This is a genomic window from Pantoea septica, assembly GCF_002095575.1.
In the GTDB taxonomy this organism is placed as follows: Bacteria; Pseudomonadota; Gammaproteobacteria; order Enterobacterales; family Enterobacteriaceae; genus Pantoea; species Pantoea septica.
Window position 1 is genome coordinate 1 of record NZ_MLJJ01000037.1, and the last position, 40,918, is coordinate 40,918.

Annotated in this window: 41 protein-coding genes, 1 other RNA gene, 1 pseudogene and 1 riboswitch; of the genes and pseudogenes, 19 read left to right on the forward strand and 24 right to left on the reverse strand. The window is 62.3% G+C overall.

The features are described from left to right. Positions 1-664, forward strand: a 664-nt coding sequence (gene clsB / locus HA46_RS16865; RefSeq protein WP_143807655.1) for a cardiolipin synthase ClsB, incomplete at its 5' end; no start/stop codon positions are given. Then, the gene (locus HA46_RS16870; RefSeq protein ID WP_084885555.1) at positions 664-1,632 is read left to right on the forward strand and encodes a lysylphosphatidylglycerol synthase domain-containing protein; all 969 of its coding nucleotides are present in this window, start codon (positions 664-666) and stop codon (positions 1,630-1,632) included. The genes clsB and HA46_RS16870, both read left to right, overlap by 1 nt. A gap of 50 nt (positions 1,633-1,682) precedes the next feature. Here the strand turns inward: HA46_RS16870 and HA46_RS16875 are convergent, their stop codons facing one another. Then, entirely contained in the window at positions 1,683-2,390 is a 708-nt protein-coding gene (locus HA46_RS16875; protein WP_033789095.1) for a Bax inhibitor-1/YccA family protein, read from the reverse strand. A 92-nt stretch (positions 2,391-2,482) separates the two neighbouring features. Further along, positions 2,483-3,577 carry a DUF1615 domain-containing protein gene (locus HA46_RS16880; protein WP_033789093.1) on the reverse strand — a complete coding sequence of 365 codons (1,095 nt, stop codon included), beginning with the start codon at positions 3,575-3,577 and terminating at the stop codon, positions 2,483-2,485. 150 nt (positions 3,578-3,727) lie between these two features. Here HA46_RS16880 and HA46_RS16885 point away from each other — a divergent pair, with 150 nt between their 5' ends. Then, positions 3,728-4,513, forward strand: coding sequence for an OBAP family protein (locus tag HA46_RS16885; RefSeq protein ID WP_033789092.1), 786 nt, complete (start codon positions 3,728-3,730; stop codon positions 4,511-4,513). Here HA46_RS16885 and moaE read toward each other — a convergent pair. The 5 genes from moaE to moaA form a co-directional block, all read right to left on the reverse strand. Next, on the reverse strand, positions 4,510-4,962 hold the full coding sequence (gene moaE / locus HA46_RS16890; protein WP_033789090.1) for a molybdopterin synthase catalytic subunit MoaE: 453 nt from the start codon (positions 4,960-4,962) through the stop codon (positions 4,510-4,512). The two genes, HA46_RS16885 and moaE, sit on opposite strands and share 4 nt — an antisense overlap. Before the next feature lies 1 nt (position 4,963). Then, complete coding sequence (gene moaD / locus HA46_RS16895; RefSeq protein ID WP_084885557.1) at positions 4,964-5,209, reverse strand: molybdopterin synthase sulfur carrier subunit; 246 nt, start codon at positions 5,207-5,209, stop codon at positions 4,964-4,966. Continuing rightward, positions 5,202-5,672 (reverse strand): cyclic pyranopterin monophosphate synthase MoaC, encoded by a 471-nt coding sequence (gene moaC, locus HA46_RS16900; protein ID WP_084885561.1) that lies wholly within the window; start codon positions 5,670-5,672, stop codon positions 5,202-5,204. Before moaC ends, moaD begins: the two co-directional genes overlap by 8 nt. Before the next feature lie 3 nt (positions 5,673-5,675). Continuing rightward, a complete protein-coding gene (gene moaB, locus HA46_RS16905) occupies positions 5,676-6,191 on the reverse strand; it encodes a molybdenum cofactor biosynthesis protein B (protein WP_084885564.1) in 516 nt (171 codons plus the stop codon). A 16-nt stretch (positions 6,192-6,207) separates the two neighbouring features. Then, positions 6,208-7,194: a GTP 3',8-cyclase MoaA gene (moaA, locus tag HA46_RS16910; RefSeq protein ID WP_084885566.1), complete on the reverse strand. Its 987-nt coding sequence runs from the start codon at positions 7,192-7,194 to the stop codon at positions 6,208-6,210. Continuing rightward, positions 7,184-7,318, reverse strand: a riboswitch (molybdenum cofactor riboswitch). Its footprint overlaps the gene before it by 11 nt. Positions 7,319-7,497: 179 nt before the next feature. On the opposite strand from moaA, the gene HA46_RS16915 reads away from it, so the two are divergent. Further along, positions 7,498-8,403: a gluconeogenesis factor YvcK family protein gene (locus HA46_RS16915; protein WP_033789084.1), complete on the forward strand. Its 906-nt coding sequence runs from the start codon at positions 7,498-7,500 to the stop codon at positions 8,401-8,403. 4 nt (positions 8,404-8,407) lie between these two features. On the opposite strand, the gene uvrB is transcribed toward HA46_RS16915, so the two are convergent. Further along, complete coding sequence (uvrB, locus tag HA46_RS16920; protein WP_033789083.1) at positions 8,408-10,429, reverse strand: excinuclease ABC subunit UvrB; 2,022 nt, start codon at positions 10,427-10,429, stop codon at positions 8,408-8,410. Between the two features lie 889 nt (positions 10,430-11,318). Between uvrB and HA46_RS16925 the strand changes: the two genes are divergently transcribed. Then, positions 11,319-12,041 (forward strand): ABC transporter ATP-binding protein, encoded by a 723-nt coding sequence (locus HA46_RS16925; RefSeq protein WP_033789082.1) that lies wholly within the window; start codon positions 11,319-11,321, stop codon positions 12,039-12,041. A gap of 3 nt (positions 12,042-12,044) precedes the next feature. Here the strand turns inward: HA46_RS16925 and bioD are convergent, their stop codons facing one another. From bioD to bioB, 4 genes are read right to left on the reverse strand one after another with little or no spacing between them, the layout of a single operon-like run. Then, a complete protein-coding gene (gene bioD / locus HA46_RS16930; protein WP_084885569.1) occupies positions 12,045-12,713 on the reverse strand; it encodes a dethiobiotin synthase in 669 nt (222 codons plus the stop codon). Further along, a complete protein-coding gene (gene bioC, locus HA46_RS16935; protein WP_033789078.1) occupies positions 12,710-13,465 on the reverse strand; it encodes a malonyl-ACP O-methyltransferase BioC in 756 nt (251 codons plus the stop codon). Before bioC ends, bioD begins: the two co-directional genes overlap by 4 nt. Continuing rightward, entirely contained in the window at positions 13,449-14,588 is a 1,140-nt protein-coding gene (gene bioF / locus HA46_RS16940; RefSeq protein WP_084885573.1) for an 8-amino-7-oxononanoate synthase, read from the reverse strand. Before bioF ends, bioC begins: the two co-directional genes overlap by 17 nt. After that, a complete protein-coding gene (gene bioB / locus HA46_RS16945) occupies positions 14,588-15,619 on the reverse strand; it encodes a biotin synthase BioB (RefSeq protein WP_033789074.1) in 1,032 nt (343 codons plus the stop codon). The genes bioF and bioB overlap by 1 nt, the downstream gene beginning before the upstream one ends. Before the next feature lie 87 nt (positions 15,620-15,706). Here bioB and bioA point away from each other — a divergent pair, with 87 nt between their 5' ends. Together bioA and HA46_RS16955 are read left to right on the forward strand one after the other, a co-directional pair. After that, entirely contained in the window at positions 15,707-16,999 is a 1,293-nt protein-coding gene (bioA, locus tag HA46_RS16950) for an adenosylmethionine--8-amino-7-oxononanoate transaminase (RefSeq protein ID WP_033789072.1), read from the forward strand. A gap of 86 nt (positions 17,000-17,085) precedes the next feature. Next, complete coding sequence (locus HA46_RS16955; protein WP_084885575.1) at positions 17,086-17,562, forward strand: kinase inhibitor; 477 nt, start codon at positions 17,086-17,088, stop codon at positions 17,560-17,562. Between the two features lie 79 nt (positions 17,563-17,641). Here HA46_RS16955 and HA46_RS21370 read toward each other — a convergent pair whose 3' ends face one another. The 3 genes and pseudogenes from HA46_RS21370 to pgl all read right to left on the reverse strand — a co-directional run bounded on the left by HA46_RS21370 (position 17,642) and on the right by pgl (position 19,203). Next, on the reverse strand, positions 17,642-17,806 hold the full coding sequence (locus HA46_RS21370) for a hypothetical protein (protein WP_244277534.1): 165 nt from the start codon (positions 17,804-17,806) through the stop codon (positions 17,642-17,644). Between the two features lie 61 nt (positions 17,807-17,867). Next, positions 17,868-18,071 (reverse strand): annotated as a pseudogene (locus HA46_RS21375) (Rpn family recombination-promoting nuclease/putative transposase); the annotation flags it as partial. A gap of 133 nt (positions 18,072-18,204) precedes the next feature. Further along, positions 18,205-19,203: a 6-phosphogluconolactonase gene (gene pgl / locus HA46_RS16965; protein WP_033789065.1), complete on the reverse strand. Its 999-nt coding sequence runs from the start codon at positions 19,201-19,203 to the stop codon at positions 18,205-18,207. 158 nt (positions 19,204-19,361) lie between these two features. On the opposite strand from pgl, the gene HA46_RS16970 reads away from it, so the two are divergent. Next, positions 19,362-20,180, forward strand: a complete 819-nt coding sequence (locus tag HA46_RS16970) for a pyridoxal phosphatase (RefSeq protein ID WP_084885578.1) — start codon at positions 19,362-19,364, stop codon at positions 20,178-20,180. Here HA46_RS16970 and modC read toward each other — a convergent pair whose 3' ends face one another. From modC to HA46_RS16990, 4 genes are all read right to left on the reverse strand, one after another. Then, positions 20,181-21,239 (reverse strand): molybdenum ABC transporter ATP-binding protein ModC, encoded by a 1,059-nt coding sequence (modC, locus tag HA46_RS16975; protein WP_084885581.1) that lies wholly within the window; start codon positions 21,237-21,239, stop codon positions 20,181-20,183. Further along, the gene (modB, locus tag HA46_RS16980; RefSeq protein WP_084885583.1) at positions 21,239-21,928 is read right to left on the reverse strand and encodes a molybdate ABC transporter permease subunit; all 690 of its coding nucleotides are present in this window, start codon (positions 21,926-21,928) and stop codon (positions 21,239-21,241) included. The genes modC and modB overlap by 1 nt, the downstream gene beginning before the upstream one ends. Beyond that, positions 21,925-22,698: a molybdate ABC transporter substrate-binding protein gene (modA, locus tag HA46_RS16985; protein ID WP_084885586.1), complete on the reverse strand. Its 774-nt coding sequence runs from the start codon at positions 22,696-22,698 to the stop codon at positions 21,925-21,927. Before modA ends, modB begins: the two co-directional genes overlap by 4 nt. 134 nt (positions 22,699-22,832) lie before the next feature. Continuing rightward, complete coding sequence (locus tag HA46_RS16990) at positions 22,833-22,985, reverse strand: AcrZ family multidrug efflux pump-associated protein (RefSeq protein WP_033751635.1); 153 nt, start codon at positions 22,983-22,985, stop codon at positions 22,833-22,835. Between the two features lie 134 nt (positions 22,986-23,119). On the opposite strand from HA46_RS16990, the gene modE reads away from it, so the two are divergent. The 6 genes from modE to gpmA all read left to right on the forward strand — a co-directional run bounded on the left by modE (position 23,120) and on the right by gpmA (position 29,815). After that, positions 23,120-23,902, forward strand: coding sequence for a molybdenum-dependent transcriptional regulator (modE, locus tag HA46_RS16995; protein WP_033789058.1), 783 nt, complete (start codon positions 23,120-23,122; stop codon positions 23,900-23,902). Positions 23,903-23,978: 76 nt separating this feature from the next. After that, complete coding sequence (modF, locus tag HA46_RS17000) at positions 23,979-25,451, forward strand: molybdate ABC transporter ATP-binding protein ModF (RefSeq protein ID WP_084885588.1); 1,473 nt, start codon at positions 23,979-23,981, stop codon at positions 25,449-25,451. Between the two features lie 234 nt (positions 25,452-25,685). After that, positions 25,686-26,735, forward strand: a complete 1,050-nt coding sequence (gene galT / locus HA46_RS17005; protein WP_084885592.1) for a galactose-1-phosphate uridylyltransferase — start codon at positions 25,686-25,688, stop codon at positions 26,733-26,735. Then, the gene (gene galK, locus HA46_RS17010) at positions 26,729-27,874 is read left to right on the forward strand and encodes a galactokinase (protein ID WP_033789052.1); all 1,146 of its coding nucleotides are present in this window, start codon (positions 26,729-26,731) and stop codon (positions 27,872-27,874) included. Before galT ends, galK begins: the two co-directional genes overlap by 7 nt. Then, positions 27,868-28,902 (forward strand): galactose-1-epimerase, encoded by a 1,035-nt coding sequence (gene galM, locus HA46_RS17015; protein ID WP_084885595.1) that lies wholly within the window; start codon positions 27,868-27,870, stop codon positions 28,900-28,902. The genes galK and galM overlap by 7 nt, the downstream gene beginning before the upstream one ends. Positions 28,903-29,062: 160 nt before the next feature. Beyond that, on the forward strand, positions 29,063-29,815 hold the full coding sequence (gene gpmA / locus HA46_RS17020; protein ID WP_033751646.1) for a 2,3-diphosphoglycerate-dependent phosphoglycerate mutase: 753 nt from the start codon (positions 29,063-29,065) through the stop codon (positions 29,813-29,815). A 204-nt stretch (positions 29,816-30,019) separates the two neighbouring features. On the opposite strand, the gene aroG is transcribed toward gpmA, so the two are convergent. Further along, complete coding sequence (gene aroG, locus HA46_RS17025; RefSeq protein WP_084885598.1) at positions 30,020-31,072, reverse strand: 3-deoxy-7-phosphoheptulonate synthase AroG; 1,053 nt, start codon at positions 31,070-31,072, stop codon at positions 30,020-30,022. A 288-nt stretch (positions 31,073-31,360) separates the two neighbouring features. On the opposite strand from aroG, the gene HA46_RS17030 reads away from it, so the two are divergent. The 4 genes from HA46_RS17030 to zitB all read left to right on the forward strand — a co-directional run bounded on the left by HA46_RS17030 (position 31,361) and on the right by zitB (position 36,377). Next, complete coding sequence (locus HA46_RS17030; protein ID WP_033789047.1) at positions 31,361-31,717, forward strand: YbgS-like family protein; 357 nt, start codon at positions 31,361-31,363, stop codon at positions 31,715-31,717. A gap of 88 nt (positions 31,718-31,805) precedes the next feature. Next, positions 31,806-32,387, forward strand: a complete 582-nt coding sequence (locus HA46_RS17035; protein ID WP_084885601.1) for a response regulator transcription factor — start codon at positions 31,806-31,808, stop codon at positions 32,385-32,387. After that, positions 32,369-35,428 carry a hybrid sensor histidine kinase/response regulator gene (locus HA46_RS17040; RefSeq protein WP_084885604.1) on the forward strand — a complete coding sequence of 1,020 codons (3,060 nt, stop codon included), beginning with the start codon at positions 32,369-32,371 and terminating at the stop codon, positions 35,426-35,428. Before HA46_RS17035 ends, HA46_RS17040 begins: the two co-directional genes overlap by 19 nt. Further along, positions 35,418-36,377, forward strand: coding sequence for a CDF family zinc transporter ZitB (zitB, locus tag HA46_RS17045; RefSeq protein WP_033789042.1), 960 nt, complete (start codon positions 35,418-35,420; stop codon positions 36,375-36,377). The genes HA46_RS17040 and zitB overlap by 11 nt, the downstream gene beginning before the upstream one ends. Here the strand turns inward: zitB and pnuC are convergent. From pnuC to HA46_RS17060, 3 genes are all read right to left on the reverse strand, one after another. Further along, entirely contained in the window at positions 36,371-37,093 is a 723-nt protein-coding gene (gene pnuC, locus HA46_RS17050; RefSeq protein ID WP_033789040.1) for a nicotinamide riboside transporter PnuC, read from the reverse strand. The genes zitB and pnuC overlap by 7 nt on opposite strands. A 10-nt stretch (positions 37,094-37,103) precedes the next feature. Continuing rightward, positions 37,104-38,165, reverse strand: coding sequence for a quinolinate synthase NadA (gene nadA / locus HA46_RS17055; RefSeq protein ID WP_084885606.1), 1,062 nt, complete (start codon positions 38,163-38,165; stop codon positions 37,104-37,106). Between the two features lie 127 nt (positions 38,166-38,292). After that, positions 38,293-38,823 (reverse strand): methylated-DNA--[protein]-cysteine S-methyltransferase, encoded by a 531-nt coding sequence (locus HA46_RS17060; RefSeq protein WP_033789036.1) that lies wholly within the window; start codon positions 38,821-38,823, stop codon positions 38,293-38,295. Between the two features lie 157 nt (positions 38,824-38,980). Here HA46_RS17060 and HA46_RS17065 point away from each other — a divergent pair, with 157 nt between their 5' ends. Further along, positions 38,981-40,453, forward strand: coding sequence for an AlkA N-terminal domain-containing protein (locus HA46_RS17065; RefSeq protein ID WP_033789034.1), 1,473 nt, complete (start codon positions 38,981-38,983; stop codon positions 40,451-40,453). Between the two features lie 303 nt (positions 40,454-40,756). Here the strand turns inward: HA46_RS17065 and HA46_RS17070 are convergent. Beyond that, positions 40,757-40,890: non-coding RNA, RtT sRNA (locus tag HA46_RS17070), on the reverse strand. Positions 40,891-40,918: the final 28 nt, after the last annotated feature.

Below are 40,918 nucleotides of genomic sequence, written 5' to 3' on the forward strand. Positions count from 1 at the left end.
GGTGCTGTTCGTCTATCGCGACAACGACGACCACCGCGACGATATTGAAAAGCACTATCTCGATATGCTGCGCACCGCGAAAGAGGATGTGATTATCGCCAACGCCTACTTTTTCCCGGGCTACCGCCTGCTGCGCGAGATGCGCAGCGCGGCGCAGCGCGGCGTGCGGGTCAGGCTGATCGTGCAGGGCGAACCGGATATGCCGATCGTTAAAGTTGGCGCTGAACTGCTCTATAACTATCTGGTGGATGCCGGCGTCGAAGTCTACGAATATATCCGCCGTCCGCTGCACGGCAAGGTGGCGGTGCAGGATCGCCAGTGGGCCACCGTCGGCTCCAGCAACCTCGACCCGCTGAGCCTGTCGCTCAACCTCGAAGCCAATCTGATTATCTACGATCGCGACTTTAACCAGACGCTGCGCGATAACCTGGAGCAGCTGCTGGCGAAAGACTGCCAGCGCGTGCAGGAAGATCGCCTGCCGCCGCGCAACTGGTGGCAGCTGACCAAAAGCGTGGTGGTGTTTCACTTCTTACGCCATTTCCCGGCTATCGCCGGCTGGCTGCCCGCGCACACGCCGCTGATTGCGCAGGTCGATCCGCCGGTTCAGCCGGAAATGGAAACGCAGGACCGTGTCGAAACAGACAATCAAGGGGCGAAATCCTGATGGCGGAAAAACATCCAAAGTGGAAGCTGGCGAAGAAGTTGCTGACCTGGCTCTTTTTCATCGCGGTAATTGTGCTGCTGGTGGTCTACGCCCGCAAAGTTAACTGGGAAGATGTCTACAACGTTATCGTCAACTATAACCGCCTGGCGGTGCTGAGCGCGGTCGCGCTGGTGATCGTCAGCTACCTGACCTATGGCTGCTATGACCTGATCGGCCGCGCCTACTGCGGCCATAAGCTGGCGAAGCGACAGGTGATGCTGGTGTCGTTTATCTGCTACGCCTTCAACCTGACGTTAAGCACCTGGGTCGGCGGCGTGGCAATGCGCTACCGGCTCTATTCGCGGCTGGGGCTGGACAGCGCGACCATCACGCGTATTTTCTCGCTCAGCATCGCCACCAACTGGCTCGGCTATATCCTGCTGGCGGGCGTAGTGTTCAGCGCGGGCATGGTGCCGATTCCCGGCGGCTGGTTTATCGGCGAGACCACGCTGCGCATTATCGGCGTGGCGCTGCTGGCGGTGGTGGCGGTCTTCCTCTGGGCCTGCGCCTTTTCAAAGCGCCGCAAATGGACCATCCGGCGTCAGACGCTGCAGCTGCCGTCGCTGCGCATGGCGCTGTTTCAGTTCGCGGTCTCCTCCGCCAACTGGCTGGTGATGGGGGCGATTATCTGGCTGCTGCTGGCGCGGCAGGTGGATTACCCTATCGTGCTCGGCGTGCTGCTAATCAGCAGCATTGCGGGGGTGATTATTCATATTCCAGCCGGGATCGGCGTGCTGGAGGCGGTGTTCCTGGCGCTGCTGAGCGGACAACACGCCTCACACGGCACCATTATCGCGGCGCTGCTCGCCTATCGCGTGCTCTACTTTATTCTGCCGCTGCTGCTGGCGCTGGTACTCTATCTGATGCTGGAGAGTCGCGCGAAGCATCTGCGCGCGAAGAATGAACAGAAATTGCAGAAGAGCGCGTAGTACGCAAGGGCGCCATCCCGGCCTGGCTGGCGGGATGGCGCCCCGGTTCCTTAGCGACGGTTGCCGAAGATACGCAGCAGCAGCAGGAACAGGTTGATAAAGTCGAGATAGAGCTTCAGGGCGCCCATAATCGAATAGCGGCGCAGCGACTCGCGGTCGCGCACGTCGATCTGCTCGCCCATCTGGCGCAGCTGTTGGGTGTCATAGGCGGTCAGCCCCACGAACACCACCACGCCGATATAGGTAATCGCCCACATCAGCGCCGGGCTCTTCAGCCAGAAGTTCACCAGCGACGCCAGCAAAATGCCGATCAGCGCCATAAACAGCAGGCTGCCGAAGCGGCTCAGATCGCGTTTGGTGGTGTAGCCGTAAAAGCTCATGGCGCCGAACATCCCCGCCGTCACAAAGAAGGTGCTGGCGATCGAGGTGTAGGTATAGGCGAGGAAAATGCTGGCCATCGTCAGGCCGGTCAGCACCGAATAGAGCATAAACAGCCCGGTCGCCACCGCGCCGCTCAGGCGATGCACCATGCCGGAGAGCACGAACACCACCGCCAGCTGGGCGATAATCAGACCGAAGAAAGTCATGCGGTTGGAAAAGATAAAGAACATGATGCGCTCGTTGCCCGCCGCATACCAGGAGACGAAGGCGGTGAGCAGCAGCCCGCAGGTCATCCAGCCGTAAACCTGCGCCATAAAAACCTGCAACCCGCTTGTCGCGGGCTGCACCAGAGAATCATTGCGTGGATATCGATCCATGATGCACCTCATGTGAGTGAAAAGGCGTCGGCAAGCCGACGGACATGCCTAATTGTGGCACAGCATGGCTCAACTGCCCCACAATGCGCGCCTCAGCGGCGCGATAAACATTGCTGATAGCGGCTGTCGACGCGCTGCGCAAACCAGGCCGTGGTGAGATTGCGGGTGATTTTCGGGCTCTCCAGCTTAATGCCCGGCAGCATCTCGCGCGGCAGCGGGCGGCCGGCCATCTTGTCCGCCAGCGCGAAGACCTGCTTCCACAGCGTGCTGTCGCTGAAGCTCGCCTGCTCTCCTTTCTCCAAGTCGCGACGAATGGCGCTCTCGCTCATGTCGATCTGCTTCGCCAGCGTGCGCACCGCCAGCTCGGTGGCGCCCGCGTTGTCGGAGCCATAGAGGATCAGATCGCCGTCCAGCGCCAGCTTCATGCCGGTCGCGCGCGCCACTGCCGCCTGAAAAGCGGCGTTGCGGCTGGCGTACCAGCCCGCGTTAAAGTCGGCGAAGCGGTAGATCGGCTTGCTGTAGTCCGCCGGATAGCCAAGCAGATGCATAATGCCGAAGTACATGCCGCCGTGGCGGGTAAAGACCTCGCGGCGGATCGATCCGTCGACTGGCCAGGGATAGCCTTTGGCGTGCGCCTCGGCGAAGCTGATGCTGACCTGCATCGGGCCGCCGGTATGAATCGGATTCAGGTTGCCGAACAGCTTCTGCCCCATCGGCACCATATCAATAAAATCGTCGAAAATGGCGCTCAGCTCTTTTTCGCTGCGCACTTTGTCGAGCCGCGCCGCATAACTTTCGCCGTTAGAGGATTTAATCATCAGCGCGGTGCGCACCAGGAACGCCGGCACATGCACCTTTGCCGCGCGGCGGTCGATCTCGCCCCAGGCGATTTTCGGCAGACCGGGCACCGCCGCCTCGGCGCTGAAGTTCGACTCCTGATCCGCGACGGCGATAGCGGCGCACAGATTGCTGACGCTGGGGTCGATCTGCTGGGTGCGGAACGAGGTATAGATATCGGTGGCCCAGCCCGGTTTGTCGCTGACGTGGGCGGGCAGCAGACGCTGAATCTGCGCCTTGACGTCGGCCGGCTGACGCGCCGGCGCCTCGGGCGTTTTTTTAGTGCTGCACCCCGCCAGCACCAGCGCGGCGAGCAGCGAGAAACGTTTGAGCGATGCGGAAACTGACATAGCGGTCCTTGCAGGAAAACAAAACCCTTACCTTAGCACCGAAGCGCGGACAAACCATCAGACGAGGCGTAAATTCCCGCGTTGCCGTCGCGCTTGCGTATCGGCGTTTCTCAGCCAGGCTGAGGTTTTCTCGCGTAAAAGGAAATAGTTATGCAAAAACTCTGGCTCGGTGCCGCCATTGCCCTGCTGCTCAGCGGCTGCGGCGCGAATAATACGCCTGCGCAGGTCGCCTCGCCCGGCGCGCCCACCTCGGCAAAAATGAAAGCGCTCGCCACCGGCGCAGACCTGCTGCAGTCGCGTCCGCCCATCGAGGCGATTAATACCTATCTCGACGGCTTTCACTTCTATAACGGCGATCAGAATGGCCAGATGGAGGCGCACCACTACGTGACGGTGCTGAACGACGACGTGATGCAGGCGGTGATTTACGACGGCAATACCAAAGACGCGCGGCTGATGGGGGTGGAGTATATTATCAGCGCGCGGCTCTATCAGACCCTGCCGCCGGAAGAGAAAAAGCTGTGGCACAGCCACGACTTTGAGGTTAAATCGGGCACGCTGATTGCCCCGGGCCTGCCGCAGGCGGCGGACCACGCGCTGATGGCGCGCATCGCCAATACCTACGGCAAAACCTGGCACACCTGGCATACCGATCGCGACAAAACCCTGCCGATCGGCATTCCGGCGCTGATGATGGGCTTTACCGCCGACGGCCAGCTTGATAATCGCCTGCTGGCGGATCGCGACAAACGTTTTGATATCGACAGCCGCAAGCTGCGGGCGTCGCGCGCCGATATCGTCACCCAGCCGGTGGTGCCGGGCGCTAACGCCTGGCAGCGCGGCGAGGTGATCCAGCTAAAACGCGTCTCCGGCGGCGGCGAGCACGCTCACGGCCATACCCATTTCGGTCCGGCGGAGCAGCTCAGCAAGCCTTAATCCCAGCGCTGCGCGGCCTGATGGTCGCTGTCGCGGGCGTCGACCCAGCGATCGCCCTGGTCGGTGGCCTCGCGCTTCCAGAACGGGGCGCGGGTTTTCAGGTAGTCCATGATGAATTCCGCGGCGGCGAAGGCGCTGCCGCGGTGCGCGCTGGTGACGCCGACGAACACGATCTCATCGCCGGGAAAAAGCTCGCCGATGCGGTGGATCACGCTGACGCGCTGAAGCGGCCAGCGGCTACGCGCCTCGTCGACGATCTCGTGCAGCGCTTTTTCCGTCATTCCCGGATAGTGCTCAAGGGTCAGCGCGGCGACGCTGTCGCCCAGGTTGTGATTGCGCACCTTGCCGGTAAAGGTCACCACCGCGCCGTCAGCGTCAGAGGCGGAGAGCCAGGCGTACTCGTCGGCCATGCTGAAGGGCGCCGAACCGACGCGTATCTGCGTAACCATCTCAGCCTCCCGTGACCGGCGGAAAAAAGGCCACTTCGTCGCCTGCCTTCAGGGGATGCGACATCGGCACCAGCGTCTGATTTACGGCGGCCAGCAGTTTGCCTGAGTCGAGCGCCAGCGCCCAGCGATCGCCCTTTTGCGCCAGCGCGTCGCGCAGCGTCGCCACGTCGGGAAAATCAGCAGGCATCTCCAGCGCGCTGGTGCCCACCAGCTCGCGCACCTGCGCGAAAAACAGCACGTTAATCATGGGACACCGCCTGGAAATCGCCGGACTTGCCGCCGCTTTTGCTCAGCAGGCGCAGCTGGTCGATAACGATATCTTTCTGCACCGCTTTGCACATGTCGTAGATGGTCAGAGCCGCCACCGACGCCGCGGTCAGCGCTTCCATTTCGACGCCGGTTTTGCCGCTCAGGCGACAAAGCGAGGTGATGCGTACGCGCTGATGTTCCGGCTCGGCCACCAGGTTGACTTCGACCTTGCTCAGCATCAGCGGATGGCAGAGCGGGATGAGCTCCCAGGTGCGCTTGGCGGCCTGAATGCCGGCGATGCGCGCCGTGGCGAAGACGTCGCCTTTATGGTGGCTGCCGTCGACGATCATCTGCAGCGTCTCGGCGGCCATCAGCACCAGCGCCTCGCGCACCGTTTCCGCCTTGGCGGAGACGTCGACCATATGGGCTTCGCCCGCGGCGTTAATATGTGTCAGTTGCATGGCTTACAGCTTCTTTAAGTGTGAAACGAAATTACAGGGGCCGGTGCGGGCGTCGATCTGGTCGGCGATAATGCGCTCCCAGGCGCTCTCGCAGGCGCTGGTGGAACCCGGCACCGCGAAGATCAGCGTGCCGTTGGCGATGCCGGCCAGGGCGCGCGACTGCAGCGTCGAGCCGCCGATATCCTCCCAGGAGAACATACGGAACAGCTCGCCGAAGCCCTCTATTTTGCGATCGAACAGCGGCTCAATCGCCTCTGGCGTGATGTTTTTCGCGTTGAACCCCGTACCGCCGTTGATTACCACCACCTGCACATCCAGGCTGGCTATCCAGCGTGACACGATGGCGCGAATGCGGTAGCGATCTTCGCCGACGATGGCGTGATCGACCACCACGTGGCCGGCTTCGTGCGCCGCAGCGCGCAGATAGTCGCCGGAGGTGTCGCTGCTGGCGTCGCGTCGATCGGAAACGGTCAGCACCGCCAGGTTGACCGGAATAAATTCACCCGTAGATTTGCCCATTGACTCGCTCCTGAGATTAACCGCCGATGAAGGAAAGGTTCTGCGTGATGCCGGTATTGCCCTGATGCAGGAAGTGCGTCTGCTTCTTCGCGCCCAGGCTGTGCGCGATGCGCGCCTGCAGCTCCGCCTGCTGCGCGTCGGAAACCAGCAGATCGCGCAGCGGCACGCCGCTGTCGCCGAACAGGCAAAGGTGCAGATTGCCGTGCGCCGAGACGCGCAGACGGTTGCAGCTGGCGCAAAAATCGCGCGAATAGGGCATAATCAGGCCGATCTCGCCGACGTAATCAGGATGGTAAAAGACCTGCGCCGGGCCGTCGCTGCGGCCGCGCTCGCGGCGCTGCCAGCCCTGGGCGATCAGCCGATCGCGGATCACCGCGCCTGAAACGTGCTGGTCGCGGAACAGCGCGCCGCCCTCGCCCGTCTCCATCAGCTCGATAAACCGCAGCTGAATCGGGCGCGTGCGGATCCAGTCGAGAAAGGTTTGCAGGCTGCGGCTGTTGAGGTCTCGCATCAGCACGCTGTTGACTTTGACCTGCTGGAAGCCCGCGTCGAAGGCGGCGTCGATGCCCGCCATCACCTGATGGAATTTGTCCTGTCCGGTAATGGCGTGGAACTGGCGCGCGTCGAGACTGTCTACGCTGACGTTCAGCGCGGTGAGCCCGGCAGCGCGCCAGGCGGCGACGTCGCGCGCCAGCCGATAGCCGTTGGTGGTAACGGCGATCTGCCGAATGGCGCGGTTTTCCCGCACGGCGGCGATAATGTCGGTAAAATCGCGACGCAGCGACGGCTCGCCGCCGGTCAGACGCACTTTTTCAGTGCCGGCCGCGGCGAAGGCGCGCGTGACGCGTCGAATTTCATCGAGCGAGAGAAAGCTTTTGTTGCTCACGCCCTGCGGCTTATAGCCGTCGGGCAGGCAGTAGGTGCAGCGGAAGTTACAGACATCCGTCACCGAGAGACGCAGGTAATAAAACCGACGTGCAAATGCATCAGTAAATTGTGACACCAGAACACCTTTTCCAAATACGGGAGATGCAGGCATTTCTTTCTGCACCCTGGCAGCGCGTCGGCTGCGGCCTGAACCCCCTATCATTTGACTTAGGCGTTCAGGCTTTGAGTGTATGTCGCCCACATGGACGACATGGTTGGCAAATGGTAGCGCGAATTTTACCGCTCTGCCAGCCACTACGTGCGCTATATATATTGATACATAACGTTTTTTCGCCGCATTTTCGCGGCAGTAAAGTTAACATGGCCCGCTGAAAAGAACGCCGTTACGGTAAGTCGGCAGCGGGTGTAAAGAGGAAATATGAACCGAACTTTGGCAGACCTCGATCGCGTGGTGGCGCTGGGCGGCGGACACGGCCTGGGGCGCGTGATGTCCGCCCTGTCGCCGCTGGGCTCGCGCCTGACCGGCATTGTCACCACCACCGATAACGGCGGCTCTACCGGACGCATTCGCCGTTCCGAAGGCGGCATCGCCTGGGGCGACATGCGTAACTGCATTAACCAGCTGATTACTGAGCCGAGCGTCGCGTCGGCGATGTTCGAGTATCGCTTCGCCGGCAACGGCGAGCTCTCCGGCCACAACCTGGGCAACCTGATGCTGAAGGCGCTGGATCACCTCAGCGTCAGGCCGCTGGAGGCGATCAATATCATTCGCAACCTGCTCAAGGTCGACGCCTTCCTGATCCCGATGTCGGAGCAGCCGGTCGATCTGGTGGCGTTAGACAGCGAAGGCAACATGGTTTACGGCGAAACCGATATCGACGCCATGACACAGCCGCCGCAGGAGCTGATGCTGCACCCGAACGTGGCGCCGACCCGCGAGGCGCTGGAAGCGATTGCCGAAGCGGACCTTATTTTGATCGGACCGGGCAGCTTTTACACCAGCCTGATGCCGAGCCTCTTAATGGAGGAGATGGCGCGCGCGCTGCGCCGTACGCCCGCCACCATGGTGTTTATCGGCAATCTGGGACGCGAGCTGAGCCCAGCCGCCGCCAGCCTGACGGTGGCGGATAAGCTGGCCATGATGGAGAAATATATCGGCAAACGGGTGATTGACGCGGTGGTGGTCAGCCCGGCCGCCGATACCGCCGGCGTGGAAAACCGCCTGATCGTGCGCGAGCCGCTGGAGGCCGCCGATATTCCCTATCGTCACGACCGCCAGCTGCTGCGCCTGGCGCTGGAACACGCCATTCAGCGGTTTAGCTAAGCCGCTACGAGGCGGCGATAAAGAGTTCGCGCAGCTGATGCAGCTTGTCGCGCACGTTCGCCGCCTCTTCGAACTCCAGGTTCTGCGCGTGCTGCTGCATCTGCGACTCCAGCTCGTGGATCTTCTTCTGCAGCGCCTGCGGCGTCAGCGCCAGATAGCTGGCATCCGCCTCGGCGGCGCCGCGGCTGTTGGCTTTAGCCTTGCCGCGCGTCTTGACGACGTTCTGCCCCAGCTCGAGGATATCGGTGATCTTCTTGTTGAGCCCCTGCGGCACAATGCCTCTTTCCTCGTTGTACTTCTGCTGCTTCTCGCGACGGCGTTCAGTCTCTTCGATGGCGCGCGCCATGGAGTTGGTGATCTTGTCGGCGTAGAGGATCGCTTTGCCGTTGACGTTACGCGCAGCGCGCCCGATGGTCTGGATCAGGGAGCGTTCAGAGCGCAGGAAGCCCTCTTTGTCCGCATCGAGGATCGCCACCAGCGACACTTCCGGCATATCCAGCCCTTCGCGCAGCAGGTTGATCCCCACCAGCACGTCGAACTCGCCAAGACGCAGATCGCGGATGATCTCCATACGCTCGACGGTATCGATATCTGAGTGTAGATAGCGCACCTTCTCGCCGTGCTCTTCGAGATACTCGGTGAGATCTTCCGCCATACGCTTGGTCAGCGTCGTCACCAGCACGCGCTCGTTGATGGTGACGCGTTTGCGGATCTCCGACAGCAGATCGTCCACCTGCGTCGCCACCGGACGCACCTCCAGCAGCGGATCGAGCAGGCCGGTCGGACGCACCACCTGATCGATTACCTCGCCGCCCGACTTCTCCAGTTCGTAGTTGCCCGGCGTCGCCGAAACGTAGATAGTCTGCGGCGCCAGCGCCTCAAACTCTTCAAATTTCATCGGGCGGTTATCGAGCGCGGAAGGCAGGCGGAAGCCATACTCCACCAGCGTCTCTTTACGCGCGCGGTCGCCCTTATACATCCCGCCAATTTGCGGAATGGTGACGTGCGATTCATCCACAATCAGCAGGCCGTCGGCGGGCAGGTAGTCGAACAGCGTCGGCGGCGGCTGGCCCGGCCCGCGCCCGGAGAGGTAGCGCGAGTAGTTTTCAATGCCCGAGCAGTAGCCCAGCTCGTTCATCATCTCCAGATCGAACTGGGTGCGCTGCGTCAGGCGCTGCTCTTCCAGCAGCTTGTTGTTCTCCAGCAGCACCCGACGGCGATCCGCCAGCTCGACTTTGATATCTTCCATCGCCTGCAGAATACGTTCGCGCGGCGTCACGTAGTGCGTTTTCGGATAGATGGTAAAGCGCGGCACGGTAGAAAGGATCTGACCGGTAAGCGGATCGAACAGCGACAGCCGCTCGACCTCTTCGTCGAACAGCTCGACGCGCAGCGCGGTATCTTCCGACTCCGCCGGGAAAATATCGATCACTTCGCCGCGCACGCGGAAGGTGCCGCGCTGGAACGCCTGGTCGTTGCGCGCATACTGCAGCTCCGCCAGACGGCGCAGAATGCTGCGCTGGTCGATAAGCATGCCGCGCGTCAGGTGCAGCATCATTTTCAGATAGAGATCGGGATCGCCCAGGCCGTAAATCGCGGAAACTGACGCCACCACGATAACGTCGCGACGCTCCAGCAGCGCCTTGGTGGCCGAAAGACGCATCTGCTCGATATGTTCGTTTACCGAGGCGTCTTTTTCGATAAAGGTGTCGGAGCTCGGCACATAGGCTTCGGGCTGGTAGTAGTCGTAATAGGAAACGAAGAACTCCACCGCGTTGTCGGGGAAGAACTCTTTCATCTCGCCGTAGAGCTGCGCCGCCAGCGTTTTGTTGGGCGCCAGCACCATCGCAGGCCGGTTGAGATCGGCGATGACGTTGGCGACGGTAAAGGTCTTGCCGGAGCCGGTTACGCCGAGCAGCGTCTGATGGGCAAGACCATCCTCCAGCCCCTCTTTGAGGCGACGAATCGCCTCAGGCTGGTCGCCGGAGGGCTGGAAGGCGGAATTTAGTTTAAAGACTTTACTCATGAGATGCGGTTCCTGCTGAAGAATGCGGCGGCTAGCCGAGTCATTTTACTCTGCCGTGGCGATTTTGCCAGAAAATAATACTGGATAAATTACCAGTAACGCGGCACAGTGAGACGCTGGCGCGGCGCGGTCTCTCGCTCGCTGTAACAACGCGACAACATTTTCGCCGTTGCGCAAGGTTATCCCCAGCCGGAGTGGATTTATAACATTTGTCAAGAGAGCGTCATTAAATTTCAGCTCTGTTACGCAGCGGAAAATTCGCAGGCTTGTTTTTTAATAACTACCTGATTTGTAAAATAATAAGGTAAAAGCCCAGTTTCTCAGCATTATGTAACCAGGCCGCGTATTTCCTCGCTTGCGCTCTGTTTTCACTGTCTAATGCACAAGGTTATCCACAGGAATGGTGGATAACTAAAGGCAGCCCTTTCGCCATCAGCTGTGCATAATTTTTTGTGCTTAAGCCAGCCGCGTGAAAAAAAAATTTTTCCGCTTAAATTCCTGCCGGAAACGTGGCGGTTAACTATGCTTTTTCAGCCCGCCGCTGAATTTTCGTCCAGCCGCGACCGCTTTTAAGACCAGTTAAATTCAACAAGCTGCCGTGCCGCAGCCCGGCTGCACCAGAAACGTCAAGTCATCAGCACCGTGAAAGTGCAGCGCCCTGATTACCCGTAGCAATTGTTAAGCATTTTTCATCTTTTACAGGCTAATTACGCCCTGCTGGCGCTTCCTGGCCTGTAAGGTGATCCTGGCCCGGTAATTGCAGCATTTAACGCGAGGGTTGAGGAAAGTAAGGCAAGGCGACATTCGCGCTACCGCCACCGTTGAAGACTTGTTTGCCAGACGTCAAAGAGCGGAAGCATTCAGGCAAGATCTGCAAGAGGAGAGTCAGATGCTGAGTTTACGTTCGGTGAATCAGTTTTACGGACAGAACCATATCCTGTGGGATGTGGATCTCGACCTGCCGCCCGGCACCTGCACCGGCGTGCTGGGCCGTCCGGGCATGGGCAAAACCACGCTGGTGAACTGCATCATGGGTCGCCTGCCGATTAACAGCGGGTCGATGACCTGGCAGGAAGATGGCTCGCCGCCGCGCGATCTGCTGCTGCAGCCGGCCGAACAGCGCGCGCGCATGGGAATCGGCTATGTGCCGCAGGGCCGCCATATCTTCTCGCAGATGAGCGTAGAGGATAACCTGCTGATCGCCCTGCTGGCGGGCAGCGGACAGAGCGACAAACCGCACGTCATCCCCGAGATGGTGTTCGATCTGTTTCCAGCGCTCTATTCCCTGCGACAGCAGCGCAGCGGCGAACTGCCCATAGACCAGCAGCAGCAGCTGGCGCTCGCGCGCGCGCTGGTGCTGCGGCCCAGATTGCTGATCCTCGACGAACCGACCGACGGCATGTCGCCCTGGCTGGAAGAGGAGATGGGCAACCTGATCCGTCGCCTGAATCTCGACTACGGCCTGACCGTGCTGCTGCTGGAGCAGCGCGTCTCCCTGATCCGCCGCGTCGCCGACTACTTTTTGCTGCTGCATCGCGGTCGCAACGTCGCGCAGGGTCGCGTGGCGCAGCTGGACGATCTCACCATCAATAAGTGGCTAACGGTGAACTGAACGCTAGCAGGGCAGCGTTATAAAGCGGCCGCAATCCGCCTGCGCCGCCGCATCGGGCAGCCAGGGAATTTCGCCGAGAAACGGCGCGGGAATGCGCTGTTTCAGCGTCGCCATATAGGCCTGATGCCGCTTGCCCGGCGGCTCGATATCGTTGGCGATCCAGCCCGCCAGCCGCAGGCCGCGCGCCTGCACCGCATCGGCGGTCAGCATGGCGTGGTTGATGCAGCCCAGTTTGACCCCGACCACCAGGATTACCGGAAGCTGCTCCTGCGCGACCCAGTCGGCAAAGGTGTGCGTCTCCGACAGCGGCGTGTACCAGCCGCCGGCGCCCTCTACCAGCACCCAATCCGCCTGCGCCTCCAGCGCGCGCAGCCCCTGTGAAAGCATTTCAAACGCGATCGGCCTGCCCTCTTCCGCGCTGACGATATGCGGCGCCGTCGGCTCGATAAACGCCAGCGGATTAACCTGCTCATAGCGCAGTTCCAGGCTGCTGTAGCGCTGCAGCGCCAGCGCATCGCCGTTGCGCGCCCCCTCCGGCGTCACGTCGCAGCCGGAGGCGACCGGCTTATAGCCGGCGGTGCGATAGCCCGCCGCGCCCGCCGCCTGCAGCAGCGCGCCGCTGGCGACGGTTTTGCCCACCTCGGTGTCGGTGCCGGTAATAAACCATTTCATCGTTGCGTGACTCCAAAAAGCAGTTGATAAGTCAGACGGCAGCCCTGCGCATCGCGCGGCCACAGCGCCTCAAGCTGGGCCAGCCGCTGCCGCGTCAGCGGCGCGCCGTCCCGGCCCTGGTGCAGATGGGTGGCGCCGATGCCCTTCAGCGATCGCATTGCGCTCAGGGCGTTGGGAAAATGCATCACCTGCGTCTGATGGATGAAGCGAAGGTTGAGCCCGGCGCCCGCCGCGCGCACCTGCTCCTCGGTTAAAAAGCGATTGGCGTGCTCGCCAGGCCCCAGCGACCGCCAGGCGGCGTGGACCTCGTGCAGCGAACCGGCCAGCAGCGTCGAGAAGAGCATGACGCCATCGGGACGCAGCACGCGGGCGAACTGTTGCAGCGCGGTGCGCAAGTCGCTGCTCCACTGCACCGCCAGATTGCTCCAGACGCAATCGACGCTCCGGCTCGCCAGCGGCAAGGCGTCGATGTCGCCCGCCAGATAGCCGCTCGCCGCGTCGAGGCTGCGCGCCTGCCGCAGCATCTGCGGCGAGAGATCGAGCGCCACGACGCGCTGCCCGCGCTGTTGCCAGAGGCGGCTGTACCAGCCGGTGCCGCAGCCCGCGTCGAGCAGATCGCCATCGGCCAGAGGCGGCGCCAGCGCCAGCAGCGCGTCGCCGCAGCGCCGCTGCAGTTCGGCGTGCTGTTCGTAGTGGCCTGCCGCGCGGCCGAAGGCGCGCGCCACCGCGGCTTTATTAACCGGCAGCGTCATGCAGCGCCTCCAGCAGTGCGTCGATATCCTCCGCCCGGTGCGCGGCAGTCAGGGTAATGCGCAGCCGCGCGGTGCCGGGCGGCACGGTCGGCGGCCGGATGGCGCTGACCCAGCAGCCCGCCTGCGCCAGCCGCTGCGACAGCGCCAGCGCGGCGCCGTTTTCGCCGACGATCAGCGGCTGGATTGCGCTTTCCGAAGGCATCAGCGCCCAGGGCAAGCCCGCCGCGCCGCGGCGAAAGCGCTGAATATTGTCGCGGAGCCGCTGACGCAGCGCGTCGCCGCCCTGAATCTCATGCAGCGCCGCCAGCAGCGCGCTCGCCTGGGCGGGCGGCATCGCCGTCGAGTAGATGAGGTGGCGCGAGAACTGCAGAAAATAGTCGGCGGTAGCGTCGTCGCACAGCAGCGCCGCGCCGCTGACGCCAAAGGCTTTTCCAAAGGTCACCACCAGCAGCTCCGGCTTCACGCCCTGCTGCCAGCAGCTGCCGCGTCCCTGCTCGCCCACCACGCCGATGCCGTGGGCGTCGTCCACCAGCAGCCAGCCGCCGGCGCGGCGGGATGCGGCGGCGATCGCCTCCAGCGGCGCGCTATCGCCGTCCATGCTGAAGATCCCTTCGGTGATCACCAGCGTTTCGCCATCGCACGGCGACGCCAGCCGCTGGGTCAGGCTCTCGACGTCGTTATGGTGAAAGCGGCGCAGCGCGGCGGGCGTATGGCCCGCCGCATCGAGCAGCGACGCGTGCGCCAGCTTATCGGCGATAATGCGATCCTGCTTCTGCGCCAGCAGATGCACGATCGCCTGATTGGCGGCGAAGCCGGAGATAAACAGCAGCGCGCGCGAGTAGCCGAGCCAGTCGGCGAGCTGCGCCTCCAGTTCGGCGTGGCGTTCGCTGTAGCCCGTGACGTGTCCCGACGCGCCAGCGCCCGGCGCGCCCTGACGCCAGCCGGCGATCACCGTCGGATGCCGGCTCAGGCCGAGATAGTCGTTGCTGGAGAAGTGAAGGTATCTCTTTCCCTCTGCCTGCAGCGTGCGGGTATCGTTGCGCGCGATGAGCCGGCGCTGCCGCCAGCCGTCAGCGGCGCGGCGCGTCTCCAGCGCCTCCGCCATACGCGTGGAGAAGCTCATCACAGCGCCGCGTTGTAGAACTGTTCGGTGTCGGCGTGGAACAGCTGCTCGCTCAGCTGCTGCTGCTGTTCGTTATCGCCGTGCGCGGTATGAGTATGTTCAGGGTTGAGGCCCAGCTTGCGGAACAGCAGCAGGTCTTTATCCTCTTCCGGGTTCGGCGTGGTGAGCAGCTTGCAGCCGTAGAAAATCGAGTTGGCGCCCGCCATAAAGCACATCGCCTGGGTCTGCTCGCTCATCTGCTCGCGGCCCGCCGAGAGACGCACGTGCGAGGTCGGCATCATGATGCGCGCCACGGCGATAGTCCGGATAAAGTCAAACGGCTCGACGTCGTCGTTATCCGCCAGCGGCGTGCCCTTGACCTTCACCAGCATATTGATCGGCACGCTCTCCGGCGGCGTCGGCAGGTTCGCCAGCTGCACCAGCAGCCCGGCGCGATCGCTTACGGTTTCGCCCAGCCCGACGATGCCGCCCGAGCAGACTTTGATGCCGGCATCGCGCACTTTGCCAAGCGTATCCAGCCGCTCCTGATAGCTGCGGGTGGTGATGATGCTGCCGTAAAACTCCGGCGAGGTGTCGAGGTTATGGTTGTAAAAATCGAGCCCGGCGCCCGCCAGGCGCTGCGCCTGCCGCTCGCTTAGCGTGCCGAGCGTCATGCAGGTTTCCATTCCCAGCGCCTTCACGCCCTGCACCATCTGCTCAAGGTAAGGCATATCGCGGTCGTTGGGGTTTTTCCACGCCGCCCCCATGCAGAAACGGCTCGAGCCCGCCGCTTTCGCTTTACGCGCCGACGCCAGCACCTCCTGCACCTCCATCAGCCGTTCGGACTCCAGCCCGGTTTTGTAGCGGGCGCTTTGCGGGCAGTATTTGCAGTCCTCCGGGCAGGCGCCGGTTTTGATCGACAGCAGCGTGCTGACCTGAACCTGACGCGGGTCGAAATGCTGGCGGTGAACCTGCTGCGCCTCAAACATCAGCTCAAGAAAGGGTTTATCAAACAGCGCCTGCGCCTGCGCCAGAGTCCAGTGTTGTGCCATTGCCTACTCCAAAAAAAGGGTGTCATCCCGACAGTTAACGTGGTTATACTTGTAAACTAAATCTTTTTATTTTGGTTTACAACTATCATGTTTACCCCACAGGACGCTGAATTTGATCGCCAGCATATCTGGCATCCCTATACCTCGATGCGCGATCCGCTGCCCTGCTACCCGGTTGTCGCGGCGCAGGGCACGCAGCTGCAACTGGCGGACGGCCGCGAACTGGTGGACGGCATGTCCTCCTGGTGGGCGGCGATCCACGGCTACAACCATCCCCGGCTGAACAGGGCGATGCAGGATCAGATGGCGCAGATGTCGCATGTGATGTTCGGCGGTATTACCCATCCTGCGGCGGTGGCGCTTTGCCGCCAGCTGTTGGCGATGACGCCCGCCGCGCTGGAGTGCGTCTTCCTCGCCGATTCCGGCTCGGTCGCGGTGGAAGTGGCGATGAAAATGGCGATGCAGTACTGGCTGGGCCGCGGTGAAACGCGCCAGCAGTTTCTTACGCTAGCGCGCGGCTATCACGGCGACACCTTTGCAGCGATGTCGGTATGCGATCCCGATAACTCGATGCACAGCCTGTGGCGCGGCTATTTGCCGGAGCACCACTTCGCCGCCGCCCCGCAGTGCCGCTTTGACGATATCTGGGACGAGCGCGACGCGGATGACTTTGTTCGCCTGATCGAACTGCACCACGCCAGGCTGGCGGCAGTGATACTCGAGCCGATCGTACAGGGCGCGGGCGGCATGCGCTTCTATCATCCGCGCTATCTGCAGCGGGTGCGCGAGTGCTGCGATCGCTATGATGTGCTGCTGATCGCCGACGAAATCGCCACCGGCTTCGGCCGCAGCGGCAAGCTTTTCGCCTGCGAGCATGCCGAGGTGACGCCCGATATTCTCTGCGTCGGCAAGGCGCTGACCGGCGGCATGATGACGCTGGCGGCAACTCTCGCCACGCGCCGCGTCGCCGACGGCATCAGCGACAGTCCGGCGGGCTGTTTTATGCACGGGCCGACCTTTATGGGCAACCCGCTGGCGTGCGCCGTAGCCGCAGAGAGCCTCGCCCTGCTTAACGAAGGCCACTGGCCGCAGCAGGTGGCGCGCATTGAACGGCAGCTGCGCGATGAGCTGATGCCGCTGCGCGCCGCGCCGCAGGTGGCGGATGTGCGCGTGCTGGGCGCTATCGGCGTGGTTGAGACGCGCCGTCCGGTAAATATGGCCGCGCTGCAGCGCTTTTTCGTCGAGCGCGGCGTCTGGATCCGTCCGTTTGGCCGCCTGATATACCTGATGCCGCCCTATATCATTACGCCGCAGGCGCTACGCCAGCTGACCGAGGCGATTGCCGAGGCGGTGACGCGGGAGGCGCACTTTAGCGCCTGATCGTCGCTAACGGCTGGAACCGCCTCTTTTTTTCGCTAAGATGGAAAGCGTTGATACTGAAGGTTTATAACAACCGAGGAGAGAAGATGCGCGTTTTCAGCAATGATTTTAACGACGGCGACAAGATGCCGGAGCGCCAGGTGTTTAACGGCATGGGCTATCAGGGCGACAACATCTCCCCGCACCTGGCGTGGGACGATGCGCCGGAAGGCACTAAAAGCTTCGTCGTAACCTGTTACGATCCCGATGCGCCGACCGGTTCCGGCTGGTGGCACTGGGTGGTGGTGAATATTCCCGCCAGCACCCAACTGCTGGAGCAAGGCGCCGGTTCCGGCCTGGCGATGCTGCCGCCGGGGGCGCTGCAGACGCGCACCGATTTCGGCAAAGCCGGCTACGGCGGCGCGGCGCCGCCGCAGGGCGAAAGCCATCGCTATATTTTTACCGTGCATGCGCTGGATGTCGAGACGATCGAGGTGGACGCCGAAGCGAGCGGCGCAATGGTCGGATTTAACGTGCATTTCCATGCGCTGGCGAGCGCCAGCATTACGGTGAACTATTCGTAACGGAGCCTGAAGGCGGCGCGCGATAAGCGGCGCCGCTACGCCAGGGATCAGTGACGGATTTGCGCCAGCTCCGCCTCGCTCAGGCCGGTCGCTCCTGGACTGACTCGCTGGCCATGCCCATCTCCAGCAAGCGTCGAGCGACTTCAAGCTTGCCCTCGTTGCGGCCCGCCTGACGACCAGGCTGAATACCTTTTTCAATCCCTTTTTCGATACCTTTCTGTTCAAGCTGTTCTGCAATGGTCATCAATTCCTCCTGCTGCTGCGGCATTCGCTGTGCCAGCGCGTGAACAAAAGCTTTGGCGTCTACTGTAGAGCACGTCGCTGACATAGTGTCGCAGATCGTCCTCAATAAACGAGCCGGACTCCAGCTTTAGCGTGCTGAGATCGCAGACGGCGCGCAGTTCAGGCGGAAGGTGGATCAACATAAAATCGCGGGCAATTTCCGGCTGGGCGAGAAACTGCCGGAACGCAGCGTCGTGCGGGGTGGGCATGCGGTTTTTCTTCTTCATCGTTCCTGACTCCAAAAAAACAATCCGCCTATCCTGTCACAGCCTGAAGGGGTCGATATTGATTCTGCCGCGGCGTCCTGCCATTTAGCTAAAGGCGCGCGGGGGCCGGCCCCGCTGCGCCTGAGGTCTCTTCTTAATCGAGCGGGTGGATCACCACCCACATCGGTCCCTGGCCCACCGCGTAGCGCGCCAGCGGGGTCAGCAAGCCTTGCGGCTCGCTGATGCGGTACACCTCGATATGGTGCGATTTCTGACCAGCCGCCACCAGATAACGCCCGCTGTGATCGATATTGAAGCCGCGCGGCTGGGTTTCCGTCGGCTGATAGCCCTCAATAGAGAGCAGGCCGCCATCTTCGCTGACGCTGAACACCGTAATAGTGCTGCTGGTGCGATCGCAGGCGTAAAGGAAGCGGCCGTTGGGGGTAAGATGGATATCCGCCGCCCAGCGCGTTTCGCTAAAGCCCGGCGGCATCATGTCCAGCGACTGCACGCGCTCAACTTCGCCGCGCGCGTTGCTCAGCGCCCAGACGTCCACGGTGCTGTCGAGTTCGTTGACGCAGTAGGCGTAGCTGCCGTTGGGATGAAACGCCATATGACGCGGACCGGCGCCCTCTACCGTGTTGACCTGCGCCTGCGCGCGCGGCGCCAGCGTGCCGTCGGCGCTCAGGGAATAAAGGCAGATGCGATCCTGCTTCAGCGCCGGAACGAACAGCGTCTGGTTGGCGTTGTCGATATTGGCGGAGTGGCAGCCGTCCAGCTCGCGGATCACCTGCGACGGCGCCTGCGGCAGGCCGTCATCGCCAATCGGGCTGACGCTGACGCAGGCGTCGTTATAGGAGCCGCAAAACAGATAGTTGCCGGCGCGATCGGTGGAAATATGGGTCGGACTGCCCGGCAGCGGTGCTTCGCCCGCTTCGCTCAGGGTGCCGTCGGCGGCAATGCGGAACGCCAGCACGCGGAAGTTCGGGCGCACGCCGACGTAGAGAAAATCTTTCTTCGGGCTGACCACCATCGGCTGAACCTGGCCGGAGACGTCCGTCACCTGCAACAGCGAAAGTGCGCCCTCTTCATCTAACCGCCACGCGTGGATCTGCTGGCTCTCGGGACTGGCGGTATAAACGACTTGTTTCATGCATTCTCCTTGTTCGCAGCCTGTCAGTTTTTATCTGTGGCTCACTGTAGCCTGTTTTGCCACGGTGCGCCGGAATCATTTGTGCCCTGCTTTTTGTCTCAGGCCCGCGCCCGGGTGTAGACTCGATGCCTCTTTAATCCTTTCACACGGAATAAGCCATGAGCTATCGCGTAATCGCCCTCGACCTTGACGGCACCCTGCTGACGCCCGCGAAAACCATTCTGCACCAGTCTATCGAGGCGCTGAAGCGCGCCCGTCAGGCTGGCGTCAAGGTGGCTATCGTCACCGGCCGTCACCACTGCGCCATCCACCCTTTTTATCAGGCGCTGGAACTCGATACACCCGCAATCTGCTGCAACGGCACCTATTTGTATGATTATCAGGCAAAAAAGGTGCTGGCTGCCGATCCGCTGGATAAGGAGCAGGCGCTGCGCGTGATTGAGATGCTGGATGAGCAGCAGATTCACGGCCTGCTCTACGTCGACGATGCGATGCTCTATCAGACGCCTACCGGCCACGTAATACGCACGCTGAAATGGGCGGAATCGCTGCCGCCGCATCAGCGTCCGCTGTTTGTTCAGGTGCCGGACCTGGCGCAGGCGGCGCGCGACGCGCAGGCGATCTGGAAGTTCGCGCTTTCCCATGAAAACACTGCCGAACTGCAGCAGTTTGCGACGCGTGTGGAAGCGGAGCTGGGACTGGCGTGCGAATGGTCGTGGCACGATCAGGTGGATATCGCGCAGCGCGGCAACAGCAAAGGCAAGCGGCTGGCGGAATGGGTCGCCTCGCTGGGCTTCTCGATGCAGGAGGTGATCGCCTTCGGCGACAACTATAACGATCTCAGCATGCTGGAAGCCGTCGGGCTGGGCGTGGCGATGGGCAACGCCGACGAGGCGATCAAGGCGCGCGCGAAGCAGGTGATCGGCACCAACCTTGAGCCGGGCATCGCCGAGGTGATCGCGCAGCAGCTGCTGTAATCAGGCGGCAACCGATACGCTTTTAATCTGGGCATAGAGCCACTGATCTGGCCGAATGCCCAGCTCATCCCGCGCCCAGGGCGAAATGCGCGCCCAGAGTTCGCTGACGCCAATGCGCAGACGCACCTCGACCTGATCCCCCACCTCCAGCAGCTCCACCACCTGCGCCGGAAGGATATTGCGTATCGAACTGAGCTGCGGCGGCTGCAGCGCCAGCGAGACGTCCGCCGAGGCGATGCGGATACGCAGCGGGGTTTTCACCGGATAGTCAACCCGGCTCACCCAGATATGCTGGTCGCCGAGCGACAGCGCGCTCATGGGATAGTCGGGATGATGTTCCAGCACCTGCACGCGCAGCACGCTGGTCAGCTCGCTTACCGGCAGCCAGGGCCGCATCGCGCTGCTGCTCCAGACTTTTTCCTGCGGGCCGAAAGCCTTAACGCCGCCGCGATCGAGCACCAGCACGTTTTCCGCCAGCTGCAAAATTTCATCGAGACTGTGGGTGACGTAGAGCACCGGGATCTCGACCTGTTTCGCCAGCTTCTGCAGATAGGGCATCAGCTCGCGCTTGCGCGGCAGATCGAGCGAAGCGAGCGGCTCGTCCATCAGCAGAATATCGGGGGCGCTCAGCAGCGCGCGGCCAATGGCGACGCGCTGCTTTTCACCGCCGGAGAGCGACAGCGGAAAGCGATCCAGCAGCGTTTCCAGCCCCAGCAGCGCCACCAGCGCGTCGAACTGCCCTTTCATCGCGGGCGACATGCCGTAGCGCAGATTGCCGCGCACGCGATAGTGCGGAAACAGCCGCGCATCCTGAAACACATAGCCGACGCGGCGCTTTTCCGGCGGCAGCACCACGCTCTTTTCGACGTCGAGCAGCACACGGCCGTTCAGCGTGATGACGCCGCGCTGCGGCTGCGTCAGCCCGCTGATGGCGTTGATCAGCGACGTCTTGCCTGCGCCCGAGACGCCGAATACCGCGGTAATTCCTTTCGCCGGGATCTGCGCGTCGATATCAAGCTGGTGATCCCCCAGCCGCTGCGAAAAGTTCAGCGTCAGCATCAGGCGCCCATCCTTTTACGGCCCCAGCGCGCCAGCCATTCGGAGATCAGCAGCGACAGCAGCGCCAGCGCGATGGCGATAGCGCACAGCCGCGCCGCCGCGCCCTCTGCGCCCGGCGTTTCAATCAGGGTAAACATCGCCAGCGGCAGCGTGCGCGTCTCCTGCGGAATATTGGAGACGAAAGTAATAGTCGCGCCGAACTCGCCCAGCGAGCGGGCGAAGGCCAGCACGGTACCGACGATAATGCCGGGCAGCGTCAGCGGCAGCGTGATGGTGAAAAAGACGCGCCAGCGCCCGGCGCCGAGCGTGCGCGCCGCCTGCTCCAGCCGCATATCCACCGCCTCCAGCGCCAGCCGGATGGCGCGCACCATCAGCGGAAAGGCGATAACCGCGGAGGCGAGCGCCGCGCCGCGCCAGCTAAAGGCGAAGCTAAAGCCGAACCAGTCGTAGAGATACTGGCCAATCACGCCGCGTCGGCCCAGACCGATCAGCAGCAGATAGCCCACCACCACCGGCGGCAGCACCAGCGGCAGATGAATAATGCTGTCGAGCAGCGATTTGCCTGGAAACCGGCAGCGCACCAGAATCCAGGCCGTAAGGATGCCAAACGGCAGGCTGAACAGCACCGCGATGCTGGAGACTTTCAGGCTAAGCACCACCGCCTGCCATTCGGGATCGCTGAGTATCATGCTTTCGGGGAGAATCCGTACTGTTTAAACACCGCGGCCGCTTCCGGCCCTTTCAGGTAGTCATAAAACGCCTTCACCGCAGCGCTGTTATGCGCTTTTACCACCGCCATCGGATATTCCACCGGCTTGTGGCTGGATGCCGGAAAAGTGCCGACAACCTGCACTTTATCGCTGGCTACCGCGTCCGACCCGTAGACGATACCGTAGGGCGTCTCCTTGCGCTCAACCAGCGCCAGCGCGGCGCGCACGTTATTGGCGCGCGCCAGCGACGGCGAAACCTGCTCCCAGGCGCCCAGCGCTTGCAGCGCTTCCTGCGCATAGATGCCGGCAGGCACGTGATCGGGATCGCCGACCGCCAGACGCTCGCCTTTCAAGAGGCTTTTCCAGTCGGTCTGTTGATTCAGCGTAACGGGCTTCGCGCTGTCGCCGCGTGGCGCCACCAGCACCAGTTCGTTGCCGAGCAGGGTCACGCGCGTGGCGTCCTCCATGCTCTTTTTCGCTACGGCGTCATCCATCCACTGCTGGTCCGCTGAGATAAAGAGATCGGCGGGCGCGCCCTGCTCAATCTGACGCGCCAGCGTAGAAGAGGAGGCGAACGACGACACCACATCTACGTCGGTTTTCTTTTTATACTGCGTCGCAATCTCCTGCAGCGCGTTGGTCAACGACGCGGCGGCGAAGACGGTGACTTTCTCAGCGGCGGCGGCCTGACCGGCCAGCGTGACGCTCAGCGCGGCGGCAAGTCCCCAGCGACAGGATCGAAATGACATGGGCATTCTCCAGTTATGCGTTGCGTAGGCAATGATACAACGCGCGCAGGACAGCGTGATAAAAATTATCGGCAGGAAACGGAGAAGGTTGAGCAGGCGCAATAAAAACGCCCGCTCGGGCGGGCGTCGGGGAATTAACGGGTAGAGCGTGAAGCGTGTTCGCGGCGGCCGAATTTCGAGATGACGTTGAACACCTCGCCCAGGCCATAAATCAGGCCCAGCATAATCGCCATCACCACCGGCACCATAATCACCGCTACAGCAAGGCTTTTTAACAGTTCCAGCATGGAAGTCTCACTCAGCAAAGCAAAAAAGTGATTGTAACGTCTGAGGAAAAAAACGCACTGCCCTTTTCGTGCTTTTACTTTTTACGCCGCTCCCCGCTATGATCGTTGCATTCACACGTTCTGGAGACGCCACTATGCAGGCTGAACTTTCCCTGTCCATCCGGCTGCAGCAGAAGCTGTTCGCCGATCCGCGCCGTATAGCGCTACTGAAACGCATCCGCGAAACCGGCTCCATCAGCCAGGGCGCGAAGCTGGCAGGCATCAGCTACAAAAGCGCCTGGGACGCGATCAATGAAATGAACCAGCTGGCTGACGACATTCTCGTCGAGCGCGCGACCGGCGGCAAAGGCGGCGGCGGCGCGCAGCTGACGCGCTACGGCGAGCGGCTTATCCAGCTGTTCCAGCTGCTGGAGCAGATTCAGCAAAAGGCGTTCGACGCGCTGCAAAACGACTCGGTGCCGCTCGACAGCCTGCTGGCGACGATCGCGCGCTTTTCCCTACAAACCAGCGCGCGCAACCAGCTGTTCGGCACCGTGGTGGCCCATGACCAACAGCATGTGGTGCGGCATCTTCAGGTACGGCTGGCCGACGGCGCCACGCAGCTTAACGTGGCGCTGACCGAGCGCAGCGTGGCGCGCCTGCAGCTTGAGGCGGGCAAAGAAGTGCTGGTGCTGATCAAAGCGCCATGGATTCAGGTCGGCCGCGAGGCGTCGCAGGCGGATAACCAGCTCAGCGCGCAGGTGAGCCAGATTGAACCCGGCGAGCAGATGAGCGAAGTGCTGATGACGCTGCCGAGCGGCGAAACGCTCTGTGCCACGCTCTCTAACCAGCAGGTGCAGCAGCAGAATCTGCAGCCTGGCGACGCCGTCACGGCAAGTTTTAATGCCGAACACGCGATTATCGCTACGCTGCTCTGACCTGCGCGCCGTGATTTGACTTCCCCGACAGCACTGGGTACAACCCGGTATTACAGTGCATAAAATGGAACGCATCATGGCATTATTGCAAATTTCGCAAGGCACGTTTCGTCTTAGCGACACCCGATTACTGAACCTGAACGATCTGCGACTAACGGGCGGCCAGAGCTGGGCTTTCGTCGGCGCCAACGGCAGCGGCAAATCGTCGCTGGCGCGCGCGCTGGCAGGCGAACTGGCGCCGGAAAAAGGCGACTTCGCCAGCCGGTTCGCGCGCCCGACGCGCCTGTCGCTCGAACAGCTGCAAAAGCTGGTCGCTGACGAATGGGAACGCAACAACACCGATCTGCTGAGCGAAGGCGAAACCGATACCGGCCGCACCGCGCTGGAGATTATCCAGGATGAGGTCCGGGACGAGGCGCGCGCGCAGGCGCTGGCGGAGCGGTTCGCCATTGGTTACCTGCTCAAGCGGCGCTTTAAATACCTCTCAACCGGCGAGACGCGCAAGGTGCTGCTCTGCCAGGCGCTGATGAAACAGCCCGATCTGCTGATCCTCGACGAGCCTTTCGACGGCCTTGACGTCGCCTCGCGCGCCAGCCTCACGGAGACGCTGGCGAACCTGCAACAGCCCGACGTTGCGCTGGTGCTGGTGCTCAATCGCTTTGACGACATCCCCGATTTTATTCAGCAGGTTGGCGTGCTGGCGGAGTGCACCCTGACCCACGTCGGCGCGCGCGACGCGATCCTGGCGGAAGCGCTGGTGGCGCAGCTGGCGCACAGCGAACGGCTGGAGGGCATGGCCCTGCCGGAGCCGGATGCCCCTGACCAGCTGCCGCCGCTGGCGCAGGTAACGCCGCGCGTCATCCTGCGCAACGGCATGGTCTGCTACAACGACAAAGCGGTGATCAACGGGCTGAACTGGCAGGTCAACGCCGGCGAACACTGGCAGATCGTCGGGCCTAACGGCGCCGGAAAATCGACGCTGCTGAGCCTGGTGACCGGCGATCATCCTCAGGGCTACAGCAACGATCTCTGGCTCTTCGGCACTAAACGCGGCAGCGGCGAAACCATCTGGGATATCAAACAGCATATCGGCTACGTCAGCAGCAGCCTGCATCTGGATTATCGCGTCAGCGTCAACGTGCGCACCGTGATCCTCTCCGGCTTCTTCGACTCCATCGGCCTCTATCAGGCAGCCTCGGAGCGGCAGAAGGCGCTGGCGCGGCAGTGGCTGGCGCTGCTCGGTATGGATAACGCGCTGGCCGACGCGCCGTTCCACAGCCTCTCCTGGGGCCAGCAGCGGCTGGTGCTGATCGCCCGCGCGCTGGTGAAGCATCCGGCGCTGCTGATCCTTGACGAACCGCTGCAGGGGCTGGATCCCATCAATCGCCAGCTGGTACGCCGCTTCGTCGATATCCTTATCGGCGAAGGCCGTACCCAGCTGCTGTTCGTTTCGCACCACGCCGAAGACGCGCCGCGCTGCATTACCCATCGACTCAGTTTTGTGCCTGCCGCCGAGGGCTACGCCTACCAGCAGGAAAGCCTGCGTTAATGCCTGCGACGCCGCCTGGCGGCGTCCGCTTACTCCCGCCCGCATTCCTCATGTAACCGCTACCATTGCTTAGCCCTTTTCAACTCATCATTCATACAGAAAAGGCTTTGAATAAGAATTTTCAGCTTGTGTAAACGATTCCATTTATCCAGACTTGATCACGCTTTACCGGGCGCTGATGTGCTACTTTTTAACCCTGCCTGTCTGGCTTTTTGACGTTAACCAGGACTCAACATGGAAAAATTTAACCCGGTCGATCATCCGCATCGCCGTTACAATCCGCTGATCGATCAGTGGATTCTCGTTTCGCCTCACCGTGCCAAACGTCCCTGGCAGGGCGCGCAGGAAACCCCTTCGCAAGAGAAGCTGCCGGCGCACGATCCTGACTGTTTCCTCTGCGCGGGCAACACGCGCGTCACCGGCGACAAAAACCCTGATTATAAAGGCACTTACGTTTTCACTAACGATTTCGCCGCGCTCATGACCGATACGCCGGAAGCGCCGGAGAGCAGCGACGTGCTGATGCGCTGCGAAAGCGCGCGCGGCACCAGCCGGGTGATCTGCTTCTCGCCCGACCACAGCAAAACGCTGCCGGAAATGTCGCTGCCCGCGCTGGAAGAGGTGGTAAAAACCTGGCAGGCGCAGACTGCCGATCTCGGCCAGCACTATCCCTGGGTGCAGGTTTTTGAAAACAAGGGCGCGGCGATGGGCTGCTCCAATCCCCATCCGCACGGCCAGGTATGGGCTAACAGTTTTCTGCCTAACGAAGCGCAGCGCGAAGATGAGCATCAGCGCGCCTACTATGCCGCGCACGGCTCGCCGATGCTGATAGACTACGCCGCGCGCGAATTGAGCGACGGCAGCCGCACCGTGGTCGAGACCGAACACTGGCTGGCGGTGGTGCCCTGGTGGGCGGCCTGGCCGTTCGAGACGCTGCTGCTGCCGAAAGCCCATATCAAACGCCTCAACGATCTCTCGCCGGAGCAGAGCGCCGATCTGGCGAAAGCGCTTAAGCAGCTGACCAGCCGCTACGACAACCTGTTTCAGTGCTCTTTCCCCTACTCCATGGGCTGGCACGGCGCGCCGTTCAACGGCGAAGAAAACGATCACTGGCAGCTGCACGCGCACTTCTACCCGCCGCTGCTGCGCTCGGCGACGGTTCGCAAATTTATGGTCGGCTACGAAATGCTGGCTGAAACCCAACGCGATTTAACGGCGGAACAGGCGGCAGAACGTCTGCGCGCCGTTAGCGATATTCATTTCCGCGAGGCACAACAATGTTAAAAACCACCACGCAGCAGATTTTCAACGAGACCTTCGGCTATGCCCCGACCCATACCATTCAGGCGCCGGGCCGCGTAAACCTGATTGGCGAACATACCGATTACAATGACGGCTTCGTGCTGCCGTGCGCCATCGACTATCAGACCGTTATCGCCTGCGCGAAACGCGACGATCGTCAGGTGCGCGTCGTGGCGGTGGATTACGATAATCAGCAGGACAGCTTCTCGCTCGACGCGCCGATCCTCAGCGTGAAAGAGCCGATGTGGGCCAACTACGTGCGCGGCGTGGTGAAACACCTGCAGCAGCGCGACGCCAGCTTCGGCGGCGTTGATATGGTGATCGCCGGCGACGTGCCGCAGGGCGCGGGCCTCAGCTCGTCGGCGTCGCTGGAAGTGGCGGTTGGCACCGTGTTTCAACAGCTCTATCACCTGAAGCTCGACGGCGCGGCCATCGCCGTCAACGGTCAGGAGGCGGAGAACCAGTTCGTAGGCTGCAACTGCGGCATCATGGACCAGCTGATCTCCGCGCTGGGCAAGAAAGATCACGCCATGCTGCTCGACTGCCGCACCCTTGGCACTCGCCCGGTTTCAATGCCGAAAGATGTCGCGGTGGTGATCATCAACTCCAATTTCCGCCGCAATCTGGTGGGCAGCGAATATAACACGCGTCGCGAGCAGTGCGAAACCGGCGCGCGCTTCTTCGCCCAGCCGGCGCTGCGCGACGTGGATATCGATCAGTTCAAAGCGGTGGAGCATGAGCTGGATCCGCAGGTCGCGAAACGCGTGCGTCACGTGCTGACGGAGAACGCGCGTACCCTGGAGGCGGCCGACGCGCTGAGCAAGGGCGACCTGAAACGCATGGGCGAGCTGATGGCAGAGTCGCACGCCTCGATGCGCGACGACTTCGAAATCACCGTGCCGCCGATCGATGCGCTGGTTGAGATCGTCAAGGCGGAGATCGGCGATCGCGGCGGCGTGCGTATGACCGGTGGCGGCTTCGGCGGCTGCGTGGTAGCGCTGATGCCGTTCGATCTGGTGGATCGGGTGAAAGCGGCGGTGGCGGAACAGTATGAAGCGAAAACCGGCATTAAAGAGACCTTTTACGTTTGCACCGCCTCAGAAGGAGCGGGCCAATGCTAAGCGACGTTAATTCACACGCGCCAGACGGTCAGCCCTGGCGCATTACCGTGCTGCGCAACGCCAGCGGCATGGTTGCGACCTTTATGGACTGGGGCGCCACCTGGCTGTCGGCGCGCGTGCCGATGCGCGACGGCAGCGTGCGCGAAACCCTGCTAGGCTGCGCCACGCCGTCCGACTATCTGCATCAGGACGCCTATCTCGGCGCCACCATCGGACGTTACGCCAACCGCATCAGCAAGGCGACGCTGGCGCGGCAGGCTATTCAGCTTACGGCGAATCAGGGCGAGCATCAGCTGCACGGTGGGCCGCAGGGCTTCGACAAGCGCCGCTGGCAGATCGTCAGCCAAAGCGAGAACAGCGTGGTTTACCGGCTCGACTCGCCGGACGGCGACCAGGGCTATCCCGGCAACCTGCTGGCGCAGGTGCGCTATGAGCTGGACGACGACAACTGCCTGTCGATCAGCTATCAGGCGGAGGTCGATCGGCCCTGTCCGGTCAACCTGACCAACCACGCCTACTTTAATCTTGATGCGCATCATGGCGACGCGCGCCAGCATCGCTTACAACTGCTGGCCGAACACTATCTGCCTGTCGACAGCGACGGTATTCCCAACGCGCCGCTGAAAGCGGTGGCGGGCACCAGCTTCGATTTTCGCGCGGGCAAGATTGTGGCGCAGGATTTTCTCGCCGATGCCGACCAGCAGGCAGTGAAAGGATACGATCACGCTTTTCTGCTCGACAGCGCCGGTGACGCCAGCCAGCCAGCCGCGCATCTCTGGTCCGCCGACGGCGAACTGCAGCTGACCGTGACCACCGCCGCGCCCGCGCTGCAGTTCTATACCGGCAACTATCTGGCGGGAACGCGCGCGCGCGAACAGGAAAGCTATACTGCTTTCCAGGGCATTGCGCTGGAGAGCGAATTTTTACCCGATTCGCCGAATCATCCTGAGTGGCCACAGCCCTCATGCTGGCTGCAGCCGGGCGAGCGCTGGGAGTCGGTGACGCGCTACCGCTTCACGCCGCGCTGAGCCGCCTGAAAAACGCGCAGTGTGTCGCCGACAGGCTTACACCCTGCGCCGTTTTCCGCTATGGTATGGCGCTATCCATGTGCCGCCGGGCGCGCGCGTCGGGTTGGTTGCAGCAAGGTTTCCATTATCGTAGAAACATCAAAGAGTTAAGGAGTTAACTATGGCCGTAACTAAGCTGGTTCTGGTCCGCCACGGCGAAAGTCAGTGGAACCAGGAAAACCGCTTCACCGGATGGTATGACGTGGATCTTTCTGATAAAGGTCGCACCGAAGCCAAAGCAGCCGGTCAGCTGCTGAAAAAAGAAGGTTTCGTCTTTGATTTCGCTTACACCTCCGTGCTGAAACGCGCCATTCACACTCTGTGGAATGTTCTTGATGAGCTGGATCAGGCCTGGCTGCCGGTAGAAAAATCCTGGCGTCTGAACGAGCGTCACTACGGCGCGCTGCAGGGGCTGGATAAAGCGGAAACCGCGGCCAAATATGGCGACGACCAGGTGAAACAGTGGCGTCGCGGCTTCGCGGTTACGCCGCCGGAGCTGGATCGCAACGACGAGCGTTTCCCTGGCCACGACCCGCGCTATGCGAAGCTGAGCGCTGAGCAGCTGCCGACCACCGAGAGCCTGGCGCTGACGATCGATCGCGTTATCCCTTACTGGAACGAGAGCATTCTGCCGCGCATCAAGAGCGGCGAGAAAGTGATCATCGCCGCACACGGCAACTCGCTGCGCGCGCTGGTGAAATACCTCGACAACATGAGCGAAGATGAGATCCTTGAGCTGAACATCCCGACCGGCGTGCCGCTGGTGTATGAGTTCGACGAGAATTTCAAACCGATCAAACACTACTATCTGGGCGATGCCGACGAAATCGCAGCGAAAGCCGCCGCCGTCGCTAACCAGGGTAAAGCAAAGTAAGCGTGAGCTGAAATGCAAAAAGGCCAGACATTGTCTGGCCTTTTTTATGGCTGCGGATCGGGGCGCTGACGCGAACGGCATAAACCGATCGCAAAGACGCAAAAGACGGCATCCCTGCCAGCTCGGCACGCGCCGTCCCTGGCGCGTGACGCTTTGCTCTTCGATTTATGCCGTTCGCGTTTCCAGCATCTCCACCGCTGTTAATTAGCCGCGGCGCTGCTTCACGGCGGCAGCCAGCTGGCGCAGCACCTTGTCGGTGTCGCTCCAGCCGATGCAGGCGTCGGTAATGCTCTTGCCGTAGACCAGCGGCTCGCCGCTCTCCAGGCTCTGGTTGCCCTCGACCAGATGGCTCTCGATCATCACGCCGATAATGCCGCGCTCGCCGCCAGAAATCTGCGCCGCCACGTCATCTGCCACCTCCAGCTGCTTCTGATACTGCTTGCTGCTGTTGGCGTGGCTGAAGTCGATCATCACCTGCGGCGGCAGACCCGCCTTCTCCAGCCCGGTTTTCACCGCGCTGACGTGCTGCGCGCTGTAGTTCGGCTCTTTGCCGCCGCGCAGAATAATATGGCAGTCCGCATTGCCGCTGGTTTCGACAATCGCCGAATGACCATATTTGGTCACCGACAGGAAACAGTGCGGAGAACCGGCGGCGTTGATGGCGTCGATCGCCACCTTGATGGTGCCGTCGGTGCCGTTCTTGAAGCCGACCGGACAGGAGAGCCCTGACGCCAGCTCGCGATGCACCTGCGACTCGGTGGTGCGTGCGCCGATAGCGCCCCAGCTCATCAGGTCCGCCACATACTGCGGCGTAATCATATCGAGAAACTCGCCCGCCGCTGGCAGGCCGCTGTCGTTGATCTCCAGCAGCAGCTGGCGCGCCAGACGCAGCCCGTCGTTCAGCTGGAAGCTGCCGTCCATGTAGGGATCGTTGATCAGTCCTTTCCAGCCGACGGTGGTGCGCGGCTTTTCAAAATAGACGCGCATCACCACTTCCAGCTCGTCTTTCAGCTCGTCGCGCAGCTTCAGCAGGCGCGAAGCGTACTCTTTCGCCGCCTGCGGATCGTGAATCGAACAGGGGCCGATCACCACCAGCAGACGATCGTCCTCGCCCTGCAAAATCTGATGGATAGCGTCACGCGCGCGAGCAACGGTGCGCGCGGCATTATCGGTAGCGGGAAACTTTTCCAGCAGCGCAACGGGCGGCAACAGCTCTTTAATATCCCGAATACGTAAATCATCATTCTGGTAATTCATAAATCATTCCATTTATTCCTGGCCCAACGCGCGTCGGGCACAACCCGTCCAATTTATCCCGTTGCGTCCGGAGTGTAAATTCAGGGCGCCTCTTAAATGCATGCGTGAGATTTGCATTTATAGGGTTCTCAACTAGGCTTTTATATGTAAGCACTGAGGAACGCTTCGCTTACATTATTTATCCCTTCCGGACGACCTTTGGGTGAAATTAAATTTCGCCGGAACTTCTTTGCGTCAAACTGCACCATCGGGTTCAAAACAGCAGCTATCATTGATTACAGGAGCATAATGATGAATAAGTTTGCAATTATCTTTCTGACGGCAGCAATGACTTTAGGCAGCGGCGCGGCAATGGCCGACAATAATGGTACGGCTAACCAGGCGGCTGAAGCAGGCGCGGCGGCGGGCGGCGCGAAACAGAATCTGCCGCCGAACAACGTCGACAACAGCAAAATCAATAATACCGACACCAATACGAATCCTGCGGCTAACGGCGGCACCACCAGCGGCAGCAATATGTCCGCCAATGAGATGGACCAGAATAGCCAGTGTAAAGACGGCAAATGCCCGGATATTAACAGCAAGGTGCAAACCAAAGAGGGCGGCGGCACGGTAGACCGCAAGACCGACGGCACCTCGCAGTAATATCTTCTGGAGAGCTTCGGCTCTCCATTATTTTTCTCTGCGTTAACTTCCGCTATGCTGGGGCGATGAATTCTGTCAGGAAACGTTCATGGCCTCGCTGTTGTTAATAGACGATCACCCGCTGGTCGAAGTGGCGCTGGAAGCCGCGCTCGATCGCGCCCCCTTTCCTATCCTTTTACGTTCCGCCGCCAGCGAACAGCAGGCGCGTCAGCTGCTGACGCAGCCTACCGACATTATCGTGCTGGATATCGGCCTGCCGGACGGCGACGGGCTGGAAATCCTGCGTCGCCTCAAAATCCACTTCCCGCAGATTCCCGTGCTGATCTATTCGGCGCAGCAGGGCAGCCACTATGTGCGCAGCGCGCAGGCGCTGGGCGCGGCGGGCTACGTGGTCAAAAGCCAGCGAATGGAGCAGCTGCTGAGCGCGATCCTTGCGGTGCTGGGCGGTCAGTCCGCCTTCCCGCCTGAGGTGAACGCCTCCACCCTGCCGCTCACCAGCAAAGAGCAGCAGGTGCTGGCGCTGCTGGCAACTGGCCTCTCGAATCTGCAGATCGCCGAGCAGCTGCATATCAGCAACAAAACCGTCAGCACCCATAAAAAGAACATTCTGGAAAAAACCGGCGCGCGCTCCGTGGTGGAGCTGGCCGATCTGTGGAAAGCGCAGCAGTGAGGCGATTCCTGCTGCTGCTGTTGCTTGCTCTGACGGCTACGCTGGCCCGGGCCGAGCTGCGGCCGGTCAGCAGCCTGGATCTGCCGATGATGATGCCGGTCAGCGGCGCCGATGCGATGCAGGGCAAAACGCTGCAGGTCGGTCTGCTGGAGGAGAGCAACGCCCCCTGGACGATGCGCGTCGGCGACGAGCTCTACGGCCTTGACGCCGACGCGCTGGCCGCGCTGCATCAGCTTACCGGCGCCCGGTTCACCCTCAGGCTGTTCGCCGATCGTGCGCAGCTGATGGCGGCGCTGCAGAGCGGCCAGATCGATTTTGCGCTGGGCGCACTGCCGAACCCGCTGCCGGCGGGCGTGCTGCACAGCGAAAGCTGGTTCAGCAGTCCCTTGCGCATCTATCGCAGCCAGCGCAACGCGCGCGCCGTGATGTTCAACAGCGAGAACGCGCAGCTCGCCATTAGCCAGGTCACGCTGGCCCAGCTGCCGGCGTCGGTGGCGCAAAAGCACCGCTGGCGCACCTACAGCAACGACCTGCAGGCGATTTCGACGCTGCTTAATCAGCAAAACGACTATGTGGTGGCGGATGAGATCAGCGCCAGCTTTCTGCTCAGCCAGCTGCAGCAGGGCGAAATCTATCAGATCGCTTCGCAGCTGGATGTCGGCCAGCTGACGCTGCGCGCCTTTGCGCGCGACGCCGCGCTCATCCACTGGCTGAACCAGAGCCTGCGCCAGCTGCCCGCCGAGCTGGCAACCACCCTGCAGTCGCGCTGGAGCGCCCCGCTGCCGCGCTATCAGGATACGCAAACCCTGATGCTGAGCGCGGCAGAGCGCGCCTGGCTGAGCGCCCATCCGGTGATCTACTACGCCGCGGAGAGCGACAACGCCCCCTGGAGCTACCGTGACGGCAACGGCGCGGCGCGCGGCTACAGCGTCGATCTGCTGAACGCCATCGCGCAGAGCAGCGGCGTGCGCTTCGCGCCGCGCTGGGTCGCCGGCCCGCAGCAGGCGGACGAACTGCTGGCGCAGCGGCAGGTGATGCTGCGACTGACGCTGCCGCTCAGCGGCGACGCGGCGCAGAACGCCACGCTGCCGGTCTGGCGCGCCCTGTGGGGCATCTACAGCCGGCGCGACGCCAGCTTCAGCCGCTGGCACGATCTGGCGGGCAAGCGGGTCGGCATGCTGCGCGACGACGTCGCGACGCGGCTGCTGCCCCCCGAGGTGACCCCGCAGGTATTTGCCGATCGCGCCAGCCTGTATGAGGCGCTGGCGAACGGACAGATCGACGCGCTGGTCGATAACGTGCTGTCGGCGCGCTGGCGCATCGCCGCGCGCTACGGCGATCGGCTGCGCCTCGCCTTCGCCGCCAGCGATATCGCCTGGCCGGTAGCGCTGGGCGTCGCCGCTGACCAGCCGCTGCTGCGTCCGCTGATCAACCGCGCGCTGCAGCAAATTCCCGTCGATACCCAGCGGCAGATGCGCGACGGCTGGCTGACGCCGCCGCAGCCGGGCAATGCAATGACGATGCGCGCGCTGCCCCAGCTGGTGCTGGCCGCGGCGGGCGCGGCCATCGTCGTGCTGCTGCTGCTGCTGGCGCGCCGCTACTGGCAGCAGCGGCGCGAACGTCTCCAGCGCCAGCAGGCCGAGCGCGCCAACGCGATGAAGAGCCAGTTCCTGGCTACCGTCAGTCATGAACTGCGCACGCCGATGCAGGCGATCCTCGGCTTGCTGGAGCTGGAAAAAGCGCGCTCCGCCAACCTGTCTCTGGTCTACAGCAGCGCCCGCTCGCTGCTGACGCTGCTGAACGATCTGCAGGATCACGCGCGCATCGAGAGCAACAGCTTTACCCTCGCGCCGCGTCCGCTGGCGCTGGAGGCCTGGCTGGCGCAGCAGCAGCGCTTTTATCATCCGCTGATGCGCGCCGGCGGTCCGACGCTGATCGTCGAGGCGCTGACGCCGCTGCCGGAGCGCGTGCTGATCGACGCTGATCGGCTGCAGCAGGTCATCAACAACCTGATGACCAACGCCCTGAAGTTTACCGCTCAGGGCGAGATACGCCTGACGCTCGCCGCCGATGAACAGCTGATCTTCACCCTGCGCGACAGCGGCAGCGGCATTCCGCCGGAAGAGCAGCCCAAGCTGTTCGATCCCTGGTACCAGGCGCCGTCGGGCAAGAAGGTGTCGGTGCAGGGCAGCGGTCTCGGCCTGTTTATCTGCCGGGAGATAGTGCAGCGTATGGGCGGCGATATCGCGCTGCGCTCGCAGCCCGGCCGCGGCACCGACGTCACGGTGACGCTGCCGCTGGCGCGCTGCGAGGCCGCGCCGCAGGAGAGCGCCGTGCTGCCGCGCTACGCCGCGCTGCGCTGCGCCATCGTCGACGATCATCCGGCCAACCTGATGGTGTTGCAGCAGCAGCTGGCGCGCTTCGCCGTCGAGGCGGACTGCTTTGCCGACGGGCGCGCCCTGCTCCGCGCGGATGCCGAACGGCCCTACGATCTGCTGTTTATCGATCAGATGATGCCGCGGCCGGACGGCCAGCTGCTGCTGCGGCTGCTGCGCCGGCGCGATCGTCAGCGTCAGCGAACGGCGATGCGGGTGCTCTGTTCCGCCGACGCGCAGCTGCTCAGCCTGCCGCTACAGGCGAACGAGCGCGTGCTGATTAAGCCGGTGCAGCTCAGCGATCTCGCCGCGCTGCTGGCGCATTTCGATCAGGATCCGCTGGCGGCGCTGGATGACAACCTGCGCCAGCTGGCGCAGAGGAGCGAGAAGTTTCTGGCGCGGCTCAGCCGCACCCTGCGCGACGCGCTGAACAACGACGTGGCGCGCATCACGGCGGCGCGCGCGGCGCGCGACTGGCCGCAGCTGGCGGAAGCGGCGCACCGCATGAAGGGAAGCTGGCTGCTTATCGGTCTGGAGCAAGGCGCCGAACTCAGCCAGCGACTGTCGGATCGGGCCAAAGCGCAGCAGGACGCGCCGGACGAATGGGATTTGCTACTATTACTCACCAACAGGTTACTGATAAAACTGGACTCTTATGGCTCATAACCACGCTCACAGCGCGCCGGCGGGCAATCGCAAACGCCTCGCGGCCGCTTTCGCCGTTACGGCAATCTTTATGCTGGCGGAGGCGGTCGGCGGCTGGATCTCCGGCTCGCTGGCGCTGCTGGCCGATGCCGGGCACATGCTTACCGACGCCGCCGCGCTGCTGATGGCGCTGCTGGCGGTGCAGTTCGCCCAGCGCAAACCCAACGCCCGTCATACCTTCGGGCTGCTGCGTCTTACCACGCTGGCGGCCTTCGTCAACGCCATCGCCCTGCTGGTGATCACCGCGCTGATCGTCTGGGAGGCGCTGCGTCGCTTTTATCAGCCGCAGCCGGTGACCGGCGGTTTGATGCTCGGCATCGCGATCGCGGGCCTGCTGGCCAATATGCTGTCGTTCTGGCTGCTGCACCACGGCAGCGAAGAGAAGAATCTCAACGTGCGCGCCGCCGCGCTGCACGTTATGGGCGACCTGCTGGGTTCGGTTGGGGCGATTGTCGCCGCGCTGGTTATCCTCTATACCGGCTGGACGCCCATTGATCCGATTCTGTCGCTGCTGGTGTCGCTGCTGGTGCTGCGCAGCGCCTGGTCGCTGCTGCGCGAGAGCCTGCACGAGCTGCTGGAAGGCGCGCCGGAAGTGATTAACGTGGAGAAGCTGGCGCGCGACCTGACGCTGAATATTCCGGAAGTGCGCAATGTGCACCATGTGCACGTCTGGCAGGTTGGCGAAAAGCCTGTGGTGACGCTGCATGTGCACGTGATCCCGCCGTATGACCACGATGCGCTGCTGCAGCGTATCCACCGCTATTTGCACCAGAAGTATCAGATTGGCCACGCCACGGTGCAGATGGAGTATCAGCCGTGCGCCACGCCCGACTGCGAGCTGGGCTTCGACGGCGGCTCAGCGACGGCGCATCACCCTCATCATCACGGCGAAGAGGCGCATCATCACTGACGCGCCAGCGCGCGCGAGCCGTGCTGGCGCGCGCTCTGTATCCACATTCGCGATCCGTTAAGGGCGATCAGCGTCAGGATGACATATTCCAGCGCCATGGCGTAGACGCCCTGGCGCGCGAAAATCATCACGCTGATGACGTCGATAACCACCCACAGCAGCCAGTTCTCGACATATTTACGCGTCATCAGGATCATCGCCACGATGGAGAGCACCATCATGCTGGCGTCCCAGAACGGGAAGGCGTCGGGCTGCAGCGTCGGCATCGTCACCTGCAGGCCGAGCGCGTTCATCAGCGACACGGCGATCTGCGTCAGGAAGGCGAAGACCGGATCGATATAGCGCGTCATCAGCGCAATAGCGATAACGCAGACCGCGCCCCACCCCAGCGCCTTCGGCAGCGGCAGCCAGCGAATTTTCAGCGCCGCCTGGCGATCGTCGGTTTGTCGGCTCCAGGCGTACCAGCCATAGACGTTGGCGACGAAAAAGAAGAGCTGCAGCAGCAGGCTGGCGTAGAGCTGAATCTGGAAGAAGATGGCGGCGAACAGCGTGACGTTGATCAGGCCGAACGGATAGTTGATCACTTTCTCCAGGCTGGCGAGCCAGATGCAGAGCAGCCCCGCCAGCGTGCCGATGGCTTCAATCCACGAAAGATCGTAGCCGCCCGCGCCGATCGGGATATGGACCAGGATATTGCTTGTGCTGAAAAAATCCATCATCGGTTCCTCAGGCGTTCCCTTTTACCTTCAGTTTGAGATCCGCAGCGAAAGAGAGCATGCGGTTGAGCGGCAATAATGCCGCCTCGCGCAGCGCGGCATCAACCTCTATTTCATGCTGCTCGCCGCCCTGCTCCAGCCCTTCGGCAATCGCCTTCAGGCCGTTCATCGCCATCCACGGGCAGTGCGCGCAGCTGCGGCAGGTCGCCCCTTCGCCTGCGGTCGGCGCTTCCAGCAGCGTTTTTTCCGGCACCGCCTGCTGCATTTTGTAGAAGATGCCGCGATCGGTCGCCACGATCATCTGCGGATGCGGCAGCTGCTGCGCCGCCTGAATCAGCTGGCTGGTGGAGCCGACCGCGTCGGCAAGATCGACCACCGCCTGCGGCGATTCAGGATGCACCAGCACCGCCGCGTCGGGATAGAGCGCTTTCATACGCAGCAGCGCCTGCGTTTTGAATTCGTCATGCACGATGCAGGCGCCCTGCCAGCAGAGCACGTCCGCGCCGGTTTTCTGCGTGACGTAGCGGCCGAGATGGCGATCCGGCGCCCAGATGATTTTTTCGCCCAGGCTGTCGAGATGGTCTATCAGCTCTACCGCGATGCTGGAGGTGACCACCCAGTCGGCGCGCGCTTTGACCGCCGCCGAGGTGTTGGCGTAGACCACCACGGTGCGGTCGGGATGGGCGTCGCAGAAGGCGTTGAATGCGTCGGGGGGGCAGCCGAGATCGAGCGAGCATTCCGCCTGCAGCGTTGGCATCAGCACGGTTTTCTCCGGGCTGAGAATTTTGGCGGTTTCGCCCATAAAACGCACGCCCGCCACCAGCAGCGTCGACGCCGGATGCGCGCTGCCGAAGCGCGCCATCTCCAGCGAGTCCGCCACGCAGCCGCCGGTCTCTTCCGCCAGCGCCTGGATTTCCGGGTCGGTATAGTAATGCGCCACGATAACCGCATCGCGCTCTTTTAACAGGCGTTTGATTTTACTCAGGTAAAATTCTTTTTCGTCGCCGCTGAGGCGGGCGGGTTTCGCGGGAAAGGGCCAGGCCGCGCTCTCTGTATCGAATAAAGCACTCATCACACCGCTCTCGTTTTATCAAATGAACGAAAATCGCTAATGATGGCGAAAACTGACGTCCATTCCGCCATCGTGTTTTATATGCTAAACACGATAGCGGAAACATGCGGCGGTGTCGTGCTCTTTTTTATGCGCGCGGCGGCGAAGGCTCCTCGGCGAACAGCGGCAGCACGACCGCCTTTTGCGGCATTTCCAGATCGAGCAGAAAGGCTTTGACCTCCAGACCGCCGGCAAAACCGGTCAGTTTGCCGTTGGCGCCGATGACGCGATGGCAAGGCGCGACGATAGAGATCGGATTTCTGCCGTTCGCCGCGCCGACCGCGCGCACCGCCTGCGGATGGCCGATCTGGCGCGCGATTTCGCTGTAGCTGCGGGTTTCGCCGAAGGGGATCGCCACCAGCGCGTTCCACACTTTTTTCTGAAACTCGGTGCCGACGAAATCGAGCGGCAGCGTGAAGCAGCGGCGCTCGCCGGCAAAGTACTCCCGCAGCTGGCGCTCCGCCTCAATCAGAATCGGATGCGACTCGTCGCGCGTCTGCGGCAGAAAGCGCGCGCCGTGCGGGTCGTCGTTTTTCCAGAGTATGCCTGCGAGTCCGCGATCGCTCGCCACCAGTTTCAGTTCGCCCACCGGCGTGGAGACAAGTTTGTAGTGATACATGATGCCGTTCTCCCTGTTTGAGACATCCGCTATTGTCGCATTTTGGCCACTGCGCGCTGGCCGTTTTCGGCCATCAGACTAAACTGCTTTGCTGTCCGAAAACAGCGAGTCTGCATCAGAAAGCGGGTATAGGCTCTGTTTATTTGCAGGAGTCCCCATGTTCGATCCTGAGATTGCTTACCAGGCGCTAACCTCGCGCGATACCCGTTTTGACGGGGTGTTTTTCGTCGGAGTCACCTCGACCGGCATTTACTGTCGCCCCATCTGCCCGGTGAAAGCGCCGCAGCAGAAGAACTGTCTGTTTTTCGCCAGCGCCGAAGCGGCGGAGAAGGCCCACTTCCGCCCCTGTTTGCGCTGTCGCCCCGAGCTTGCGCCGGGCAACGCGCCGGTCGATCAGCCTCATCGCGTGGCGGACAGGCTGATTCAGCGCATCGAGGAGGGCATGCTGGAGGAGAGCGAAGGGCTGGAGGCGATTGCCGCCGAGTTTGGCGTCAGCCTGCGCCAGCTGCGCCGCATCGTGCAGCAGGAGCTCGGGGTGTCGCCGCTGGAGCTGAAACAGACGCGGCGCATGCTGCTGGCGAAGCAGCTGCTGACGGAAACGCAGCTGCCGGTGACGGATGTCGCCTACGCCAGCGGCTTTAGCAGCCTGCGCCGCTTTAACGATGTGTTTCAGGCGCGCTACCGCATGACGCCGAGCGCGCTGCGCAAGGGGGCCAGCGCCTCGACGCGCGCGCAGCCGGGCGACAGCACTACCCTGCTGATGGTCTATCGTCCGCCGTACGACTGGGAGGCGATGCTGGCTTTTTTGCAGACCCACCTGATGAAAGAGGTCGAGGCGGTGCAGGATGACGCTTACCGGCGCACCGTGGCGCTGGGCCGCTGCCGCGGCTGGGTTAGCGTGTCGCATCTGCCGCAGAAGCACGCGCTGCAGCTGACGTTTTCCACTTCACTGACGCCGGTGCTGCCGCTGCTGCTGCGCCGCCTGCGCGATCTGTTCGATCTTAACGCGCAGCCTCAGCTTATCGCCGCGCGGCTGGCGCAGGATGCGCTGCTGGCGCCGAGCCTGGCGCGCAACCCGGGATTGCGCGTGCCGGGCGCATTCGACGCCTTTGAGCTTGGCGTGCGCGCCATTATCGGTCAGCAGGTGACGGTGAAGGCCGCGACCACCGTGAGCAGCCGTTTCGCCGCCGCCTTTGGCGAGCCCTGCGTGACGCCCTTTTCCGATTTGACGCGTTACGCCGCGCTGCCAGAGCGCGTCGCCGGCCTGACGGTGGATGACGTTGCGCCGCTCGGCATCGTGAGCGCGCGTTCACGCGCCATCATCGCCTTTGCGCAGGCGTGCGCCGGAGGCTCGCTGCGCTTTAACGCCACGCAGTCGCCGGAGACGGTGATGAAGCAGCTGGTGGCGCTGCCGGGAATTGGTCCCTGGACGGCGCACTATATCGCGATGCGCGCCCTGCGCTGGCCAGACGCGTTCCCCAAGGAAGACATCGCCATTCGTAATAATCTGGGCGGCCTGAAGCCCGCCGAAGCGGAAGCGCGTTCGCAGCAGTGGCGTCCGTGGCGCAGCTACGCGGTGATGCATATCTGGGAGAATCTGGCTGTGGTAAAGCCAAAGAAAGCGACGTGAGGTATGAGATGCGACGCGGCCGCTGAAAGGTCTGTGCGCGGTGCAGAGGTAGCGGACCCGATCGCAAAGGAAACCCACCTCCCTGTGGGTCGGCCTCGCGGCTACGCACCTCATCCTTGAGGTGCGCCCGTAAACGGGCCAACGCGCTGCGTTGTTCAAAAACGCTCCCGGCGTTTTTGTCGCCGGCTCGGACGCTTTGCTTTTCGGGTCTGCAACCCCTGTACCTGTCATGCTATGGCGTGGCTGCAATAAAGGCACAGCACAAAAACAAAAAAAGCGCCCATAAGGCGCTTTTTCCTGAATTGGTGGGTCGTGCAGGATTTGCCTCGGCCCGTCCGGGCCTCGCCCTCCGGGTGATGCGTTGCATCAGCCTGAATCGCTCCCGGCGATTCAGTCGAACCTGCGCAGGTTCTCATCCTGCACGTCAGACATTTCAGCCTGCCTGAACGAAAAAAAGCGCCCAGT

Coding starts and splice junctions, on each gene's coding strand:
- HA46_RS16870 (WP_084885555.1), top strand. CDS start 664: ATGGCGGAAAAACATCCAAAGTGGAAGCTGGCGAAGAAGTTGCTGACC.
- HA46_RS16875 (WP_033789095.1), bottom strand. CDS start 2,390: ATGGATCGATATCCACGCAATGATTCTCTGGTGCAGCCCGCGACAAGC.
- HA46_RS16880 (WP_033789093.1), bottom strand. CDS start 3,577: ATGTCAGTTTCCGCATCGCTCAAACGTTTCTCGCTGCTCGCCGCGCTG.
- HA46_RS16885 (WP_033789092.1), top strand. CDS start 3,728: ATGCAAAAACTCTGGCTCGGTGCCGCCATTGCCCTGCTGCTCAGCGGC.
- moaE (WP_033789090.1), bottom strand. CDS start 4,962: ATGGTTACGCAGATACGCGTCGGTTCGGCGCCCTTCAGCATGGCCGAC.
- moaD (WP_084885557.1), bottom strand. CDS start 5,209: ATGATTAACGTGCTGTTTTTCGCGCAGGTGCGCGAGCTGGTGGGCACC.
- moaC (WP_084885561.1), bottom strand. CDS start 5,672: ATGCAACTGACACATATTAACGCCGCGGGCGAAGCCCATATGGTCGAC.
- moaB (WP_084885564.1), bottom strand. CDS start 6,191: ATGGGCAAATCTACGGGTGAATTTATTCCGGTCAACCTGGCGGTGCTG.
- HA46_RS16915 (WP_033789084.1), top strand. CDS start 7,498: ATGAACCGAACTTTGGCAGACCTCGATCGCGTGGTGGCGCTGGGCGGC.
- uvrB (WP_033789083.1), bottom strand. CDS start 10,429: ATGAGTAAAGTCTTTAAACTAAATTCCGCCTTCCAGCCCTCCGGCGAC.
- HA46_RS16925 (WP_033789082.1), top strand. CDS start 11,319: ATGCTGAGTTTACGTTCGGTGAATCAGTTTTACGGACAGAACCATATC.
- bioD (WP_084885569.1), bottom strand. CDS start 12,713: ATGAAATGGTTTATTACCGGCACCGACACCGAGGTGGGCAAAACCGTC.
- bioC (WP_033789078.1), bottom strand. CDS start 13,465: ATGACGCTGCCGGTTAATAAAGCCGCGGTGGCGCGCGCCTTCGGCCGC.
- bioF (WP_084885573.1), bottom strand. CDS start 14,588: ATGAGCTTCTCCACGCGTATGGCGGAGGCGCTGGAGACGCGCCGCGCC.
- bioB (WP_033789074.1), bottom strand. CDS start 15,619: ATGGCACAACACTGGACTCTGGCGCAGGCGCAGGCGCTGTTTGATAAA.
- bioA (WP_033789072.1), top strand. CDS start 15,707: ATGTTTACCCCACAGGACGCTGAATTTGATCGCCAGCATATCTGGCAT.
- HA46_RS16955 (WP_084885575.1), top strand. CDS start 17,086: ATGCGCGTTTTCAGCAATGATTTTAACGACGGCGACAAGATGCCGGAG.
- HA46_RS21370 (WP_244277534.1), bottom strand. CDS start 17,806: ATGACCATTGCAGAACAGCTTGAACAGAAAGGTATCGAAAAAGGGATT.
- pgl (WP_033789065.1), bottom strand. CDS start 19,203: ATGAAACAAGTCGTTTATACCGCCAGTCCCGAGAGCCAGCAGATCCAC.
- HA46_RS16970 (WP_084885578.1), top strand. CDS start 19,362: ATGAGCTATCGCGTAATCGCCCTCGACCTTGACGGCACCCTGCTGACG.
- modC (WP_084885581.1), bottom strand. CDS start 21,239: ATGCTGACGCTGAACTTTTCGCAGCGGCTGGGGGATCACCAGCTTGAT.
- modB (WP_084885583.1), bottom strand. CDS start 21,928: ATGATACTCAGCGATCCCGAATGGCAGGCGGTGGTGCTTAGCCTGAAA.
- modA (WP_084885586.1), bottom strand. CDS start 22,698: ATGTCATTTCGATCCTGTCGCTGGGGACTTGCCGCCGCGCTGAGCGTC.
- HA46_RS16990 (WP_033751635.1), bottom strand. CDS start 22,985: ATGCTGGAACTGTTAAAAAGCCTTGCTGTAGCGGTGATTATGGTGCCG.
- modE (WP_033789058.1), top strand. CDS start 23,120: ATGCAGGCTGAACTTTCCCTGTCCATCCGGCTGCAGCAGAAGCTGTTC.
- modF (WP_084885588.1), top strand. CDS start 23,979: ATGGCATTATTGCAAATTTCGCAAGGCACGTTTCGTCTTAGCGACACC.
- galT (WP_084885592.1), top strand. CDS start 25,686: ATGGAAAAATTTAACCCGGTCGATCATCCGCATCGCCGTTACAATCCG.
- galK (WP_033789052.1), top strand. CDS start 26,729: ATGTTAAAAACCACCACGCAGCAGATTTTCAACGAGACCTTCGGCTAT.
- galM (WP_084885595.1), top strand. CDS start 27,868: ATGCTAAGCGACGTTAATTCACACGCGCCAGACGGTCAGCCCTGGCGC.
- gpmA (WP_033751646.1), top strand. CDS start 29,063: ATGGCCGTAACTAAGCTGGTTCTGGTCCGCCACGGCGAAAGTCAGTGG.
- aroG (WP_084885598.1), bottom strand. CDS start 31,072: ATGAATTACCAGAATGATGATTTACGTATTCGGGATATTAAAGAGCTG.
- HA46_RS17030 (WP_033789047.1), top strand. CDS start 31,361: ATGATGAATAAGTTTGCAATTATCTTTCTGACGGCAGCAATGACTTTA.
- HA46_RS17035 (WP_084885601.1), top strand. CDS start 31,806: ATGGCCTCGCTGTTGTTAATAGACGATCACCCGCTGGTCGAAGTGGCG.
- zitB (WP_033789042.1), top strand. CDS start 35,418: ATGGCTCATAACCACGCTCACAGCGCGCCGGCGGGCAATCGCAAACGC.
- pnuC (WP_033789040.1), bottom strand. CDS start 37,093: ATGGATTTTTTCAGCACAAGCAATATCCTGGTCCATATCCCGATCGGC.
- nadA (WP_084885606.1), bottom strand. CDS start 38,165: ATGAGTGCTTTATTCGATACAGAGAGCGCGGCCTGGCCCTTTCCCGCG.
- HA46_RS17060 (WP_033789036.1), bottom strand. CDS start 38,823: ATGTATCACTACAAACTTGTCTCCACGCCGGTGGGCGAACTGAAACTG.
- HA46_RS17065 (WP_033789034.1), top strand. CDS start 38,981: ATGTTCGATCCTGAGATTGCTTACCAGGCGCTAACCTCGCGCGATACC.